Source organism: Antrihabitans spumae (assembly GCF_043944905.1).
GTDB classification, from domain to species: Bacteria; Actinomycetota; Actinomycetes; order Mycobacteriales; family Mycobacteriaceae; genus Antrihabitans; species Antrihabitans spumae.
This window is the reverse complement of record NZ_JBIMSN010000026.1, coordinates 1-57488: the sequence shown is the minus strand read 5'-3', so window position 1 is coordinate 57488 and position 57488 is coordinate 1. Positions and strand designations below refer to the sequence as shown.

Genomic DNA, 57488 nt, shown 5'->3' with positions numbered 1-57488 from the left:
ACCGTTGCGGGACTGGATCGCCCGCGAACTTGCGCCCGGTCCGGACGCGACGACCGACGAAGAGCTTCTGGACTACATCCACAAGACCCACAACACCGTCTATCACCCTGCGGGGACCGCTCGGATGGGTGCGGTCGACGATCCGATGGCGGTGCTCGATCCCGAACTTCGGGTGAAAGGGGTGACGCGGCTACGCGTCGTCGATGCCTCGGCGATGCCGAAACTGCCTGCGATCAATCCGAACATCACGGTGATGACCATGGCGGAGAAGTGTGCAGATCTGATCAGGGGAGTGTGAGCAACGGTGTCTCCCCGCAAATCGCCTGATTGCGAGCACCTTTGACGGATCTGGCGTCGTTTCTGGTCGAGCACCCACCGTTCCAGTCGTTGGGGCCCGACGAGTTGGACGAGCTCGCCGGCGCGGCGACGGTCCATTCTTTCGAGACCGGCAAGATCGTTGTCGATTACGGCGCTCATGTGCCGGAAGAGATCTGGATGGTGCAGACCGGTCAGGTGGTCCTGCTACCGGTGGGTGAGGAAGTCAGCACCGCCGAACCGATCGATACCGTCGCTCCCGGCGGCATCTTCGGGTTCTTTGCACTGTTGACCGACGGCGACGTCAAGTTCACGGCGCGCGCGAGTGAGCCGAGTGTCGTTGTTCGGTTGCCTGGCAACCTGGTCCGCCCGATCTTCGCGAAGCCGACGGGCCTTGCCTTTCTCGCGACGTCGGCGTGGAACTCGATGTCCGGCAGAACGAACGCGGTCGAGCAAGCCGCGTCGCGTCGCCCCGTCGGCGATCTGGTCAGGGCCGAGCCTGTCTTCACCACACCGGACACGACGGTTCGTGATGCCGTCAAACACATGACGGCGCAACGGACGTCGTACGTGTTGATTCCGCTTCGCGACGGCGACTACGGCATCTTCACCGATCGGGACCTGCGTACTCGAGTCGTTGCCGCGGGTGTCGGTATCGACGTTCCCATTCGGCAGGTGATGAGTGCTCCTGCCAAATGTGTCACCGCGGACCGTCTTGCAGCGACCGTCCTGATGGACATGCTGGAGATGGGTCTTCGACACATGCCGGTGCTGACGCATCACGGTCGGGTGCTCGGTGTACTCGAGGATGCCGATCTGCTCGCAGCATCGACACGCCAGAGTTTTGTGCTGCGCCGTGCGATCGGGCTGGCGGCCAATGCCGGTGAGCTGGAGGCTGTTACGGCAGGCATCACCGATCTTGCGGTCGATCTGTTCCGTGGCGGAACGGACGCGTCCGCGACGAGCGGCATACTTTCGGTCGTCATCGACAGTGTCGTCCGGCGTGCTCTCGAACTCGCGCTTGCCAATTCGGTCGGGATAGCGCCGTCGAAGTTCGCCTGGCTGACCCTTGGGAGCATCGCTCGTCGTGAAGCGATGCCGAGCTCCGACGTCGACAGCGCTCTGTCGTGGGCGGACGAACTCACGGCGGAGAAGGGCCGTTTTCTTCGGATGGCCGGGCGTGTGCACACCATTCTCGATGCGTGCGGCCTACCCGGCGACAGCAACGGCGCCGTTGCCGCGAAGCCGTTGTTCGCGCGGTCTGCCGGCGAATGGACCACCGCCACCAAAGAATGGCTCGACGACCCACTGAAGAATCGTGGGCTGATCATGTCGTCGTTGCTCGTGGACGGTCGGGTTGTCTGGGGCGACGACGCTCTGCACACGGTGCCGGCCGCCTATCGGACGATGCGTGCCGACCATCCCAATGCGTTGCGGCTGCAACTGCTGAATGCATTGTCCGACAAGGCCCGAATGTGGTCGCTGCGTGATGTTCTGTCGCGACGGGGTGGCACGTTCGACCTCAAGGCGCATGCATTGACCCCGATCGTCAATCTCGCACGGTGGGGTGGCTTGACCGTCGGCATTGCGTCCGCGTCGACGCCTGCCCGCCTCGAAGCGGCCGCGGGCAACGGACTGTTGTCCGAGGCCGACTCGAAGATTCTGACCGAGGTTTTCGCGGTGCTGCAGGGGCTGCGAATGGCACATCAGGTCGATCAGATCGCCGCGGGTCATACCCCGGGCGACATCGTCACGATGTCGGAGCTTTCGCCCCTCAACCGCAGCCTGCTCAGCGATGGGGTCCGCGAGATTGCCGCCGTGCAGCGGCGAATCTGGGCGCTGCGCGCCTCGTGAGTCCTTTTGGTTGGCCCGCCCTCCGAAAGTGCGCACGAGGCCGAAGGCCAAATGTCACGAATGGAGAGGTCCCATACGTCTGATGGTGGTCAGCATTCTTCGAAAGGGCAGCCACCATGAAAGAGACACCGAACAGCCGATCTGCGACGCCACATCGCATCGTCGTCCTCGGCGCCGGATATGCAGGACTGGCCGCGGCAGCGTTCGCTGCGGGTAGGACCAAGCGGCGCGACGATGTGCAGATTACGTTGGTCAACGCCGGAGTACGTTTCACCGAACGGCTACGGCTGCACATGACGGCGACGGGTCAGCAACTTGCCGACCTCGACCTGCGGGAGTTGTTGGCGGACACAGGAGTCGAGTTGGTGTGCGGTTGGGTCACCGCGGTCGATGCGGACGCCCGGACCGTACGCGTCGACGACCGACGAACCCTTTCCTACGACACGCTGATCTACGGGTTGGGCAGCGTGGCCGACACCACAACGGTCGCAGGAGTCGAGGAGCACGCCTACACCCTCGACAGTGCCCGCGACGCGCAGTCGTTCGCCGCGCACCTCGATCGGCTGGAGACGGGAACAGTGGTGATCGGTGGTAGCGGACTCACCGGAGTCGAGGCCGCGACAGAGATCGCCGAACAATATCCGGGACTTGCCGTCGTGCTCGTCGGCAGGGGAGTGCCCGGTGCGCATCTGAGCACGGGGGCGCAGGCGTATCTGCATACCGTTCTGGATCGTCTCGGCGTAGGCATCATTAGCGGAGTCGAGATTGTGAAGGTGCTCCCGGATGCCGTCGCTCTCGCCGGAGGCGACACCGTGGCGGCCGATGTCGTGCTGTGGACCAGCGGCGTGCGGGTATCGCCCATCGCTGCAGCGGCCGGACTGACCGTCGACGACCACGGTCGCATCGTCACCGATCACGCCCTGCGATCCGTATCGCATCCCGACGTGTACGCCGTTGGCGACGCCGCCTCGATAGTGCAGGGCTACGGGCCGATGCACGGCACGTGTCAGGGTGGTATGCCGACCGGTGTGCACGCGGCCGTATCCATCCTGCGGGAGTTGAAAGGCAAAGAGCCCAAGCCTTTTCGCTTCGGGTATATCCACATACCGTTGAGCCTCGGCCGCAGCGACGCAGTGGTTCAGTTCACCAAGCCGGACGACACACCCCGGCGGATGTACCTCACCGGTCGGCGTGCCGTCTGGTACAAGGAAACAGTGACTTCGTCCCCGTGGCCGACCTTCATGAGAATGACGAAATACCCTCGGACGACGGCGTTCTGGCCACACGGCGGTCGGTACACTCGACGGTCCGACAAGGAGATGGCCAGTGATGCAACGTATTCCGGACGCTGACCAGGAGGTGTTCGACAAGCACCGAAACCTGCTGTTCTCGGTCGCCTACCGCATCTTCGGCACTGCGACCGACGCCGAGGATGCGGTTCAGGATGCGTGGCTCAAGTGGTCGGCCGCCGACAGGTCGAAGGTGAGCGACCCGAAGGCGTACCTGGCGCGGATCGTCTCGAACGTCGCGATGGATCGCCTACGTTCGGTTGGCAAGCAACGCGAAACCTACGTCGGTCCATGGCTTCCAGAGCCGATCCTCACGTCGACGTTCGAGGGCGCCGACGCCGCGGCCAGTGCGGAATCGGTGTCGATGGCGATGCTGGTCGTTCTGGAATCGCTGAGCCCGCTCGAGCGCGCAGTATTCGTTCTGAACGAGGTGTTCGCTTTCAGTTTCGTCGAAATCGCCTCTGCGCTCGGCCGTTCCGAGGCTGCGGTCCGCCAGGCGGCGCATCGTGCACGTGGCCACGTCCAGGCTCGGCGGCCACGATTTGCGACCGATCGGACGCAGCATCGACAGGTGACGGAACGTTTCTTCGCCGCTGCGGCCGGCGGCGACATCAATACGCTGATGGAGCTGCTGTCTCCTGACGTGACGTTGTGGACGGACGGGGGAGGCAAAGTGCGCCAGGCGCTGCGGCCGGTCACCGGGGCCGAGAAGGTTGCGGCCTGGTTCGCGGCCGTCGGGCGTCGGCGTTACGAGGGTGTCGATCCGAGCGACATGCGCGTCGAGGTCGTCGAGCTGAACGGCGCGGAGGGCCTGGTGTTCTCGGGTGCGGGACGTGTGATTGCGACAGTGACGATCGCACTCGACGGAGACGGCCGCATTGCGGCAATTCACAACGTCGCGAACCCGGAAAAGCTGCGTGCGGTGTCCGCTGGCCGGGTTCACAGGCTGTAGGGCGCTGCGCGCCTCGTGAGTCTTTTTGGTGGGCCCGCCCTCCGAAAGTGCGCACGAGCGGCGTAGCCGCCTACCCGGCGATCGGAACGATGTAGCGCAGCGCAAAGGCCCTCAGCTGCTCGTCCGTGCTGAGGTCCAGATGCACCCGTGGAGTCATCATCAGCGAGTGGATGATTCGTACGATCACCTCGGCGCGTGGCGCAAAGTCATCCGCTGGCGCGAGTAGTCCATCGGCGACTGACTGCTGCAGCAACTGAACCGTAGCGAACACAGCGGATGCCAGAACGTCCGTTCCGCCGGTCGTGAGTCTCGGCAGCGCGCTTTCCGGTTCGAGGGCGATAAGCCGATTGGCGAGCGCATGCCCCCACAGGTGGCGCATGACAACCGTGAACGCGTGGACGATCCGCTCGTCGAAGGTGTTGCCAACCTTCGATGCCTCGACGAGTTCCAGGATCAATCGCTGAGACTCGCGCCCGATGACCGCGACGACGACCTCGTCCTTGGAACCGACCCTGCGATAGACCGTCACACGTTCGATCCCGGCGCGGCGCGCGATGTCCTCGATCGTCGTCCGCCGGATGCCGATCTCTTCGAAGCTCTGCAACGCCGCATCGAGGATGCGCTCGGTTGCGGGGTCTGAGTTACTGCTGGTCACGGCGCAAGCGTAGCAGCCGGTGCAACAAATTCGATCATCTGTAACATTCTCCGATCGTGCAATGCAACATTGCTATGCAAAATGTAACAGTGTATTTTGGGAGTATGACAAAGCAGACTGCAACGGCGCAGGCTCGGCACGAAGAGGCACACGCGATCACTGCGCGCGACGTCCAATTCGACTGGGACGGAATGCCGTTCCACTATGTTCCGAACGAACCTGTGGCCACCCACGTGTGGAACTTCATGCACCTCATCCTCCCGGAGGCGGAGCGCGCGATGGCGGGAGCGCTCGCGGACGCACTGCCCTATATCGAAGATGAGCGCCTGCGCGAAGAGGCCGTCGGCTTCATCGGTCAGGAAGCGATGCATGCGTCGTCGCACGAAGGTGTGCGGACGTACCTGACCGAGCAGGGCCTCGACGTCGAACCGATGGTCGACACCATGAACTATCTGATCGACAAACTGCTGACCGACCACGGCCTCAGTGGTCGCGCGAAAAAGGCATGGCTCAAAGAACGGCTAGGACTCTTCGCCGCGCTCGAGCATTTCACCGCGATTATCGGACAGTGGCTGCTCGATGCCGACGAACTCGACGAAGCAGGCATCCACCCGATGATGCTGGACCTGCTGCGTTGGCATGGCGCGGAAGAAGTCGAACACCGCAGCGTCGTCTTCGACGTGTACCAGCACGTCGACGGCAGCTACGCACGCCGCGCTCGCACCGCCCTTCTTGCAAGCACGACGCTCGCGGTGCTGACCTGCGCCAGCATCACCTACCTGGTGAACCACGATCCTTCGCCCAACAAAGGCAAGCCCTGGCCGGTTCAGTTCGTGAGTGCCGCCATGCGTGGCCTCGTCCCCAGCGGTCTGCACTTCCTCACCGAGATTCCGGTGTATCTCAAGCCCGGATTCCACCCGTCGTCGATGGGCAGTCTCGACCAGGCGCTGCGCTACCTCGCTACCTCGCCCGCGGCCAATGCGGAGCTGCGCCAGGAGTCGTCGTGAGTGGCTTGATCAGGGGCGAAACCCAATTTGCATCGCCACGCGATGGATCCATACCGCCGAGTGTGAGGCTGGTGGCATCCGCCGTCCGCGGCTACCGCCGACTCGTAGCCGACAGCAGGTTCGCGCCGCTACTGTCGAGGTCGAAGCCAGTGCGTCACAACGACTTCGATATGAGCCTGGTGATCGAGCAGATCGCCGAGCAGGCCGAGGACGTCGTAAGCGTCACTCTCGCAGCTCCCGACGGCGCGGACTTGCCGATCTGGAGCCCCGGGTCGCACGTCGATGTGTTTCTGCCATCCGGCAAGCAGCGCCAGTACTCGCTGTGCGGCGATCCGCGGAACCGACGCAACTACCGCATCGCGGTGCGCCATATTCGTGACGGCGGCGGCGGATCTCGTGAAGTTCACGAGGGGCTGCGGGTCGGCGATGTGCTGCATATCAGGGGTCCGCGCAACGCGTTTCGGATGGTGACAGCGGACTCGTACCTGTTCGTTGCCGGCGGTATCGGGATCACTCCGATCCTGCCGATGGTGCAGGAAGCGGATCGTCGCGGAACACCATGGCGCCTGATCTATCTCGGCAGATCGCGCGATAGTATGCCATTTCTGAACGAGCTCGCCCGCTACACCGGTGGCGATGTCGAGATCAGGCCGGACACCGAGTTCGGAACCCCCGACACGGCAGCTCTCCTCGATCGGGCGCTACCAGGTGGCGCTGTGTACGTGTGCGGACCACCACCCGTTCTCGACGCGGCGCGTCGCCGGTTGTCGGCGATCGCTGGTTCGGGATCGCTTCATACCGAACGGTTTTCGGCACCACCGGTCGTCGGAGGCGCTGCGTTCGACGTGGAACTGTTGCGCAGCGGCGTAACGGTATCCGTCGGCGCAGAGGAATCAGCGTTGACCGCGATTCGGCGCAGCAAGCCTGACGTCGCCTATTCCTGCCAGCAGGGTTACTGCGGCACCTGCACCGTACGAGTGTTGTCGGGCAGCGTCGAGCATCGCGACAACAGCCTGCTCGAATCCGAACGCACTGGCGCGATGGCAGTCTGCGTCTCCAGGTCCGAGGGCGGACCACTTGTTCTCGACCTCTAGACCTACACGCACGAGGAGTCTCTTCATGACCGAAAACCCAACGATCGACCGACCCACGACGCTGTGCGAAGCCTTTGTGCGCACGGCCGCAATCGATCCCGAAGCAATAGCGCTACGGACCCCCGGCAATGTGCAGACCCTGACGTGGCGTGACTACGCGGACCGCGTCCGAAAAGTCGCAGCGGGATTTGCGGCATTGGGCATCGGCCGCGGCGACACAGTCGCGTTGATGATGGCCAACCGAATCGAGTTCTACCCGTTGGAGATCGGCGCCCAGATGGTCGGCGCGACGTCGTTCTCGGTCTACAACACGCTCGCCGCCGATCAACTGCGCTACGTCTTCTCGAACGCAGGCAACCGGGTCGTCGTCTGCGAGGCACAGTACGTGGACGTGATCCGCGCAAGCGGCGTCGCGATCGAGCACATCGTCGTTGTCGACGGCTCGGTCGAGGGCACCAACACCGTCGAAGAGCTGATCGCGCGCGGCGACGCGAACTACGACTTCGACGCCGGCTGGCACGCGGTTCGATCCGACGACGTCGCGACGCTGATCTACACCTCGGGAACGACCGGCAATCCCAAAGGCGTCGAGTCGACGCACGCCAACCTGATCGAGGAGGCGTACGCGTTCGCCTCGGTACTCGACATCGAATTCGGCGACCGCATCACGTCGTTCATGCCGACCGCGCACATCGCCGACCGTTTCACCGCGCTGTATCTGCACGAGATCTTCGGTACTCAGATCACGTCGGTGTCCGACTCGCGCCAGATTGCGGCGGCACTACCGGATTTGCGTCCCACGATCTGGGGCGCAGTGCCGCGCGTGTGGGAAAAGCTCAAAGCTGCAATCGAATTCGGCATCGCGAACGAACCCGATCCCGCCAAGAAGCAGGGCTTGCAGTGGGCGATGTCCGTCGCAGCGAAACGTAGCGCGGCAGCGCTTGCCGGTGAACCGATGTCGGACGAGGTCGCCGCCGAGTGGGCGAAGGCAGACGAATTGGTGCTGTCGAAGTTGCGTGCCAAGCTCGGCTTCGACCAACTCCGCTGGGCCATGTCGGGTGCGGCACCGATACCGCCCGAGACGCTCGGCTTCTTCGAAGGAATCGGGATCGCCATCGCCGAGATCTGGGGGATGTCGGAGCTGAGTTGCGTTGCCAGCGCGTCGCATCCACGCGATTCGAAACTGGGTACGGTCGGTCGTCTGCTACCGGGTATGGAATCCAAGATCGCGTCGGACGGCGAATTCCTGGTCCGCGGTCCGCTGGTGATGAAGGGCTACCGCGGTGACCCGGCAAAGACGGCAGAGGCAGTGGACGCCGATGGGTGGCTGCACACGGGCGACATCATCACCGTCGACGAAGACGGGTATCTGCGTGTCGTCGACCGCAAGAAAGAACTCATCATCAACGCCTCCGGTAAGAACATGTCACCGGCGAACATCGAGAACACCATCAAGGCGGCGGCTCCGCTGATCGGGGCAATGGCGGTGATAGGGGATGGGCGCGCCTACAACACCGCGCTCGTCGTACTCGACGCCGAAACCGCACCCGTCTACGCGGCGCAGCGAGGCCTGCACGACGCAAGCGCGGCCGCGTTGGCCGTCGACCCTGAACTCGTCGCGGCCATCGCAGACGGTGTGGCGGCCGGCAACGAAAAGCTGGCGCGCGTCGAGCAGATCAAGAGGTTCACCGTACTTCCGACCTTCTGGGAGGCAGGTGGTGAAGAGATAACGCTGACAATGAAATTGCGCCGCAAGCCGATCTCGACGAAGTACTCCGCCGAAATCGACGCGCTCTACGCGGATCGCCCGGACGCCTGGATTCACGAACCGTCCAACGGAAAGGTTGCGGCCCGATGACCGAAACACCAGTTCGTAAGAAGGCAGTTCGTATCGACACCGCTTTCGACGTGACGAACCCGGCGACCGGCGACGTGGTCGGTACGTTTCCCATCCACACCGACTCGGACGTCGCGGCGACGGTTGCCCGTGCGCGCGTTGCATCGCAGTGGTGGGCGAGCTTGTCCTTCGCGCAGCGGGCGGCACGTCTCGATCGCTGGCGCTCCGAAATAGTTCGCGGCACAGCCGAGTTGGCGGCCCTGATCAACTCCGAGATGGGTAAGCCGGTTTCGGATGCGAAACTCGAAATCGCAATGGCGTTGGAGCACTTGGCGTGGGCGGGCAAAAACGCGAACAAGGTGCTCGGATCCCGTTCGGTCCCTTCGAGTTTGATGACTCTCAATCAGGCCGCGAGCGTGGAGTTCCCACCGCTCGGCGTGGTCGGCGTGATCGGTCCGTGGAACTATCCGGTGTTCACACCGCTCGGCTCCGTGTCGTTCGCGCTCGCCGCAGGCAATGCGGTCGTCTTCAAACCCAGCGAATACACACCCGGCGTCGGAGCCTGGCTCGTCGCCGCGTTCGGGCGAGCCGTGCCCGAGCAACCGGTGCTGCAACTCCTCACCGGCGGCGCGCAAACCGGTGCAGCCCTGTGCCGTTCGGGCGTCGACAAAATCGGCTTCACAGGGTCCACCGCGACGGGCAAGAAGGTCATGGCGACGTGCGCCGAGACGTTGACTCCCGTGCTGATGGAATGCGGCGGCAAGGACGCGCTGATCGTCGATTCCGACGCCGATATCCGCGCCGCAGCCGATGCTGCGGTATGGGGTGGGTTGTCAAACGCCGGTCAGACGTGTCTCGCGGTCGAACGCATCTACGTTCACGAGGCCGTGTACGACGCGTTCGTCGCCGAGGTCGTGGAACGTTCCGCGAAGATCCACGCCGGTGCACCCAGCGGATCCAAGATCGGTCCGATCACCATGCCGAGCCAGGTCGACGTGATCCGTCGGCACATCGCCGACGCGCTCGAGCAGGGCGGCCGAGCGGTACTCGGTGGGCTGAACACCGTTGCGGGACAGTTCGTGCAGCCGACCGTCCTGGTCGATGTACCCGAATCGTCGCTTGCCGTCACAGAGGAAACCTTCGGTCCGACGCTGACCATCGCGAAGGTTGCCGACATGGACACGGCGATCGAACTCGTCAACGCAAGTCGGTACGGACTTGGAGCCACCGTCTTTGCGAAGAAGAATGCGACCGACATCGCCCGCCGCATTCGGGTCGGGGGTGTCGGGATCAACGCCTTCGTCGCCTACGCGACGATTCCGTCCCTGCCGCTCGGCGGCGTCGGTCAGTCCGGTTTCGGTCGGGTGCACGGACCGGAAGGTCTGAAGGAGTTCACCTACGCGAAAGCGATTACACGACAGCGTTTTCCGTCACCGCTGGCGTTGACGACCTTCGCGCGTTCGGAGCGGACGGACAGCATCGTCGCCGTCGCTGTGAAGCTGTTGCACGGAAGGACCCGATCATGACCGACACGCGCGTACACATCGCCGTCGTCGGCGCCGGATTCGGCGGAATCGGCTTGGCAATCAAACTGCGCGAGGCCGGTTTCGAGGACTTCGTCGTACTCGAACGCTCCGCCGAACTCGGTGGCACCTGGCGTGACAACACCTACCCGGGCTGCGCCTGCGACGTTCCGTCGCACCTCTACAGCTATTCGTTCGCGCCCAACCCCGACTGGTCACGAACCTATGGGCAGCAACCGGAAATCCTCGACTACCTCCGCACTGTCGCAGAACGACACGACGTCGTCGCGCACATGCGATTCGACACCGAGGTCGTCGATGCTTCCTGGGTCGAGCAATCGCGGAACTGGCGAATAGAGACCAACAGCGGCGTGCTGCACGCCGACATCCTGATCTCCGCGGCCGGGGTGTACGGCGATGCCCGCTACCCGGACCTCCCTGGCCTGGATACCTTCGAGGGCACAGCATTTCACTCGTTGCACTGGGACCACGACCACGACCTGACGGGGGAGCGCGTCGCGGTTCTCGGAACCGGAGCTTCGGCAGTGCAATTCGTGCCCGAAATTCAACCGAAGGTCGACCGCCTGCTTGTGTTTCAGCGCTCCGCCCCCTGGATCATTCCTCGGATGGATCGGACGACTTCGCGCGTCGAGCGTGCGCTGTTGCGCAAACTCCCGATACTCGGAAAGGCGTTGCGCGGCGGGTATTACACCGGCATCGAAGGTTTCGGTCTCGTCGGGTTCGTGAACAAGGGTTTCCGCCATCCGTACGAATTCCTCGGACGTCTGCAGTTGCTCCGGCAGGTAAGGGATTCAACGTTGCGTGCGCGTCTTACGCCCGATTACATGATCGGGTGCAAGCGGGCGATCTTCTCCGACGATTATCTCCCCGCTCTTGCTAGAGACAACGTCGACGTCATCGACGATGCGATCGCCGAGATTCGTGAGCACTCGATCGTCACCAGCGACGGTGTCGAGCACAAGGTGGACACCATCATCTACGGCACGGGATTCGTGGTGCCACCTGCCGTCTACGGCCGAATCCACGGTCGTGACGGGCAGTCCATCGGGGACCTCTACGCAGACAGGCCGCAGAGCTACCTCGGTACCGCGGTCGCGGGGTTCCCGAACTTCTTCAGCACACTCGGACCGTTCGGCGCAGTCGGAAATCAGTCGGCGATCTACATGATCGAATGTCAGATCCGCTACATCGTCGACGCCCTCGTCACGATGCGCGACGAGAAGCTCGACCGAGTCGAAGTACGTGCCGAAGCGCAGGAGGCGTTTCTCGACGAAGTCGACGAGCGCAGCGCCGACACGGTCTGGCTCACCGGTGGCTGTTCGACGACCTACTACCGCACCGCGGACGGTAAAAATGCCGGTCTGTATCCGAGTTGGAGCTTCGAATACCGCGATCGCACAAGTCGATTCGACCGCGACGCCTACGACCTGCTTCCCAGCCAGAGCACAGCGGTCGGGCAGCCGAACCTGGTGAGGAGCCGATGATGTTCTCGCTGAACACAATTCCGTTCGTGGGCACCAGCCCGTTGGGCAACAATCCGGCCTACGACGTCGACGGCAAGGTCGTTCTCATCACCGGCGCGGGCCAGGGCATCGGTTTGGCGCTGGCGAAAGTCCTGTACGAGCGCGGTGCTTCGGTCGCAATCGTCGACGTCGACGAGCACTCGGCCGAGGCGGCCGCCGCGGTCCTCGGCGAGCGAGCCGTTGCGATCGCTGCCGACGTTCGGGATCGTCCCGCCATGGCAGCGGTTGTCGCGCGCATCGTCGACCGGTTCGGCAGACTCGATGTCGTTGTCGCCAACGCTGGAATCGCTCCGCCGCCTGCCACTCTGCGCACGATCGACGAGGAAGCCTTCGACCGCGTCATCGACATCAATCTGACAGGTGTTTTCAATACTGTGCGACCCGCGTTGGAGCAGGTGATCGAGCACGGCGGTCACGTCGTCGTCGTGTCGTCTGCGGCCGCGTTCGCGCCGGGTGCAGGCGGTTCGCCGTACATGATCAGCAAGGCTGCCGTCGAGCAGTTGGGCAGAGCGTTGCGCATCGAACTTGCTGCGGTCGGCGCAAGTGCAGGCGTTGCCTACTTCGGCATCGTCGAAACGGCGATGACGCACGACACTCTCGACGACGACGAGCTGGGACGCGAAGTTGCCGAGTTGCTGCCATGGCCGCTGAACCAGCGAATCAGTCCCGAAGCTGCCGCCAAGTCCGTCGCCGACGGAATCGGTGAGCGTGCCGCGCGCACCATCGCACCGGCGTCGTGGCAGCCGTACGCGTTGCTGCGTGGAGCTGCCAACGTCGTCATCGACCGGAAGATGGCCGGCGACGAGAATGTGCACGCGCTGATTCGCAAAGTCGAGGCCCGGCTACGCCGGTCGTGAGTCCTTTCGGAGGGCCCGACCACCGAAAGGACTCACGAGGCGCGTAGCGCCCTCAGCTGCCGCAGACGAGTTCCGTGGCGTCGAGCGCCGACATCGGCTTCGCAAAGTAATAACCCTGGGCGTAGTGATAGCCGAGCCCGCGAAGAATCTGGAGATGCTCGGCTGTCTCGACGCCTTCGGCGACTGCCGCGACACCGAGTGAGTCGGTCATGGTCAGGAACATCTTGACCAGCGTCGTCGCCTGCTGCGCAGGCAGATTGGCGATGAAGGTTCGATCGATCTTGACGCCGTCCAGGATTCGTTCGGTCGACAGTTCGCCGAGCCGCGCCATGTTCGAGTAGCCGATGCCGTAATCGTCTATGACAACGCCCATTCCGGCGTCGCGCAGCGCTTTGAGGACACCCTGTGTGGTCGGTCCGTCGTCCATCATCGCCGACTCGGTGAGTTCGATCATCACGCAGTCGAGGGGCAGCCCGACCGAAAGGGCGGCGGCAATAATTCGTGACGGCAAGCGCGGATCGTGCAACTGTCTCGCTGCGACGTTGATGCTCACCGAGATCATCCGGCCGCCGAGTCGCCGCGGCCGCCAGTCGTCCGGCACCGAGCGCGGCGTACAGGCGTTCCAGTCGACCGCAGCCCGAAGTGCTTGATGTAGAACGAGATCGAAGAGATCGTCGATGAGGGGACTCGATTCGGCCAAGGCGATGAACTCCTCGGGACTGACCGGGCCCAGATGCGAATCGTTCCACCGGGCAAGCGCTTCGAAGCCGGCGACGGTGTTGCTTTCGAGGTCGTAGATCGGCTGGTACTCGACCTGGATATCGCCGGCATCGATCGCGCGCCGCAGTCGAGTCGTGACGGACAGCCTGCGCGTGGATCCGTCCTTGTCGGAACTGTAGAACTTGTAAGACGCACGGCCGGAACGCTTTGCGGCGTACAGGGCAATGTTGGCATGGGTCAGCAACTCGGCCGTTGTTGCCCCATCCGCCGGCGCCAGCGCCATCCCGATGCTCGCGGTAATGGTGATGTCGAGTTCCGAGCAGACACCGGCGACGTCGACAGAGATTCGCATCGGTCGCGACACGGCGGCGAGAATGGCCTGCGCGGCGAGCGCCGCCTGGGCCGGATGCTGTGTCGGGAGACCGACGATCAACTCGTCGCCACCGAGCCGCCCGATGATCGAACGCGGAGGTAGGGTTTCGCGGATCCGTTCGCCGATGTTGCTCAGCACACGGTCGCCCATGGCGTGGCCGTGTGAATCGTTGATGTGTCGAAACTCGTCGAGATCGATGAGGATCAACGTCAGCGGTACAGCGGTTGCGAGGGCCTCGTCGAGCAGCTTCTCGGTATGAAATCGACTGCTGAGTCCGGTGACGGTGTCGGTCTCGACCAGATGTCGCAAAGCGCGCTCGCTGACGATCTGTGCTGTTATGTCGACACTCAACCCCAAAGTTCCCTCGAGCTCCCCGTTCTCGGAGAACATCGGTTGGTACTGCGTGTCGAACCACAGACCACCCAACTGGACCTGAACACGGAAGTCTTCACCGGCGATGGCTCGCCTGTAGTGGTCGGTGATGTCGGTGCGGTCGCCGTAGATCTCGAAGGTGTTGCTGCCGACGAGTTGGCCGGGTTCGAATCCGAACGTGGCGAGCAGTCCGCCCGTCGACAATCGAATTATCCCCTCGAGATCCATGGCGAAAACCAGAACTGGAGCGGAACGCAGTACGACCGATAGATTCTCGCGGACCTCTCGAACCTGCGATCGATCGATCGTCAGTTGGTCCGGAATGCGAACGAGCTGCGCCGCAGCGGAATCGTCCGTGCGATCGGTGATGAATCCGATAAGCACAATCGTTTCGGTGTCGTCGATACCGATCGATGTGGATTCGATGCGAAATTCGACGGGAAACGTCGTTCCGTCTGCGCGTAGCCCGAAAGATCGAAACCGGTTGCTCGACGGAGCGAGGTTCCCGGCGTACAAGTCGGCTCCCAAGGCCCGGAATTCGGATCTGAGAAACTCGGGAACGATCGTGTCGACGACATCGCGGCCGATCGCATCCGCCTTCGACATTCCGAACATCCGTTCGGCGGCGGGGTTGAAATCCATGATCACGCTGTCGGTCGAGGTGACTACGACAGCGTTGGGCGCGGACCTAACGATCGCACCCGAAATTTCGGTCGACCGGCGACGATCAGTCGATCGCACCGTTCTCCTCCCTGGGCATCAGGCCCCGACGACCATTCCCGAATGTTAGCCCGTTCGAGCGAAAAGTTCCCTCGAGTCGTCCGATTCGGGCCCAGGTACCCACTGTCGGTAACCAATGTGACAAATCGGGCTGAAATTCGAACAGGCTTTGCCTGGAAACGACGCGTAATCGTTGCGTGATCTGTCCCGCGGAGAAAAGCTCGGCGATGTCGAAAAGCGCGAGCGGGTTCCGAGGTATCGGTGTCGATGCACGAACAACACAAAGGAGTCACCATGTCCGACAACACCGCACTCATCACCTCACCCGCCGCGGACCTCGCCGTCTTCGACCGCCTCGTCGGAAGCTGGAGCCTGTCCGGCGGCATCTCCGGCGCAACCCGGTTCGAGTGGCACGAAGGCGGATTCTTCCTCGTCCAGCGAAGCGACATCCACCACGAAGGTCAGACGATTCGGTCTGTCGAGTACATCGGGCACGACCGGAGCTTCGGTGAAGCGCCGAGTGCGGACATCGTGTCGCGCGTGTACACGACTACCGGCGACACACTGACCTACGTCTGGGAATTCGACGGGGTCGAACTCACCATCTGGGGCGGTGAGAAAGGGTCGCCCGCCTACTTCCGTGGTGAGTTCGACTCGTCGGGCGCCGTGTGCAAGGGGGATTGGGTCTGGCCGGGCGGCGGCTACAGCTCGGTGATGACGAGGATAGCGGCGCGCTGACGGCCGCTAGGGCGCTGGTACGCCGGGAGCGCTGCCACCAGGGCCTCCCATCGGACCAGTGCCTGTGCCCGGCGTCGGTGCACCTTCGGTGATCGTGGCGATGGTCGCCGTATCGCCGACGACGGTCGCCCGGATGGTTGCCGTATCGCCGACAGCGATGCTCCCGACCGAAGTGCCTGCATCGAGGACATAGGTCCTGCTGTAGTCGTCGGCACTGGTTGCCGTGACCTCGGTCGCGGAAATCGCTGTGACAGTGCCGGTTTGGGTGAGTTCGGTGCTGAATCCACCGTCTCGGTTCGCGACGACGAATTCGCCGTGCAACGATGCGGCGGCAGAACCGGTGCCCTGCGGCCCGCCTGCGCCGTCGAACATGCCGGGACCACCCATGCCGCCGGGACCTCCGGCGTTGTTGGATGCGCCGCTCGTTGCCGCGTAGATCGCCGCGCCGCCGCCCGCAGCGATCACCGCGGCAACGCCGACGGCAGCGGCGGTCTTGCGGGCGGACCACGTCCCCGGCGTGGGTTGTGGTGCGCCCCAGGTGTGCTCGGTTGTGGTGGCGATCGGCTGGGTATCTGGCTGCGCGGTCACGGGTACTCCTGTGCGAATCGACGTAGGTATCGGAGATGTTGGGGACCACACTTGCGAAGCAAGCTATGTGTGCGCTGTGAGCACGGCCTGAGTCGGCTTAGCCGACCGGTCGAATCGAGACGTTCACAGCTCACTCATAGAAATCGCACAGCAACGACCCATCGCACCTGCACATAATGAGCGTATGCCCGTCGTCGACCGCCAACCGAGTCCGCAGCAACCGAGTCCGACATCGGTGCCCGAGCGCATCGTCATTCGGCGTGCCGACGGCAACCCGGTGAAAGTTCTCGTTGTCGACGACGAACCCGTCCTTGCCGAGATGGTGTCCATGGCGCTCCGATACGAAGGCTGGGACACGACGACGGCAGGTGACGGCGCGACGGCCATCGCCCGGGCACGCGAATCGCGACCCGACGTCGTCGTGCTCGACGTGATGCTGCCGGACATGACCGGACTCGACGTTCTCCGCAAACTGCGCGAACAGATACCGCACCTGCCCGTGCTGCTGTTGACCGCCAAGGACTCCGTCGAAGATCGGATAACGGGCCTCACGGCAGGCGGCGACGATTACGTGACGAAGCCCTTCAGCCTCGAAGAAGTAGTGCTCCGGCTGCGGAGTCTGTTGCGCCGCACCGGCATATCGACCGAAACGAACGCGGCGCAGATCGTTGTGGGCGACCTCGTCCTCGACGAGGACAGTCACGAAGTTGCACGCGACGGCGAACTCATCACGCTGACCTCGACCGAGTTCGAACTACTTCGATTTATGATGACGAATCCGAAGCGGGTTCTCAGCAAGGCGCAGATACTCGATCGGGTCTGGAGCTACGACTTCGGTGGCCGTTCCAACATCGTCGAGCTGTACATCTCCTACCTCCGCAAGAAGATCGACAGTGGCCGTGAGCCGATGATCCACACCATGCGAGGGGCGGGATATGTCCTCAAGCCGGCTCGCTGACCCACGCGCGTGGTCGTTGCGGGCCCGGCTCCTTGTCGGGCAGGTCGCTCTGCTCGCCGTTGTGTGTGTGATCATCGCCGGTGCGACAACCTTTGCGCTGCAGCAGTTTCTGATGCACCAACTCGATGGTCAGCTCACCGACGCCGGGCATCGGTCGGCAGCGATCGACGAGTTTCCGCCACCACCGTTCGACGACATCCGTCGACCACAGGTCTCCGGGCCCGGACCGGATTTTCTCGATGCTCCAGGACAGCCACCGGGAACGGTCGGAGCGATCATCGTCGACGGAAAAGTAACGGACGCTGGAGTTCTCACGACCAGAGGAGCTCGCGCCGCATTCGACGACACCGCAAATGCACAGTTGGTGGACATACCCATCGACGGTGCGCCGCACACCCGTGATCTGGCGGGGCTCGGCGAATACCGATTGATCGCAACGCAAACCCGCAGCGGTGACGTCATAGTCACCGGACTGTCCTTGTCGGACGTCAACGACACCTTGATGACCGTATTGCTGATCTTCGCGGCCGTTGCAGCGCTTGCGCTCGTGCTCGCGGCGACGGCCGGGATCGTGATCATTCGTCGTGCGCTCGCACCGCTCACCCGCGTCGCGGCGACAGCGAGCGATGTCGCCGATCTGCAGCTCGATCGTGGCGAAGTCACACTGCCGGTTCGTGTTCCGCCCGCCTACGCCGATCCGCGGACCGAGGTCGGACGACTCGGGGATGCCTTGAATCGTATGCTCGAACACATTGCGGCCGCGCTGTCGGCGAGGCAGGCGAGCGAGACTAGGGTCCGGCAATTCGTCGCCGACGCAAGCCACGAATTGCGCACACCCCTCAGCGCGATACGCGGCTACGCGGAGTTGGCGCAGCGCGGCCGCGGGGAGGTCCCCGATCAGGTTGCACACGCGATGGGCAGGGTGGAATCGGAAGCCGAGCGGATGACGCGCCTCGTCGAGGATCTGTTGTTGCTCGCGCGCTTGGACTCCGGTCGTCCGCTCGAGGACGAGCAGGTCGACCTCTCGTTGCTGCTTGTCGATACGGTCAGCGACGCGCACATCGCCGGACCCGACCACGTCTGGAACCTCGAGCTCCCAGAGGATCCGGTCGTCGTGGCAGGCGATTCTGCACGTCTGCACCAGGTTCTGGCCAATCTTCTTGCCAATGCCCGAACCCATACCGGCCCGGGCACCGTCGTCACGGCGACGCTTGCGGCCGACCACACGAGTGGCGCCGTATTGACCGTCAGCGACGATGGTCCGGGTATACCGCCCGACCTGCAGCCCGAGATCTTCGAACGTTTTGCCAGAGGGGATTCCTCGCGTTCACGCCGTGCGGGCAGTACCGGGCTCGGCCTCGCCATCGCAACGGCGGTGGTGAAGGCCCACAACGGAACCATTGCCGTGCAGAGCGTGCCGGGACGGACGGAATTCACGGTGCGGCTACCGAATCACAGCTGACGCATAGCTGCGACCGATATTCGGTCAAGGTTCGGAACCGACAATCGACTGATGCCCACAACCATGCTCGAACACGCACGACCGGAATCGACTGCTGCACAGCGAGATATGCGCAGACCGCGCAGAATGCAGCTGGCATACGTCGCACTTCTTCTTGGTACGGCTGTCCTCTACCTGTGGGATCTTTCGGCGAGTGGATGGGCAAATTCGTTCTATTCCGCTGCGGTGCAGGCCGGTTCGCAGAGCTGGAAAGCCCTTCTGTTCGGTTCGAGTGATGGCGCGAATTCGATCACGGTCGACAAGACCCCGGCGGCCCTGTGGGTGATGGGCCTATCGGTTCGAATCTTCGGCTTCAACTCGTGGAGCGTTCTCGTCCCACAGGCGCTCGAAGGAGTTGCCGCCGTTGCGATGCTCGTCGCGACAGTGCGACGCGTCGCCGGCCCTGGTGCAGGACTGATCGCCGGAACCCTGCTCGCGCTCACGCCGGTCGCAGTGCTGATGTTTCGGTTCGACAACCCCGACGCACTGCTCGTTCTGCTACTCGTCGCCGCCGCCTACTGTGTCACCCGAGCGATCGAAAAGGAGTCCAGCGTCTGGTGGCTTCCGCTTGCGGGCGTTGCGGTCGGGTTCGGATTTCTCGCGAAGATGATGCAGGCGTTTCTGGTGCTGCCGGTGTTTGCGCTGGTGCATCTGATTGCCGCACACGCTCCGTTGCGCAAGCGTCTTGTGCACCTGGTCGGGGCGCTGGTCGCTGTTGTCGCCTCCGGTGGTTGGTACATAGCCCTCGTCGCGCTGTGGCCCGCGTCGTCGCGGCCGTACATCGGTGGGTCGCAAGAGAACAATATTCTCGAATTGGCATTGGGCTACAACGGATTGGGTCGGCTGACCGGCAACGAGACAGGTGGGCTCGGCAATCTCAACCACGACGTGGGCTGGGGTCGACTGTTCGGGTCGGAGATGGGGACGCAGATCGCATGGTTGCTGCCCGCGGCTGTGATCGCGATCGGCGCGGGAATGTGGATCACCGGTTCGAAGCCGCGGACCGATCCGCTGCGCGCTGGGATCCTGCTGTGGGGCGGTTGGCTGGCAGTGACAGGCGTCGTTTTCAGCTATATGAACGGGATCGTTCACCCTTATTACACCGTGGCACTAGCGCCTGCGGTGGCAGGCGTCGTCGGTATCGGGTCGGTTCTACTCTGGCAGTGCCGCAACGATATTCGAGCGCGGATCGCACTCGTCGGCATGACCGCGACGACCACCGTGCTCGGTTGTGTCCTGCTCGGTCGCAATGCCGACTGGCAGCCGTGGCTACGGCCGACGATAGCGGTCGTCGGCGTCTTTGCCTCGGTGCTGCTGCTCGTCGTCGACAGACTCTCCGGGCGCGCAGCTCGCGGTGTTGTCGCTGTGGCGCTCGCAGCCTGTCTCGCTGGACCCGCCGCGTACTCCGTTGCGACAGCGTCGACTCCGCACAGCGGCGCGATTCCGTCGGCGGGTCCCAGCAGCGGAGGGCCGGGTGCGGGAGCGATGGGCGGGCTGCTCGGCACCGTCGTGGTCGGCGCTGAACTCACCACGACCCTGAGTAGCAATGCGGACGACTTCACTTGGGCGGCAGCGACTGTCGGGTCCAACAATGCAGCGGGCTACCAGTTGGCGAGCGGTGTTCCTGTCATGGCGGTCGGGGGATTTAACGGCACGGATCCCGCCCCCACCCTCGAACAATTCCGACAATACGTCGCGGATCAGCAGATTCACTATTTCGTCGGCGGGGCCATGGCGTTCGGGCGCGGCGGCGAATCCAGTGGCAGTAAGGAGGCCGCAAACATCGCCGCGTGGGTCGCCGCCAACTACACCGCTCGAACGATCGACGGCGTGGCGGTCTACGACCTGAGCGTGCAAATCGGTTCATAGGTCACGCACAGCTTGTGCAAAAGGCTGACACACACCGCGACGACACGATGAGTGACATGACCACAATCGCCTCCCGCGCCACCTCCGGGCCGGACACGCGCCACGCCCGACCGAACGCCGCGACCATCGCCCGCGAACAGGGCGTACCGGTCCTCGATGTGGTGGTTCCGGTGTACAACGAGCAAGCGGCACTTGCCGATTCGATTCAACGACTGCACGAGCATCTGAGTACACAATTTCCGTACTCGTTTCGTATCACCATCGCGGACAACGCGAGCATCGACGACACGCCGTCGATCGCTGCCGCACTTGCCGCCGAGTTCGCCGAGGTGCGATCGATCCGGCTCGAGCAGAAGGGCCGGGGACGGGCGCTGCACGCGGTGTGGTCCACGTCGGACGCGCCCGTGGTTGCCTACATGGACGTCGACCTATCGACCGACCTGGCGGCGCTCGCCCCGCTGATTGCCCCACTGATCTCCGGCCACTCCGACCTGGCCATCGGCACACGCCTCGGCCGGGGATCGCGGGTAGTCCGTGGCGCCAAGCGTGAGCTGATCTCGCGGTGCTACAACCTCCTCTTGCGTTCGACGCTGTCGGCCAGATTCTCCGATGCCCAGTGCGGTTTCAAGGCCATGCGCGCCGACGTGGCCGAGCACCTGCTTCCGCTCGTCGTCGACACCGGATGGTTCTTCGACACCGAACTGCTGGTACTCGCGGAACGCAGCGGTCTGCGGATCCACGAGGTGCCGGTGGATTGGATAGACGACCCAGACAGTCGGGTCGACATCGTCGCGACCGCAAAGGCCGATCTGGTCGGTATTGCCCGGCTGGTGCGCGGCTTCGCAAGTGGCGCAGTACCGATGAAGGTCCTGACCGCCCAGCTCGTCGCCGCAGGAGCACTCGACCGGCCGACCACCAGACACGGTTCACCGACATTGCTTCGCCAAGCTGTGCGCTTCGGTGCAGTCGGCGTCGTGAGCACCGCGGCGTACCTCCTGCTGTTTCTCCTGCTACACGGAGCCATCGGTGCGCAGGCGGCGAATTTGGTGGCGCTACTGATCACCGCAATTGCCAACACCGCGGCCAACGGCAGGTTCACGTTCGGCGTGCGCGAAAGGGCGGGCGCTGTCAAGCGACAGTTCGAGGGCCTGGTGGTATTCGGCATCGGATTGGCGCTGACGAGCGGCTCACTCGCGTTGCTGCACAGCGTGTCGGAGGCACCGCGATGGGTGGAGCTCGGTGTGCTCGTGCTCGCGAACCTCGTCGCGACGGTCGTCCGCTTCGTCCTACTTCGCGGCTGGGTATTTCATCCACGCCGAACCTCTGAATAACTCTGAGACAACGCAATTCGCAAAGGAACTCCAATGACCATCACTGCCGAACCACCCGCGCGGACCGCGCAGGTGCACCCGACTCCCGACCTGATGTCCCGATTGCCCCGTCTCGTGCGCGGCCCCGCCGACCAGCCCGGTTGGGCACGCCCGGCGTTGCTTGCGCTGTTGGCGGCGACAGCCGCGCTGTATCTGTGGGGTCTGAGCGCCTCCGGCTGGGCGAACGAGTTCTATGCCGCTGCAGTGCAAGCCGGAACCCAGGACTGGAAGGCATTGCTGTTCGGATCACTCGACGCAGGCAACGCCATCACTGTCGACAAGCCGCCTGCGGCGATGTGGGTGATGGGATTGTCCGGCAGGCTGTTCGGATTCAGCTCGTTTTCGATGCTTGCGCCACAAGCTTTGCTCGGCGTCGGGTCGGTCGCACTCGTGTATGCCTCGGTCAAACGTTGGAGCGGGCCTGGCGCCGGTCTGCTTGCAGGCGCGGCCCTGGCGGCGACGCCCGTCGCGGCCTTGATGTTTCGCTTCAACAATCCGGACGCACTACTGGTGTTTCTGCTCGTTCTCGCGGCGTACTGCACGGTGCGGGCGACGGAGAACGGCAGCGTTCGTTGGCTCGCTCTTGCAGGGAGCGCGGTCGGCTTCGCATTTCTGACGAAGATGATGCAGGCCTTCCTTGTCGTCCCCGCATTGGGTCTGGTCTTCCTCGTTGCCGCACCCATCACGTTCTGGCGGCGGATCGGCAGGCTGCTGACTGCTTGCGCAGCGATGATCGTCTCCGGTGGTTGGTTCGTCGCATTGGTCAGCCTGTGGCCCAGTGATTCTCGTCCGTACATCGGCGGCTCTACCGACAATTCGCTGCTCGAACTCGCGCTCGGCGACAACGGTCTCGGACGTGTCGTCGGTGGCTCGGGCAACATGAGTGGGGGAGGCGGTGGCGGCGCAGGATTCGGTGGTGGGACCGGGATCTCGCGACTCTTCGGCGACTCGATAGGTACCGAAATCTCGTGGCTACTGCCTGCCGCGCTGATCGGAGGAGTTGCGGGACTGTGGTTCACGCGGCGGGCGCCGAGGACGGACAAGATCAGGGCGAGTCTGTTGTTATGGGGAAGTTGGCTTTTGGTGACGGGCCTCGTGTTCAGCTACATGCAGGGCATCTTCCATCCGTACTACACGGTCGCGTTGGCCCCGGCGATCGCCGCACTGGTCGGCGTCGCGGTGCGGGAATTGTGGCGCGGCAGAAACTATCTGCCTGCTCGCCTCGCGTTGGGTGCAATGTTGGCAGGCACCGGAATCTGGAGTTTCATCCTCTTGGACCGGACGCCGGACTGGTTTCCCGCGATGCGTTGGGTCATCGTGGTCGCAACCATCGTCATAGCGTCGATACTCGTCGTCGGCGCGCATCAACTCGGCAAGTTCACGGTTGCTGTCGCAATTGCAGGCCTGCTGTTCGGCATCGGCGGGACAGCGGCATACGCCATCGAGACTGCGGCGCAACCACATACGGGTCCGGTTCCCGCATCGGGCCCGAACGCGGGCGGCGGTATGGGAGGTCCGGGCGGAATGACGCCTCCGAGCGGGATGGAAGCTCCGAGCGGCATGGGGACCCCTGGTGGCGCGACGACAGACTCTGCTGAACTCGAAGCGTTGTTGGAGGAAACCGACACCCGCTGGGCCGCAGCGACGATCGGTGCCATGTCGGCAAGCAGTCTCGAATTGAGCACGGGCACAGCCATCATCGCGATCGGTGGGTTCAGTGGCTCGGACAATTCTCCGACGCTGGAGCAGTTCAAGGCCTACGTTGCCGATCACAACATCAGCTACTTCGTCGCGGACAACGGCGGCATGGGCGGGGGACCCGGCGGCGGATCGGGCGCTTCGGCCGAGATCAAGGCCTGGGTGGAGGCGAACTTCACCGCAACCACGGTTGGTGGATCGACGGTGTACGACCTGACCGGGGCATAGCTCGCCGAACGGGCTCTCAGCGTCGCGATCCGGCGCTGGGGGGCTCGACTTTGTGCGACCTCGCACGCCGGTTACCGACCTCACATGGCTGATCAGGCGTGTGAGGTCGGTAATGCATTGGCGACGTTGGCGTGGAGCGGGATTCCGGCGCGGGGTGCTCGCCTTCTTCACCTTGCACCGAAAGGCGAAGGCGGTCGTCGAAACGGACGAGGTTGCGCTCAGCCGTTCTTGAACGGATTGAACGTACGGCCGAGGACGTACTGCAGGCTGAACGGCACCGGACGCATACTGTTGGAAATCAGTTTGTTGACGGTGCCGGGCACGCAGACCGGTTTGCCCTTCGACACAGCGCTCCAGCCCTCGCGCACAACGTCTTCCGGTTCCTGCCACAGGATCGCAGGCAGCTTGGAGGCGGTGTCGCGAGTGCCCATCGTGTCGTGGAACTCGCTATGGGTGAATCCCGGGCACAGCGCAGTGACGTTGATGCCGTCGGGCTTCAACTCCGTATCGAGTGACTGCGACATGTTGAGCACGTAACTCTTGATGCCAGTGTACAGCAAGCTCGCACCGGGAGGCGAGAAGGCCGCGACCGAAGACAGATTGACGATCCGGCCCCAACCGCGCTCGCGCATCCCGGGAATGACGAGGTGCGCGAGTTCGGTCACGGCGGTGACCATCAGTTGGATCTCGCCTGCCAGTGTCTCCCAGGATGTTTCGGCAAACGCGGTCTTGCCGGACAGTCCGGCATTGTTGATGAGGACGTCGATGTGGATGCCTTGCTCACGGGCGAAGTCGACGATCGCTCGGGGAGCGGTGGGGTCGGTGAGGTCGGCGGAGAACACGTCACAGCGGATCGTGTCGTCGCGTAGCTCCGCAGCAAGGTCTTCCAGCTTTTCGGCCCGGCGAGCGACGAGCAGCAGCGAAAAGCCCTCCGCCGCAAGGTGCCTGGCGAACGCAGCGCCGATGCCGGCAGAGGCGCCGGTGATGAGTGCTGTGCGAGTTGTCATCTATTGTCTCCATTGTCGTTGGCGGCGAGTGCAGGTATCTCGCGCGGTCCTGGTACGAAGCCTTGTCGTGCTTTGCCGATATCGCCGCGATAGGGGTGGACGGGTCCCTCCAGAACGAACGGCAGCGGAACCAGCCGTTGTGCGTCGGTGAGGCCCCAGGTGCCGATGCCGAGGTAGGTCCCGGTATCGAACCGCCGCACCTCGTCGACCATGTTGATGTCACCGCAGAACGAGTGGAACGCCCGGTAGATCAGGTGGTATGCCGGACGGCCGTCGAATCGTGAAGGCGCGATTACGGTGTGCATCGGAAACCGCTGAACGACGCGGCCGAGTTGCCGAAACGTGTTGTAGCCACGACCGGTTTCGGGATCGATGGGGCGAAATGCTTTTGCCAGCCAAGGAAACGCGGGGTTGGCCACGGAGATCGCACCTGTCACCGTCGCGAAAACAGAGGGCTGGCGCAGTAGGCGGGCCGTGTACTCACCATGAAGGTCGGCCACAGACGGACATTCGAGACCCGCGAAGGTTTCCAACAACTCTGTGGTCGACAGAGTCCCAAGCAGTTCGTGCGTCGTCACGATCGTTCCTTCGTCTGACACCGGTATCTTGAATACGATTCAAGAACGTTTCTCGACCGTAGCCCATTCTTGATCGCCATTCAAGATAAGCTCGTCACGATGCCACGGAACAAGCGCCCACAGGATCGTGAGGAGAAGACTGCCGAAATCGTCGCGGTCGCACGTCGGCTCTTCCTGGAGGAGGGCTACGAGGCGACGGCAATGAGCAAGCTTGCCGCCGGTGCAGGCATCGCGGCCAACACGATCTACTGGTACTTCCGCGACAAGGACGACGTTCTGCTCGCGGTGCTCGACGCCGTGCTGGCCGACGCGTGGCAGGCCTACGTCACGACTGCGCCGACGCAACTCGCGGATCGATTGCTGTGGTTGGTCGAGAGGCTGGACGAAACCAGCAAGTTGATCACGACCGTGCATTCCCGGATCGCTGTGTCGGCGTCGATCGATGCCTGGCACGACGGGTTCCACGGCATGAGCGAGGCGGTCCTGCGCGGAGAGCTGAATGCGATCGGCGTCGTCGAATCAGAACTCGACGCGGTCGTGAAGATCTGGGTCTTCACCGTCGAAGGCCTACTTGTGCATCAATTCGACCAGAACCAGCGCCGGGCGATCTGTGAGTCGCTTGTTCGCCAGTTGCCCATGACGCAGTGAGCGCTCAGCTGGTCGAGTACGGCGGATTCGAGTGCAGGCGAACGAGGGCCGCGAAGATCTCGCGCCAGCCGACCATCCCGATGACATTTCCGCCGTCGACGACGGGTATCGAGCGCAACCGCTTTTCCAGCATCTGATCGACGATCTCGGACAGTCGTGCCGCCGGACCGACCGAGGTGGCCGGCTCGGCGAAATGGAACACCGCCGCCGTCATCCGCTTCGACAGCGTGATGTCACTCCAGGTGAAACGCCCCGACCACAACCCGAGCATTTCTGCCTTCGCAACGGACTCCTCGGTCACCAGTGCGATCAACGTCCCGTCCGTGCTCACCACGGGAAGGGTCGCGACGCCGCTCGCGAGTATGGTCTCGAGGACCTCGCTGAGTCGCGCACCGTCTCGAAGGGTCACAACGGGACTTGTCATCAGATCGAGTGCGCGGATGGATTCGACTTCGGGGTCGTTTCGCATCGGAAACTCGAATGCCGGCATGGATTTCATGGTCTCCACTCAATCGGGTTTGGTACCTGAGAATACCCGCTCGTGTGACATGACAACAGCTACTAGAGCACTCGTTTGATGGGACTTTGGTCCCTAATCGAAGGGACCAAACGCGATCTGTCGGTTACATCAACGGTGCAGCCCACACCAGGTGCACCCCGGCCGCGGGTATCGAATGCACGGTGAGCGAACCCTGCGCCTCTCGCGCGCGCGATTCGAGATTGCGCAATCCACTGCGGGTGACATGTGTCGGCAGGCCGCCGCCGTTGTCGGTGACTTCGATCGTCAGATCGTCGTCGACGGTGATGTTGACCGACACCGTCGTCGCCCACGAATGCCGGACAGCGTTGCTGACGGCCTCCCGGACAACAGCCTCGGCGTGATCGGCAAGGGCGTGCTCGACGACCGAAAGCGGACCCGTGACGTGAAAGCTGGTCTTGATCGTCGAATTGCTCGTCTGCTGCGCGATCGCAAGCTCCAGCCGCTCGCGTAGTCGCGCGAACCCTGCCACGCCGACCTGCAGTCCGAATATCGCAGTCCTTATGTCCTGCACCACTTCCTGCAGCGAGTCGACGGTATCGGTCAGCCGTTGCCTTACCTCAGGCACCACTGCGCGAGCGATCGTGCCCTGCAGCGAAAGGCCGACCGCGAACAGCCGCTGGATGACGTGGTCGTGCAGGTCGCGGGCAATTCGGTCGCGGTCGGTGACGATGTCGAGTTCGCGAATGTGTCGTTGCGCCGACGCCAGCTGCAGTGCCAGTGCCGCCTGGTCGGCGAATGCGGCCATCATTTCGAGCTGATCCTCGGTGAACGGTCGAGCGCCTGCCTTGCGCAGAACGACCACGATCCCGATGACCGTCTCGCTGGTCCGCAGCGGCAAGACGAGTGCGGGTCCCGTGTGCTCGACCAGAACCGGATTTGCGGCCTCGAAACGTTCGTAGCGCAGCGGTATCCGTTCGCGATACGAACGGCCGAGGGGAGTGCCTACCAGCAGTAACGGTGTTTGCTGAATGCGCTCGCAATCGTCGCCGGTCGCCTCGGTGACGATCAGCTCGGCGGCGGGGAGATTGGGGTCCTCGGGCACCGCGAGAAAGGACGTGTCCGCGTCGGTGAGTGTCTTTGCCTTCTCGGTGATCAATCGAAAGACCGACGGTGGATCCGCACCGGCGAGCAAGGCGGTTGCGATGTCCCGCGTCGCTTCGATCCAGGATTCACGGGTCCGCGCTCGCTCGTAGAGTCTGGCGTTTTCGATCGCAATGCCCGCGGCGGCCGCCAGCGCTTCGACGAGTAATTCGTCCTCGGCGGTGAACGAATGGCCGTCGGCCTTCTCTGTCAGATAGAGGTTGCCGAAGACTTCCGCGTGCACCCTGACGGGAACGCCGAGAAAAGTCCGCATCGGCGGGTGGTTCGCGGGGAATCCGACGGAAGCGGGATGCTGCGCGAGGTCACCGAGCCGCAGCGGCTCCGGCTGTTCGATCAACTGCCCGAGGACGCCGTGCCCAGCAGGTAGGGGGCCGATCAGGTCGCGAGTCGGCTCGTTTATGCCTTCGTAGAGAAACTCTGACAGTTCGTCTCCTGGACCACGGACGCCGAGCGCGCCGTAGCGAGCATCGACCAGGCCGATTGCCGTGTGCACGATCGTGCGCAGTGTGGCATCGAGATCGAGGCCCGAGGTCACCGTGAGCATCGCCTCGACCAGCCCGTCGACACGATCGCGAGGCGGGCTTGGCCGGCGTTGGGGACTGCCCGGCATCAGGACTGCTGGACCTGCCGACGAAGTTCGGACGCGAAAACGGCAGCCTGCGTTCGACGTTCCATGCCGAGTTTTGCGAGCAAGCGGGAGACGTAGTTTTTGACAGTCTTTTCCGCAAGGAACATGTGACCGGCGATCTGCCGATTGGTCAGGCCGTCTGCGAGCAGGTCGAGCAGGTTGCGCTCGCGATCGGTCAAGCCTGCGAGTGGACCGTTCTTGGTGTCGGCGTGGGTGCGCAGCCGCATCATCAGTGCGGCCGCGGCACGGTTGTCGAGCAACGACTTACCGGAGCCGACGTCTTTGATGGCCTTGGCGAGTTCCATACCTTTGATGTCTTTGACGACGTACCCGCTTGCGCCGGCGAGGATCGCGTTGAGCATGGCCTCTTCGTCGGTGAACGATGTCAAGATCAGGCAGCGCAGATCGGGGAGTTGGGAGAGCAGATCGCGGCAGAGTTCGATGCCGCTGCCGTCGGGTAGTCGGACGTCGAGCACGGCAACGTCCGGGCTGAGCGCCGGAATTCGTGCCATTGCTTCGGAAACGTCTGCTGCTTCGCCGATCACCTCCAGCGCCGGATCGCTGGAAAGTAGGTCGACCAAGCCGCGTCTGACGACTTCGTGATCGTCCACGAGAAATACCCTGATCATCGCCGGTGAACCCCGCTTCATCGTTGGACCTGCGTCCAGGTTAGCCCGCTGATGGTCGCGGGAATACCCGAATCATCCCTGGATGCAGGTGACCAAAGGCCCTAGCTATCGGCACGGGTTTCAGTTTCGCACCTGATTCGAATCGACCGCGCGCGCAACAAGTTCGCGAAGTGCAGGACTGGACGACGCTCTGACTAACGCGCAGTCCGACAGCGAGGCGGCGGCCCCGAAATCGATTGTCATGTCAACTGATTCGGCGAGGCGATACGGCTGACTCTCGATCACCGCACCGAGCGTGCGACGCAGTCGAGATACTTCGGCACGCACCGTGACGACATGTTCGGCGTCGCCGTAGATCGCCTGACTCATGGCAGCCGCGGTGACGCCCTGTGGTCCGGACAGGTTGAGCAGTAGCAGTATTTCGGCATGCCGCGACGTCAACGCGCTCCGCCACTGCGCGTCCGCACCGGTGAGTTCGACGGCAGGCGTCCCCGTCAGATCGAGCCGAATGGTCAGTCGGGTGTTGTCGCCTGCAGGTCGGATCAGCCAGCCGTCGGAGATCCGCTCCGGCATACACAGACCGAGGCCGGGCACCGCAAGCGCACGCTCGGATCGCGGAACTGCGATACGGGCGCGGCTCGTCACGCCCGACGTATGCGCGACCCAGCCGTGTTCGTCGACGAGAAGCAGCGGTCCGCGGACCGACGCAAGCAGTGGTGCTGCCGCGGTCCGGAGCCGGTCGAGCCGGTGTTCGTGATGTCTCCACAGTTGCGACTCCGCGAGTCGGACCCCGGTTTCGACAAGCGCGGTGATCGTGGGGTGCAGCGTCAACGCCGGACCGCTCACATCGACGATGCCGAGCAGTTCGCCGGTGCGCGGATCGTGGATCGGTGCCGCTGTGCAATACCAGGGGTGCTGTGACTGCTCGAAGTGCTCGGCCGAAAACAGTTGCACAGGAGCGCTTTCGGCCAGCGCGGTGCCGATCGCATTGGTGCCGACCCGCGCCTCCGTCCACTCGGCTCCCTCGCTGAAGCCGAGACTGTCCGCACGGCGGCGGACGTTCGCCGCACCCATACGCCACAGGATGACGCCCTCGGCATCGGTGACGACCAGAAGTAATTGGGACACGTCGGCGACCGCCGAAATCACCTGTTCCAACTCGTCGATGACACTCGACAGCGGCGATCGGCGGCGGCGGCGCTGTACCTCGTCGACCGACATCGGGTCGCGCACGTTGCTGCCGTCGGGATCGAGTCCGGATTCGAGCACCCGCGACCACGAGCGAGCGACGATGTCGCGTGGTCGCATACCCGAGCGGCTGCCCGCGATGACGGCGTCGTGCATCCGACTCAGCTCACGCGCGTATCGCGGCAGGTCGGTGCCTGGCGTGATCGCGCTGAAATTGCTCACGGCTGCTCTCTGTCGGGTACTCACTGCGAGCATAGGCGGGCTTTTGTGTCCTCCGCCACACCGCCGCGGCCGTGCAACCCGATGCAACCCTTGTCGCGATTGCAGCAGAAGCGTGTGCTGTGAGTCACAACGATCAGTCACAAAGATCACAAGGAGTTGCGATGACCCGAACACTCGAACGAGAGACCTACAGCCTGCCGCAGGGACCACAGGAACGGGTCGACGCTTGGCTCGCGGGGTTCGAAGCCGCGCTCGCTGCACGCGACATCGACGCTGCGGCCGGAATGTTCGCCACAGCTAGTTTCTGGCGCGACCTCGTCTCCTTCACCTGGAATCTCAAGACGGTCGAAGGGCGCGAGGGCGTCGCCGAGATGCTTACCGAGCGGCTCGCCGACACCGACCCCAGCGGCTTCCGAACGACCGAAACCCCGACCGAGGACGGCGGCGTCACCGCGGCGTGGATTGCGTTCGAGACTTCCGTCGGGCGGGGTACCGGCCATCTGCGACTCAACGACGAAGGCGCGTGGACGTTGCTCACCGCGATGCAGGAACTGAAGGGGCACGAGGAAGGTAAAGGTACGAGCCGCCCGCGAGGTGTGCAGCACGGCGCCGACCCCAACCGCGTGACCTGGTCGGAGCAGCGGGCCAACGAAGAAGCCGAACTCGGGTACACCCGCCAGCCCTACGTCGTCATCGTCGGCGGTGGCCAGGGCGGGATCGCGCTCGGCGCCCGGATGCGCCAACTCGGCGTTCCCGCGATCGTCGTCGACCGGCAAGCCCGACCGGGCGATCAGTGGCGCAATCGCTACAAGTCGCTGTGCCTGCACGATCCCGTCTGGTACGACCACCTGCCCTACATGCCGTTCCCGGAGAACTGGCCGGTGTTCGCGCCGAAAGACAAGATCGGCGACTGGCTCGAGATGTACACGAAGGTTATGGAGGTGCCGTACTGGAGTTCCACGACCTGCAAATCCGCGACCTACGACGAAGCCGCCGAAGAGTGGACCGTCGTCGTCGACCGCGCGGGCGAAGAGGTCACGCTACGACCGAAACAACTTGTGCTTGCAACGGGTATGTCGGGCAAGCCGAATGTTCCCACCTTCCCGGGCCAGGACAAATTCCAAGGCGAGCAACATCATTCGAGTCACCACCCCGGACCGGACCGGTATGCCGGCAAGAAGGTCGTCGTGATCGGAGCCAACAACTCCAGCCACGACATCTGTGGCGCGCTGTGGGAGGCGGGCGCCGACGTGACGATGGTGCAGCGGTCTTCGACGCACATCGTCAAGTCGGATTCGCTGATGGATCTCGGTCTCGGCGATCTGTATTCGGAGCGTGCACTCGCGGCAGGCATGACGACGCAGAAGGCAGATCTGACCTTCGCATCGCTGCCGTACCGGATCATGCACGAGTTCCAGATTCCCGTGTACGACGCAATTCGGGAGCGCGACAAGGACTTCTACGACCGGCTCGAGGCGGCCGGCTTCGATCACGACTGGGGTGACGACGGTTCGGGGCTGTTCATGAAGTATCTGCGGCGTGGGTCGGGCTACTACATCGACGTCGGTGCCGCGGAGCTCGTCGCGAACGGCGACATCAAGCTCGCGCACGGTCAGGTCCGTGAATTGACCGAGCACGGTGTGATTCTCGCCGACGGCACCGAACTGGAGGCCGACCTCGTCGTCTATGCGACCGGCTACGGCTCGATGAACGGGTGGGCCGCCGATCTGATCGGACAGGATGTCGCCGACAAGGTCGGCAAATGCTGGGGACTCGGCTCCGACACCACCAAGGACCCTGGACCGTGGGAAGGCGAGCAGCGCAACATGTGGAAGCCGACCCAGCAACCCGGCCTGTGGTTCCACGGCGGGAATCTGCACCAGTCGCGGCACTATTCGCTGTATCTGGCCCTCCAGCTCAAGGCACGCTACGAGGACATCCCGACGCCCGTCTACGGACTGCAGAAGGTGCATCACCTGAGATGAGGTCTGCACGTCTTGCTACAAATTTGCTGCAGTTTGCATCGCGGTGGGGCAGAGTAGATGTCATGACGAGCCCTAAGGTTCCCAATCCGTCGGACATCCTCGCCGCGGCGCAGGCTGCAGTGGAGGCCGCGCAGGCCGTCGCCGCGAGCGCATTCGACACCGCCATTCGTACACCGCAGGCATCGGTACATCTGGCGGCGCAGATGCCGGACCTGATCGACAATCTCGCCAACGCGGTCGAACGCCTCAACAGGACGCTCGATCGGCTGGATCGGACTCTCGCACTTGCCGATCCGCTGTTCGCAACGCTCGACCAGATCATGCCTCGGCTCGAGCAGTTGGCGGGCGTCGCCGAAGATGTCCGCAAGCTGGTCGCGCGGCTTCCCGGTGTCGACACGCTCGGGCGAATCACCGGCGTGCATTTCGACGAGGAGCCGCCGGCGCCGACTCCGAAGCCGCGGCGACGCTAGCGAGAATCTAGGTTGGTGCCGAACCGTTTCGTGGCATCGAACCGTTGGTCGACACGGAGTGCGCGGGCGACTCGATGGTCGCTGTGAGGGTTACCAGAAATCGACCGTGATGTGCGTTGCCCGTCAACGGCACGGAACCGTTCGGCAGCACCGTGACGGCGTGCCGAGATGTGCGAGTACCCCTGTGGGCCTCTCGCCGTTCTTGCCGTCGGCCGCGTTGATCTCGGCGCTCCGAGCAAGCGACGCCAACACATCGGGCACATCGTGTTCCGAGCCGGCGACTCCCGCAGCGGTGAACGTGCGGCGTGGGCTATGGGCGGGTTGCGGCGCAGGTCTGGGTGTCGCAACCGGAGGATCGTCGCCGACCAGCGCTCGGGCCATCCGCACGGCGCGATCGTGAATGTTGTTGAACGACTCCACCGCAGCGAAGGACAAGGCTCGGAGCCGATCGTCGAAACCGAGCAGTTCCTTCGCTGACGGCAGCGGCCATTCGATGGCAGTGCCCCCGAGTTGCGGCCATTCCGGCTGTAGTTGCAACCACGTACTCAATTCAGCGGTCGGGGTATCGGCAGACCTGCGGCGACGCGACGTGGTTGCCTCGACTCCGTCGGACCAGACGCCGAACGCGAGGTCCGGCCAGGCCTCTTCGTCCCACGCGATTGCCCCGACCTCGGCGGCGAGGAATACCGCTCGGCACGCTTGACTCGGCTCCTCGAGGCCACCCAGCAACCCGAGCTGGTCCGCTGCCGCGACCATGCCGAGACGCGTTGGTTCCAGCGTGAGGAGTGGGAGAGTCATCGGGGTCCACCATACGCACCGGCGCTCAGGTCGTCGTTTCCGTACGTATCGTGAGCGCGCAAGGTTGCGACAGCTTTGAGCACCATCTCCTGGTACTCGTCCTCGGCGTCGGAATCGAGCACGATGGCTCCTCCCGCGCCGATCCGCCATTCGCCGTCCGTGAGCACGGCGGTCCGGATGACGACATTGAGGTCCGCTGTTCCGTCGAGTCCGAGGAAGCCGATCGCGCCCGAGTAGATGCCGCGCGCCTCCGTCTCCAGGCCGTCGATGATCTCCATCGTTCGCAGCTTCGGTGCACCGGTCATCGAACCGCCGGGAAAACAGGCTTCGACACAATCGACGACGTCGACATCCCGGCGCAACGTCCCGCGCACTGTCGACACCAGTTGGTGCATGGTCCGGTAGGTCTCGGTGACCATCAACTTGGGAACGTGCACGCTACCGATCTCGCACACCTTGCCGAGGTCGTTGCGCAGCAGATCGACGATCATCAGGTTCTCGGCGCGCGTCTTACTGCTCGATGCCAGTTCGTCGCGTAGCCGGTCGTCGTCGAAGGTGGTGGCACCGCGCGCTGCCGTACCTTTGATCGGTTTGCTCTCGACCGTTCGATTGCGGTCGACCTTGAGGAAACGTTCGGGCGACGAGCACGCTACTTCGCAGCCCGCCAGGCGGAGATACGCGCCGTACGGTGCCGGGTTGCAGCGGCGAAGTACGCGATACAGGTCTAGCCCGTTGCCGGTGGCAGGCACGCGAGAACTGTTCGTCAGGCACACCTCGTACGATTCGCCTGCTCGCAGCTTCTCCTGACAGATCGCGATGTCTGCGAGGTAGCGGGAATGGTCGCGCACGAGCGTCTGCTCTGCGGCCGCGACGTCGACGGACCGGGACAGCCCCGTCGGCTCCAGCCAGGTCGGTACCGTCGCCAACAGCGCGCGTGTCTCCGACAGCCACTGTTGCGCTGCCGCGGACCCTGCGCTGCCGCTGTCGCCACCGTCGTCGAGCGCAAGCAGATAGGTCGCGTTGTCCTCGTGGTCGACAGCGATCATGCGGTCGGCGAAGATCCACTGCGAGTCCGGAGTGTCGGCGCGGTGCTGCCCCGCCGGACCGACATCGGCGCGGAGTTCGTAGCCGAAATAGCCGACGTAGCCACAGGTGAAGTCGAACGGTAGGCCGGTCGGCTTTCCGATCCGCCGTTGCCGCAGATAGTCGAAGACGGTCCCTGCGACGGTTGTGCGACCGGCTGTGGTCTCGACGCTCACACTCCCGTCGCCGACGTCGTAGCGAACCAGTTCGGCAAGCGGTCCGGAAGCGTCGCCGAGGAAGGAGAATCGATCCAACCCGGGTTCGACGTGTTCGCTGTCGAGCCAAAATGCATGTGCGGCAGCAGAATACAGGCGAAGAAACGCGCCCTCGGTTTCGACGGCGCGGTCTATGACCGCGACGTTGAGTCGGTAAGCAGACGCGTGCGGATGCGGAATCAGCACCGGCGCAATTTGTTCGGGACGAATGGCGATCGAAGGTCGGGTGACTCGTCGCGTGCGAGTCAGGTCAGCGAAGTTGCGCAGCAACGTCGTTCCGTGTTCCGACGCGACCGACTCGGGATGAAACTGCACGCCCCAGCGAGGCTTGGTGCGGTGCCGGAGAGCCATAACTACGCCGTCCGGTGCCCAGGCCGTCGCTTCGAGCGAATCCGGAAGCGGGACGGCTGCCGCGAGCGAGTGATACCGAACGACCGAAAAGTCTTGGGGGAGTTCGGCAAACAGTTCGGTGCCGGTGTGGTGAATCCGTTCGATGTAACCGTGGCGCGGGGTCGGCGCGGCGGCAACGGTGCCGCCCTCGTCGACCACGATGCCCTGATGGCCGAGGCAGACGCCGAGCAGGGGTAGGTCGGCGTAGCGGATGAGGTCGGCCGAGACGCCGAAATCTCTTGGTACCGAGGGGTGTCCGGGTCCCGGTGAGATGACGATGTTGTCGTAGGCGGCGAGACCGAGCGCCGCGATACCGTCGACTTCGTCGTTGCGCACGACAACCGGCTCGGTGCCGTTCACGACACTGAGCAGCTGGAACAGGTTGTACGTGAACGAGTCGTAGTTGTCGATCAGCAGCGTCCGCAATGGCTCACTCATCTTCTTCGGTGACTGTCGAATTTTCGCAGACTCCACCGGTGGGCTCGCCGTGGCGTCCTGCACAATGGCCTGATGCCCGATGTAGTGCAGCCGACCAACGTCGATCCGAGCCTCGTCGACTTCGCCGTCGTCGGTGATTGGATGGAGTCGCAAGGTCTGGAAACCGGACCGTTCACCGACGTCGCAACGATCGGCGGCGGGACACAGAACGTCCTGCTGCGGTTCACCCGAGGCGGGCGGGAGTTCGTTCTGCGTAGACCGCCGCGGCACCTGAGGGCGAAGAGCAACGAGGTCTTGCGCCGCGAGTCACGTTTGCTCGCGGCCCTCAACGACACCGCTGTTCCCGCACCCGGGCTCATCGCGGCATGCACCGACGAGACCGTTCTCGGCGGCGCGGTGTTCTACCTGATGGAACCCATCGAGGGATTCAGCCCGGCGGTCGGGTTGCCGGATCTGCATGCCTCCGATGCGTCGATCCGACACGGGATGGGACTGTCCGCCGCAGCGGCGCTCGCACAACTCGGCAACATCGACTACGAGGCGATCGGGCTCGGCGACTACGGCCGACCCGATGGCTTCCTGGAACGCCAGGTGCCGAGGTGGCTGTCGGAGTTGGAGTCCTACAGTCGCAACGACGGCTATCCGGGTCCGGACATCCCAGGGGTCGACAAGGTCGCCGCGTGGCTTGAACAGCACCGCCCGGCGCAGTGGACGCCTGGCATCCTGCACGGCGACTGCCACCTCGCCAACATGATGTTCCGCTACGACGGACCCGAACTTGCGGCGTTGGTCGACTGGGAGATGTCGACGATCGGCGATCCGCTCCTCGATCTCGGTTGGTTGCTCGCAACGTGGCCCGACGGGTCGGAGTTGAATGCCCTTGTCGGTGCGCTCTCGACTGCAGGCGGTCTGGCGACACCGGCCGAATTGATCGCGCACTACGGCGAGCATTCCGATCGTGACCTTGGCGCCGTCTCCTGGTACACCGTGCTTGCCTGTTTCAAGCTGGGCATCGTGCTCGAAGGTACGCATGCACGCGCCTGTGCAGGAAAGGCACCGAAGCCGGTCGGCGATCTGTTGCACTCGATGACGGTCCGGCTGTTCGAGAAGGCAGCTGCCCTGCTGGAGTAAGGCGGTTTGTCTCGATATCGTCGTTGGCTGGCCGATTGTTGATGGCGCGGCAATGGAGTCGAAATCTATTCTGTGCCAATGGCTATCGTTCCCGAAACCAAAGACTGGACCTGGGTCCTCGAGCGTCCGTGCCCGGAATGTTCCTTCGATCCCGCCTCGACTGCCTACGATTCGATTCCGGAGTTGTTGCGCCGCAACGCCGCTGCCTGGCCCGCGGTGCTCGCTCGCCCCGATGTCCGTGAGCGGCCGAACGATTCGACGTGGTCGCCGTTGGAGTATGCCGCACACGTTCGCGACGTCTTCCGCCTGTTTCCCGAGCGATTGGCCTTGCTGCTCACCGAGGACGATCCGCTCTTCGCCAACTGGGATCAGGATGCGACCGCCGTTGCCGAGCGCTACGACCTGCAGGATCCCGCCGTTGTTGCCGACGAATTGACGGCGGCCGCGGAGGTTGCCGCGACGGCGTTCGGCGGCGTCGCACCGGAACTGAGGGACCGATCCGCGCGTCGCAGCGACGGTGCACACTTCACCGCCGAGTCCCTCGCCCGCTACTTCGTGCACGACCCGATCCACCATTTGCACGATGTCGGGGAGTCGCCCTAGAACGTGTTTCAGTTTTGACGTAATGTGTGAGCGGTCACATGGTGGCTCATGCATACGAGAGGCTGGACGGAATGAAAACCAAGGGCGCTGTTCTGTGGGGGCTCGGCGAGCAGTGGTCGGTCGAGGAAATCGAAATCGGCGAGCCGGTCGCCGGCGAAGTGCAGATCCAGCTCGAAGCCGCTGGAATGTGCCACTCGGATCACCACATCGTCACCGGAGCGACGCCGATGCCGTCGTTCCCCGTGATGGGCGGGCACGAAGGCGCCGGCGTCATCACCAAACTCGGGCCGGGGGTGCCCGCGGACCTCGCGATCGGCGATCACGTTGTGCTGTCGTTCATTCCGGCGTGCGGACGCTGTCCCGCGTGTGTGAGTGGCCAGATGGCACTGTGCGACCTCGGCGCCGGACTGCTGTCCGGCCTCGCGATCAGCGACGGCACCTATCGAATTCAGGCCCGCGGCCAGAACGTCATCCCGATGTGCTTGCTCGGCACGTTCTCGCCGTACATGACCGTCCATCACACGTCGGTCGTGAAAATCGATCCGACGGTTCCCTTCGAGGTCGCGTGCCTCGTCGGCTGTGGCGTTCCGACCGGATTCGGCTCTGCGACGAACGTCGCCAACGTGATGCCGGGCGATACAACCGTGATCGTCGGTATCGGTGGTGTCGGGATGAGCGCACTGCAGGGTGCCGTGCTGTCCGGTGCCACGAACGTCATCGCCATCGACCCGCTGCCGTGGAAACGGGAGATGGCCATGAAATTCGGCGCGACGCACACGTTCGAGAACGTCGAATCGGCGATCGTCCCCGTCATGGAGTTGACCGAGGGGCGGATGGCGGAGAAGTCGATCATCACGGTCGGCGAGATGAAGGGCGAACTGGTCGAGCCGACGTTGACGCTGACAAGCAAGGCGGGCACCTGCGTCGTCACGGCCATGGGCCACATGATCGATTTCGACGTCAAGCAGAACAACTTCCTGCTCGCAATGCTGCAGAAGCGTGTGCAGGGCGCCATCTTCGGAGGTGGCAACGCGCGCAAGGACATTCCTCGACTGCTGCGCCTGTACAAGTCGGGTCAGCTCAATCTCGACGACATGATCACCAGGACCTACTCCCTCGACGAGATCAACGAGGGCTACAAGGACATGCTCGAAGGTCGCAACATCCGCGGTGTCATCAAGTACACGGACGCTGACCGGTAGCGCTCACGCCGCGACGACGGGCTTCGGCGAAGACAGAACCTTGGTGAGCCCGACACCGACGACGATCAAGGCGATGCCGACCCACACCGGCACGTCGCCGACGAACAGCGCGATGATGCCCGCTACCGCGATCAGCGGCGTGATCTGAGCGAAGAAGGCCGTGATCGGTGGTGGGGGAGTAGTCGACTCGCCCGCCGCGATCGCGCCTTGGGCTTCGACGCGTGCCGGGTACCAGAGTGTGAACTGCACAGCGATCAGGAGAGCCGCGGTCTGAATGACCCAGCCTGTCCAGATGTTGTTCGAGTTGCCCAAGACGGCATCGCCGTACCAACCTGACGCAGCCTCGACGATGAAGGCGAGCGCCCATGCCCCGGTGATGATGTAGTTCGCCCGCAGGAATTGCGGTGTGTCCCAGTACTCTTCGGGAGTTTCCTCTTTGGCGTACGCCAACGTGAACGGTTTGCGGATCAGAATCGAGCCAACCGCAATCACCACAAGGGCAAGATTGGCTATTTCGCCGCCCCACAACTCCAGCCACTCGCGTTGGCCGTCCGTTGCCACCGCGACGAAAAGTGCCACCCCGCCGAAGAATACGACGTCGGCGTATTCGAGCAGCTTGGGTGCGCTACCCCGGAGCCAGTTGATCAACAAAATGGCCAGCGCAACACCGAAGGCTAGAGATGCGGACAGTTCGAGTCTGCCCTTGCCCTCGACGAGGCTGTAGACGATCCACGGCGCAAGTCCTGCAATGGGATTGGCAAGAACTTTGTCGATCACAGTACCCACGGTTTTCACGAAAGGTGCCTTCCGACGCAGCTGCCCGACAGCGCAGATTGTAAGGCGCGATTGCCGTGTCCGCTATGTCTTGTCCACTATGCCAATGCGCGGAAGACCGCTGTTCGAAGATTCCGGCTGCGCACATCGTCGAGAATTGCCAGCCCCAGCCGATTCATGACGTACCCGAAGCCGACTCCTGTTGTCGGGTCTGCGAAACCGAACGACCCACCGAGGCCGGTCGTTCCGTATGCCCGATGATCGGGTGAGCCGAAGGCGAAGGCTGGGCTCGATTTCCGGAATCCGAGATGGTAGCGGCTGTCGGTGTAGAGCACGAGGTCGTGCGCGGGAACCGTTCCGTCCCTGCCTGGTTGACCAAGTTCTGCCAACACCTCGGCTGAAACGGGCAGTTCCGATCGCCCCGTCGCCGCGGCACCGTAGGCCGTAGCAAGGGCTCGCGCATTGCCGACGCCGTTGGACGCTGGAATCTCGGGGGCCAGAAACTTCTGGCGCGCTGCGCGTTCGGGGGCACCGAGATTCGGATTGGACAACGCTCGATAGGCGAGCCCGCTCTTGCGGAAGAGGTCGATGCCGATTCGCACCGGCAGGTCGCGTTCGTACCGAGCGACATCGATACCGCGCGTTGCCGACAACGCCGCCACCCGTTCGATTCCTTCGGACTCGGGGTAGCCGATGAAGAAGTCGAGGCCGAGTGGCGCCGCGATCTCTTCGGCGAAATATCGGCCGAGGGAACGGTGTTCGGGATCCACGCGCCTGATCAATTCGCCTTCGTAGAAGCCGAGAGTGATGGCGTGGTAGCCGTGTTTGGTGCCGGGCCGCCACGCCGGTTTCTGGGCGGCAAGGATCGAGGCGAGTGCGTCGAGGTCGAGGAGATCGTCGAGCCGGAGGTTCACATCGAGTCCGGACAGCCCGGCCTGATGGTCGATCAGCTGACGAACTGTCACCTCGTCCTTGCCGTTCGCAGCGAATTCGGGCCAGTAGTGCGCGACGCGCTCGTCGTAGTCGAGCAGGCCGGCGGACACAGCTGCCGCGATGGTGAACGCAGCCATGCCCTTGGTGGACGAGAACAGCGGCGCGATGGTGTCGCGTTCCCACTCGACTTTGCGGCGGCGGTCGCGATGGCCTGCCCACAGGTCGACGACAAGTTTGTCGTCTCGGTACGCCGCGACGCATGCCCCGATCTCACCATGGGTCGTGAAGTTCTTCCGAAAAGCGTCTGCGACACCGCCGAAACCCTCGTCGACATCGCCGTGGATGGTCACCGACGTCGCTGTAGTAGCCATGACGCGGGAGTCTATTACCGGCCTCGCAGCCGTAGGGTGGCAGGCGTGCGCAGTCTGGAACAGCTCGGTCGGTGGCCCGTCGACAACGCCGCGGCGGCGGTGGTCACTGCCGATGGTGTGCAGGACACCGCAGGTGACGTCGATCGGGTGTACGCCCTCGCCTCGGTCACGAAGCCGCTTGTGGCCTACGCGACGTTGATCGCCGTCGAAGAGGGTGCCTTCGAACTCGACGACCCTGCTGGTCCTGCCGGTAGTACGGTCCGTCATCTGCTTGCCCACGCATCGGGCCTCGCGTTCGATCAGAATCGGGTCCAGGCCGAGCCGGGTACCCGGCGGATCTACTCGAGCGCCGGTTTCGAGGTCCTCGCGGACTTCGTCGAGGAGAAGACGTCGATCGCCTACGCCGAGTATCTGCACGAGGCTGTCTTCGTCCCGCTCGGCATGAACAGTTCCGTGCTGAGCGGTCCTGCGGGGCATGGCGCCGAATCGACGGTTGGGGACCTGTCCAGATTCGCGAGCGAGCTCGTGTCGCCGACACTGATCGATCCCGCGACGGCCTACGACGCGACGTCGCTGCAGTTTCCCGATCTCGCCGGCGTGCTGCCTGGCTTCGGACCGCAGCGGCCGAACGACTGGGGCCTCGGGTTCGAACTCAAGGACGGCAAGGCTCCACATTGGACCGGCGAGGCAAATTCGAAGCAAACCTACGGGCACTTCGGGCAGTCCGGAACGTTCCTGTGGGTCGACCCAGCGCTCCCCGCCGCGTGCGTTGTACTGACCGATCGCGCTTTCGGTGACTGGGCGAAGACTGTGTGGCCCGATCTCAGCGACGCCGTCGTCGACGATCTACGCAGGTAGACAACACGCCGGGCCGTTGCACTAGCGCAACAGGGGTCCCACAGGGCACACTAGGTAACTGAAGCATCGCTCTCCGTTCAGACAGAGGCCGTTGGGGAAGACGTCCCCTCGTCGAAGCCGGAGGTGTTTGAGGTGCGCGCATTAAATCAGTTCGCCGAAGCGACATCGGGTGTTGTCTACATCCACTCGTCGCCAGCTGCGCTGTGCCCGCATGTCGAATGGGCCCTGACAGCGGCTCTCGAGACACGGGCGAACTTGAAGTGGACGGCACAGCCGGCCTCTGACGGGCTGCTGCGTGCGACAAGCAACTGGGTCGGCCCTGTCGGCACCGGTTCGCGGATCGCAAACGCGCTGCGGTCCTGGTCGATGTTGCGTTTCGAAGTCACCGAAGATCCGAGCGAAGGGGTCGACGGCGAACGGTTCAGCTTCGTTCCCGGACTCGGACTCTGGCGTGGATCGACCAGCGCGAACGGTGACGTCGTGCTCGGCGAGATGCGCCTGCGCTCGATGCTGGCCGCCGGCCGCGACAGCTTCATGACCGAACTCGACACGGCTCTCGGCACCGCGTGGGACGACGCACTCGAGCCCTACCGCAGTGGCGGCGAAGGTGCCGAAGTGACCTGGCTGCGTCGCGACGTCGGCTGAGTTTTCAAGGTTTGACATGACGGGGCAAGGGAACCCCCGTCGTATGACATCAACAGATGCAGAGCAAGCGAAGGCGGCCGACGAAGGCACCGGTTCCGACGCGGTCGACCGCGCCGACCCGACCGATGGCAAGCAGGTCACCGAGACGCCTGAGCCCGATCAGGAAGCGCTCGACAGCGCCAAAGAGGAAGCCAAGCAACTCGAGGACAAGTACGAACCCGACGCGCGAAAATCCGTAGTTCTGCCAGGCACCGACGGCACTGTGTCAGGGACGGCCATCGCGGACTGGCTCGACGACAAAGGCGAGATCATCCCGCCCGAAGATCGTGAAAACGCCACGGAGGAAGACAAGAAGGCCGCTGCAGAGAGCGACGACAAGACCTCGGATTGAAACCGGTCAGAGCGGAATGTTCTTGTGATTGCCGCGTCGCGCGGGCGCGGCAGCCAGCGCCGCGGTGATCTTGCTTCGAGTCTTGGCCGGATCGATGATCTCGTCGACCACGCCGATCTCGACAGCGCGCCCCACGCCACCCGCAATGGCTTCGTGTTCGGCAGCGAGGCGGTCGTGCAGCGCTTCGCGCTCGTCGTCCGGAGCCGCCGCGAGGGCGCGCTTGTGCAGGATGCCGACAGCCGCCTTCGCGCCCATCACCGCAACCTCTGATTCGGGCCACGCGAAGACCGCTGTCGCGCCGAGCGCGCGAGCGTTCATAGCGATGTAGGCGCCGCCGTAGATCTTTCTGGTCACCAGGGTGACGCGCGGGACCCGAGCCTCTGCAAAGGCATGCAGCAGCTTGGCGCCGCGGCGAACCACACCTTCCCATTCCTGGCTGACGCCGGGCAGATAGCCGGGTACGTCGACGATCACGACCAACGGAATGCCGAATGCGTCGCACAGTCGCACAAAACGCGCGGCCTTCTCGGCACTTTCCGAATTGAGGCAACCACCGAGGCGGATCGGGTTGTTCGCGATGACTCCGACGGTGCGGCCACTGATGCGACCGAGTCCGGTCACGATGCTGCGAGCCCAGTTCGCTTGCAGCTCTTCGAAACTCGACTCTCCGTCGACGTTGTCGAGAAGTTCGTGAACGATCGGCTTGACGTTGTATGCGCGCCGCGCGGACGCGGGCAGTAGAGTCTTCAGGTCGGTATCACCGTGCTCGGCGGCAACCTGATCGAATGTGCCCTGCTCGGAGAACATGGAAACCAAGCGGCGAGCGCGGTGCAGCGCATCGGCCTCGTCGGCGGCCGCGATGTGGGCGACGCCGGACTTCTTGGTGTGGGTGTCGGGTCCGCCGAGGGACGCCATGTCGACCTGCTCGCCGGTGACACTGCGCACGACGTCCGGGCCGGTCACGAAGACGCGGCCTTCCGGAGCCATGATGACGATGTCGGTCAGTGCCGGACCGTATGCGGCGCCACCGGCGGCAAAGCCCAGGACGACCGAAATCTGTGGGACGTTGCCGGATGCTCGAACCATCGCCTCGAAGACGAGTCCGACGGCGTGCAGGGCTTCGACTCCTTCGGCGAGGCGTGCCCCACCGGAATGCCACAGTCCGACAACGGGAATCTGTTTGTCGATCGCCGTGTCGATGGCGAGGACGATGTGCTTGCAGCCGTCGACTCCCATTGCGCCGCCCATGACGGTCGCGTCCGAGCAGTATGCGGCGGTGCGGACGCCGTCGACTTCGCCGATCGCGGCGAGGACGCCGGACCTGTCGCGCGGGTGCAACAGCGTGACGGTGCCCGAATCGAAGAAGTTCTGGAGTCTGACAAGAGGATCGCGCGGATCCGTAGCTGCATCCAGCCTTGTTGCGGGGGCCAAAATAGTCATCGCCGTCCTCCTGGAGCTATGCCCACGAGGGGCCGTGGTCCGGATGGATCGCCATGGTCAGGCGATCCATCCGGATCGAGACGAGCCAGCTGGTCGGGTTATGCCCGACCGAAGGCGAGCGCTACGTTGTGCCCGCCGAAACCGAACGAGTTGTTGATCGCATACTCGATTTCGCCACGACGAGGTTCGCCGTGCACGACGTCGAGATCGATCGCTGGATCCTGGTTGTCCAGGTTCAGCGTCGGTGGGACGATCCCGTCCCTGATGCTCATGACTGTGAGTACGGACTCGAGTGCGCCGACGGCGCCGATCGAGTGACCGAGTGCAGACTTCGGTGCGTACACCGAAGCATGGTTGCCCACAGCCTTGTTGATCGCGTTGGCTTCGGCTGTATCACCGATAGGTGTTGCCGTTGCGTGAGCGTTGACGTGCGTGATGTCCGCCTTGGTCAAGCCCGCGGTCTCGATTGCCCGCCGCATGGCACGGGCTGCGCCGTTGCCTTCCGGATCGGGCGCGACGAGGTGGTATCCGTCGGACGTGATGCCTGCGCCGAGCACCCGAGCGTGGATCGTTGCTCCGCGTGCGCGAGCATGCTCCTCGGATTCGAGGACCATGAGTGCGCCGGCTTCGCCGAAGACGAATCCGTCGCGGTCACGATCGAACGGACGCGATGCGCCCTTCGGATCGTCGTTTCGTGTGCTCATGGCGCGCATCATGGTGAACGCCGCGATCGGGACAGCATCGATATGACCCTCGACGCCGCCGGTGACGACGATGTCGGCATCACCCATCACGATCATTCGCCAAGCGTTGGCGATGGCCTCGGAACCGGACGAACAAGCCGAGACCGGCGTGATCACGCCGCCCTGCGCTTTGAGTTCCAAGCCGACGACCGCCGACGGACCGTTCGGCATGACCATCTGAACGGCAAGCGGGGACACCTTGCGGTACCCGCCGTTCTTCAGCTTCTCCACCGAATCGATCAGTGCGTCGCCGCCGCCGAGGCCGGTGCCGATGGCGACCGCGAGACGTTCGGGGTCGACCACCGGGCTACCTGCATTACGCCAGACTTCGCGTCCGAGCACCGTGGCCATCCGCTCGACGTAAGCGAGTCGACGCATCTCGACCCTGGTGAGCAGGGTCGCCGGATTGACCTTCAGCTTGCCGCCGATCTTGACCGGAAGGTCGTATTCGGCAACGAAGTCGTCCTCGAGTACGTCGATACCGCTTTCGCCGTTGAGCAGGCCCTTCCACGTTGCGTCCACGTCACCCGCGATCGACGTCGTCGCTGCCATGCTCGTCACGACGACGTTGGGGAAGTTCCCGTTTCTGAGGAAAGGACTGGTCACGGCTCTACTCACTCTGCGCTGTCGGCGCTGAACTTTTCGCGCAGCTCGGCAGCCAGGTCGCTGTTCTCGGATTCCAGCTTCTGGATGTAGTTGACGGCGTCGCCAACGGTGCGCAGGCTGGCGAGATCCTCGTCGGGGATCTTGACGCCGTACTTGTCTTCGGTCTGCACTGCAATCTCGACCATGGAGAGCGAGTCGATATCGAGGTCGTCGACGAAGGACTTCTCGATGGTCACCTCGGACGGCTCGATGCCGGTAACTTCCTCGATGATCTCCGCGATGCCGGCAATGAGTTCTTCCTGAGTGGCCACTGCGTGGCTCCCTTCTATATTGGGTCTGCTTGTCGAAATTTGTCCGAGTTGGACGCGTGCAGGTCGGCCGGTTGGCCTAGTGCGGTTGCGCAGCACTGGCTGCGCGCTGAATTAGCCGAACCCTTCGAGCTCGACCAATGCGGTGATATCCGCCGGCACTTTGAGTGCCAGTGTCGGTGTGCCACGCAGCTCGCGTTTCGCGATACCGATGAGCGCACCTGCCGGCGGAAGTTCTGTTATCGCGGACACTTGCGCGTTCCGGATGGTTGCGGTGCACAGGTCCCAGCGCACCGGTCGGGTGACCTGCGCGGCCAGCTTAGTCAGCGCGTCGGCGCCGGATGCGACAGGCTCGCCGTCGAAGTTCGAGAGCAGCGTGCGGGTCGGGTCGGTCGGCGTGATGTTGGCGGCCGCCGCGGTGACCGCGTCCTGTGCCGGTGCCATGAACGCGGTGTGGAATGCGCCTGCGACGGGAAGCGGGCGAACGCGGGCCTTTTCTGGCGGGTTCGCTGCCAGTTCGGCGAGGGCGTCGAGCTTGCCAGCGGCGACGATCTGTCCGGCTGCGTTGCGGTTCGCTGGGATGAGGTCGAGTTCGGCGAGACGGGCGAGCACTTCGGCTTCGTCGCCGCCCAACACGGCCGACATGCCGGTTGCCTCGAGCGCACAAGCCTTCGCCATCTCCGCGCCGCGGATCGCGGCGAGGGTGACTGCTTCGTCTGCTGTGATGACGCCCGCGATTGCTGCGGCGGCGAGTTCTCCGACCGAATGTCCCGCGATGATCGCATCGGCCGGGATGACGCCGCGGCTCTCGAGTTCCTCGTATGCAAGCAGCGCTGCTGCGACAACGAGCGGCTGCGTGATCGAGGTATCGGTGATCTCTTCAGCTGTCGCGGTGGTGCCGAGGGTGACCAAATCCAGACCCGACGCTTTCGACCAGAGTTCGAGACGGTCGGCTGCACCGGCCAGTTCGAGCCATGGTCCGAGCATGCCGGGAGTCTGAGAGCCCTGTCCGGGCGCAAGCATTGCGATCACGTCTACAAGAGAACACCTTCGACCCGCTCCGAAGAGATGTTGTTGACCATGAACCTTGGTGACCTGCTTTGTGGGCTTCCAACAAAAGAGCTGGAATAGGGCGGCCATCGCCAGCCAAGCCCTGGCGTTACGTCCCGAATTCTCCAAATGTGACGTGTGTGGCTGCTGATGCAGAAGACCGCAGATCGTTACGGTTTTGAGTCAGTCGACCTACTGTCGATGCGACTCGGAGCACGTACGCATCGCGGGGATTCATAGGATCCCGGCCGGTAACTTCGGCGATTCGTTTGAGTCGGTACCGAACGGTATTTGGATGAACAAACAGTATGCGTGCGCAGGTTTCGACAGCTCCGCCGCAGTCTAGATAGGCATCGAGGGTGTCCGCAAGAGCCGATCCGGCCGCAGCGAGCGGGACGACGATGTGTTCGTTCAGAGCGGAAACCGCGGCGTTGTCACCCACCAGGGCGCGCTCGGGAAGCAGCTCCGCCGCGTGCACCGGACGAGGGGCACCACGCCACCCCGCGACTGCTTCCATACCTGCCAGCGCCTCGGCCGCACTGGTGTGTGCGGCGGCGAGGGTCTGTGTGGTCGGACCGATCACGACCGGCCCGTCGGAGAACGCCGAGAGCAGGTCGGTCAGGAAGGTGCCGTTCGCGACACCGTTGTGGAGCTCGCCGCTGACGACTGCAACCAGACGACTGCCTTGGACGACCGCGAGAGCGGCACGACCGTGTTTCTGGGCGATCGAGTGCACGGCACCGACGACGAAAAGACCCTGATCTTCGGGTGGCGTGCCGACGAGCACCGTTGCGGGTGCGGTGGCGTCCCAGTTGAGCGTGGCCGCCCGCGACAGCATGTCGGACCCCGTGTCACCACGGACGACGGCGTCGACGACAAGCGCTTCCAGCCGGGTGTCCCATGCGCCGCGAGATTCCGCCGCGCTCGCATACACCGATGCGGCCGCGAAACCGAGTTCGCGACCGTAGCGAAGCACGGCCTCGGTCAATGCGACCAACTGCCGGTCGTTTCGAGCGAGCGCGGGCAGCCACTGTTCGAAGAACTCCATGGCTACCCGGACCATGTCGACGGTCTGCCGCAGCGTCAGTCGTCTGGCCAGGTCCTGCGGGATCACCTGAAAGTCGTCCAGGCTGAACCGAATGTCGCTCTCGGGATTCTGCAACCACTCGAGAAAGTTGACCACAGCCGTTTGCACGAGCATCTGGACGCCGGCGCGCTGGGCGGCGTCCAGATCCCCGAAGAACGGCAACTGGGTCTGCATCGAGGTGACGGCTTCGGTGGACAACCTGCCGGAGAACTGCTTTACCCGTTTGAGCAGTGTGTCCGGAAGCGGATCCCGGTTCTGCTTTGCGGGAGACAGCGCCGCAACAGGTAGGTACACCTCGTTCTCGGGAAGCCGCTGACCCCCATCGCGTCCGGTCGGCGGACGTTGCTCGGCCATACGTCTGAACCTACGCCCCTTCCAGGGTCATCGAAGCCACCGTCAGGCCGAGCCGGGGTCCGCAGTCGAAATCGGTGCAGCGAGAACGTCGTCGATGCCGTACTTCTCGGCGGCCTCGACGGCCTTGTCGCGATCGATCTCGCCGCTACGCGCAAGCGCGGACAGAGCGGCGACAGTGATCGACTGCGAGTCGATGTTGAACACCCTTCTGGCCGCGGTACGGGTGTCGGAGAAACCGAAACCGTCGGCGCCCAGTGTCGTGAAGTCGCCCGGCACCCACTGTCTGATCTGATCCGGCACCGCGCGCATCCAGTCCGATGCCGCGACGAACGGTCCTTCGGTGTCGGCGAGCGCCCTCGTCACATAGGGGACAGGGGCGTCGACGCTCGGATCGCGCAGCGCCTTCTTCTCCGACTCGATGCCGTCGCGACGCAGTTCGTTCCACGAAGTCACCGACCACACATCGGCGTGCACACCCCAGTCCTCCTCCAACAGCGCTTGCGCCCTCAGTCCGTCCGGGACGGTCACGCCCGAGACGAGAATCTGCGCCCGAGGGCCACCTTCGGCTCCGCGTTTGTAGAGGTAGATGCCTGCCAGCAGACCCTCGACGTCGAGATTCTCCGGCTCCGGCGGCTGTACGTAGGGCTCGTTGTACAGGGTGATGTAGTAGAAAATGTTCTCGCCGCCGAACCCGTCGACACCCTCGGTGCCGCCGTACATCCGACGTAGACCGTCCTTGACGATATGTGCGATCTCGAAGGAGAACGCCGGGTCGTAGCTGACCACCGCGGGATTGGTTGCCGCCAAGGCCTGCGAGTGCCCGTCGGCGTGTTGCAGACCCTCACCGGTCAACGTCGTTCTGCCCGCAGTCGCGCCGAGAACGAATCCTCGTGCCATCTGGTCGGCGGCGGCCCACAGTCCGTCGCCGGTCCGCTGGAACCCGAACATCGAATAGAAGATGTAGAGCGGGACCATCGGAATGCCATGTGTCGCATACGAACTGCCGACCGCGGTGAAGCTGGCCGTCGACCCTGCCTCGTTGATGCCCTCGTGCAGAATCTGCCCGATCGGGCTCTCCTTGTAGGCGAGCATCAGCTCGGCGTCGACCGACGTGTACAGCTGACCGTTGCGGTTGTAGATCTTCAAAGACGGGAACCACGAGTCCATGCCGAACGTGCGGGCCTCGTCGGGGATGATCGGCACGATTCGCGAGCCGATCTCCTTGTCGCGCAACAGTTCCTTCATGATCCGGACGAGCGCCATGGTGGTGGCGGCCTCTTGCTTGCCCGAACCCTTGCGGGCTGCCTTGTAGGTGTCGTCGCCTGGCAACTTCAGCGGCTTCGCGACGGTGCGCCGCTCGGGGAGGAAGCCACCGAGCGCCTTGCGACGGTCGAGCATGTAGGCGATCTCGGGCGCGTCCTTCCCCGGGTGGTAGTACGGGGGCAGGTACGGGTCCTTCTCCAATTCGGCGTCCGAGATAGGAATGCGCTGCACGTCGCGGAAGTCCTTGAGATCGTCCAGCGTCAGCTTCTTCATCTGGTGCGTCGCATTGCGGCCTTCGAAGTGCTTGCCGAGGGTGTAGCCCTTGATCGTCTTCGCGAGGATGACGGTCGGCTGTCCCTTGTGCTGCAGAGCGGCCGCGTAGGCGGCGTGCACCTTGCGGTAGTCGTGACCACCACGCTTGAGGTTCCAGATCTGCGGGTCGCTGAGGTCTTTGACCAGCTCCTTCGTCCGCGGGTCACGTCCGAAGAAGTGATCGCGGACGTAGGCGCCGTCGTTTGCCTTGTAGGTCTGGAAATCACCGTCCGGAGTTGTGTTCATGAGGTTCACCAGTGCGCCGTCGCGATCCCGGTGCAGCAGTTCGTCCCATTCACGGGCCCAGACGACCTTGATGACGTTCCAACCAGCGCCGCGGAAGAACGATTCGAGTTCCTGAATGATCTTGCCGTTGCCGCGGACGGGTCCGTCCAGACGTTGCAGGTTGCAGTTGACGACGAAGGTGAGGTTGTCGAGACCTTCGGTCGCGGCGACGTGAGTGAGGCCGCGCGACTCGGGTTCGTCCATCTCGCCGTCGCCGAGAAATGCCCAGACATGTTGGTCCGAGGTGTCCTTGATGCCGCGGTCGGTCAGATAATGGTTGAACCGCGCCTGATAGATCGCGTTCATCGGGCCCAAGCCCATGGAGACCGTCGGGAATTCCCAGAAGTCGGGTAGCAACCGAGGGTGGGGATAGGAGGGGAGGCCGCCACCTTGGTCCGCGTGGCTGTACTCCTGGCGGAAACCGTCCATCTTCGACGCAGGAATGCGGCCCTCGAGGAATGCGCGGGCGTAGATACCGGGGGAGGCGTGACCCTGAATGAAGATCTGATCGCCGCCGCCGGGGTGATCTTTGCCACGGAAGAAGTGGTTGAAGCCGACCTCGTACAGCGCGGCCGAGGACGCGTAGGTCGAGATGTGGCCGCCGACGCCAACGCCGGGACGCTGCGCGCGGTGGACCATGATTGCCGCGTTCCAACGGATCCACGCGCGGAATCTGCGCTCGACATCCTCGTCACCGGGGAACCACGGCTCGTTCTCGGTGGGGATCGTATTGACGTAGTCGGTGGAGGTGAGGGCGGGGATCGATACGCGCTTCTCGCCTGCGCGCTCGAGCAAGCGCAACATCAAGTAGCGCGCCCGACCAGGCCCGGAACGGTCGAGCAGTGCGTCGAACGACTCCAGCCACTCACCGGTTTCGTCCGGATCGATGTCAGGCAGGTAGGACGCGACGCCCTCTCGGATGACGCGCACCCGATCCGATGAGCCGCCGCGGCCGTTGGCTGCGGCCGGTGGCTTGCTGCCACCTTCGCTTGTCCCGGTTGTCGATTCGTTGGTCAGGTCGGTCAACGTTGCTCCTCGTGTGGCTGCACGCGCTGTAGGCGTGCCCTCCAATGCACGGTCCGGGTGTGGGCTGCACATGTGACGTGTGTTGCACCTGCAATCATCCCTCACCATCGTGTGCCAGCGTTCGGTGAATCGACTAACGTGCTCGAGGAAACCTGTCAGGAGAGTGGGGGCGGCGATGAATTTCGTATCAGCGAGGACTGGACTGGCAGCTGCGTGCGCGGCGGTGGCTACTGGATTGGTGCTTGTCGCGTGCACATCGCAGGTATCCGGCACACCCGAGGCCAATCAGGCACAGGTCACGGAATACAAAAAAGAGGTCACCTCGTCCTCGAAGGCGGCGGCCAGCTCCGCGGCCGCGGCGACGTCGTCGAAGCGCGCGACCGCGTTGGTTACCGCATGCACGTCGATGCAGGACGCGACGCGAGCCTCCACAGCGAAATACAACGACTTCATCGCCGCGCTCGACGCCAACGCGCCCGACATGGAAGCGAAGCGAACGGCGGCTGCCGGCGCCCTCCGCGATGGGGCAAACACGGTCGACGGCGTGATCAGCAGCGATTTGAACGACGACGTCAGCGCCGCCATGCGCGACGTTGTCGCCAAGGAGAATGGGTTGGCCGATGCGGTCGAGCGTAGGGTCCCTGTTGCGCCGCTGAACGCGGCGGCAACAGCATCCAACGACGCCAAGAACGCCGCTCTGGATAAATGCCCCTGATTTTCGCTCGACGCGGCTCGGCAACCAAGATCGGCCACGGCGACGGTTTTTGGCAGTGAATTCGGGCCTGCAGCTTGCGCTATCGGCTTCGACCATGTTCGCTTTCACTACCTGAACGCTCTAACTAGAGGAGGACACCACCGTGGTCGCCGCGGCGGACGCGCAGAACTACGCCCAGAAGCTTGGCATTTCTCACGATATGGCCGTTCAAGAGCTTGGTTGGGACGATGACACAGACGACGATTTGCGCGCCGATATCGAGGAAACTGTCGGCGGTGATCTTCTCGACGAGGATTCCGACGAAGTTATCGATGTCGTGTTGCTCTGGTGGCGTGACGGAGACGGCGACCTCGTCGACGCTCTGATGGACGCCATCGTGTCGCTTTCCGACGACGGATTCGTGTGGGTCCTTACTCCCAAGACCGGCCATCCCGGCCATGTCGAGCCGAGCGAAATCGCAGAATCGGCACCGACGGCAGGGTTGACTCAGACTTCCGCGATCAACCTCGGAGACTGGGCAGGCAGCCGATTGGTTCAGCCGAAAGCGCGCGTACCGAAGCGCTGACGCACCTCGTCTCGAACTCCTAACTCACATAACCGAAGGATTTGTCGATGCCGCTCGAGGTTGGCGCAACCGCGCCCGACTTCTCGCTGAAGGACCAGAACAATCAGGTCGTGACGCTCTCGGATTACCGAGGCAAGAAGAACGTGCTGATCGTGTTCTACCCGCTGGCCTTCACCGGAACCTGCCAAGGCGAACTGTGCCGCGTGCGGGACGAGCTTCCCAAATTCCAGAACGACGGCACCGAAATCCTCGCGATTTCGGTCGGACCCTCTCCGACGCACAAGATCTGGGCGTCGGAGCAGGGCTACGTCTTCCCATTGCTTTCCGACTTCTGGCCGCACGGCGAAGTCGCGCAGGCCTACGGCGTGTTCAACGAGAAGGCCGGCTTCGCAAACCGCGGGACGTTCGTCGTCGACAAGGCCGGAATTATCCGATTCGCCGAAATGAACGGTCCCGGCGAGGCCCGTGACCAGTCACTTTGGGAGAATGCGCTAGCCACGCTAGATTCTTGAGGCGTTGACAACCGGCTCAGCCGGTTGTCGAAGGGCGTATAGCTCAGCGGTAGAGCTCTGGTTTTACACACCAGCGGTCGGGGGTTCGAACCCCTCTGCGCCCACCGATTTCAGCAGTCCCCGCACAACCGATCCACTGCGCGCGAATTTCGCAGGGGTGGTACCGATCATCCGTTTGAAGTGCCGATTCAGGTGGGCTTGGTCGTGGAACCCCACCATCGTCGCCACCTCGCTCGGGCGATGGCCTTCGAGTAGGTGCCGACGTGCCAGATCGATCCGCCGGCCGGTCAGGTATTGGTGCGGCGCGATGCCGAACTCCCGGCTGAAAGTGCGCACCAAGTGGGTGGGGTCGGCGTGCAACAGAGTGCCCGCCTGGTTCAGCGTTATTCCGGTCGTAGGGTCGGCGTCGATCAGCTCGCGCAGTTGCCGGGCCAGTGGAACGTCCCGGAACACAGGTGGATCCGGCGCTAGCCGTCGCAGGTAGTTCTGCAACCGCTCGACGATGAAGGCGAGCCGGCTGTCGGCCTCGAAAATGTCACCCGGGACGAGCAGCGTCCTGTGCAGGCGGTTGACGCGGTCGCGCAGCAACCCGTCGCGCAGCGTGGGCCCGTCGACGGCGCGCCCGATGCCCTGCAATACGTCGGCACCCAGGTAGAGGACGCGTTTGCGGAAGCCGCCGACGCTGACCGTGCGCCCGTCGTGTGGGATCTGCGGTGGCAGCAGCGTGACGGACTCCTGAATCGAGTCATGTTCGTTGCCGTCGAGTTCGTAGCGGATCGTGCCCGCGTCGACGATCAGCAACGTCCAGGTGTCATGAGTGTGCGACGGATACGCATGATCGACGAAGGTGGCGTGAAAAACTTCCTCGATACCGTCGACTTGCGGCCGCCATGCGCCAACTTCGGAACCGTCCCCCACGAAGAAACTCTACTGCGGAGCGGTCAGGAACGTACAAGACGGCGAGGTGCGGTCGGCGGCAGGATCATCGATCGTGGAGAACAACGAATCGCCGAACACCAAGATCGCCGTCCTGCTGCGCGATGACCTAGAGGGGTGGCAGCGGCTCAACGTCACCGCGTTCCTCGTGAGCGGGATCGCGGCCGCACACCCTGAACTTATCGGCGACCCGTATGTGGACGCCGGTGACGCGGAGTACCTGGCCGTGTTCCGCCAGCCTGTCCTGGTTTTCGCCGGATCCAAGGAGACGTTGCAAAGGGCGCATGCACGGGCCATGGGCCGGGACTTGCCGATCTCGATCTTTACCTCCGACCTGTTTGCCACCAACAACGACGTCGACAATCGCGCGGCCGTGCGGGCGGTGACGACCGAGGAACTCGACCTCGTCGGCATCGGCCTATATGCCGGAAAGAACGTCGTCGACAAAATCGTCAAGGGTTCCCGCATGCATCCCTGATCTTGGGATGTCGGCGTCGTGTCCCTTGGATCACCATCCTCCCTCGAAGAACGCCCGCAGGCCCGGTTCGGGATCGATCGCGTTCGAGGTATTCGCCACGGCAACAACGATCATGGCCAATGCGACGAGCGTCGAAGTGACTCCAAGTCCGGCGAACAGACGCTTCGGTCGCGAGTCCGCTTGTGCGAACTTGCGCCACAACAGAACGCTCGCACCGATGAACGCTGCCGCCGCCGTCACCGCGAGCACCGCCATTGCCGCGTGGTAGACCGCGAAGTCGTCTGACATCACGCCGAAGCTAGGCGGGGTCGGGCCGCCGGCGGTGAGTGCTTGGTCGACCTGGCCGATCGTTGCCGATGTCAGCATCGGCAACAACGACGCGAAAGGTGCTGCCGCACCTTGAATGTTGGCCAGTAGGGCCACCAGCGCGAAGAGCGTGAGTCCGGTGACGGCGACGCCTGCGAGCGCAAATGCGCGACCGCCGTTGTGCAGGAACGTTTTCCAATGTTGTCTGGAGAGCGCGATCAGCACGACAAGCAGAATGGCCGCGATCGAGGCCTTCGCAGTGTGAAAGGCGAACCAGTCGTCGACAAGCGCCGCGAGCGTCAGAGGCAGTTCCCGGTCACCGGAGGTCCAGTATTCGACGAACGCTGGGCTCAGCTTGTCGGCTATTCCGTTCGCGAACAGCCGAGGAACGAAGACGAATGCAACGCTGAGCGAGAGTGCGAGGGCGACGAGCGTCGCCATACGTCGTGTCATTGCGGAGACGATTCCGCACCGACGGCATCCGGGTCACTGGGGCACGCCCCACATTCGGTGGTGGGGTCTGCCTCCCATGGAGGTCCGGCGTCGTCGAGGCGTTTGCTGACGATGGCGAGGTGTTCGCGGTAGCGGTCTCGGAGGTAGGGGTCGTGGTCGGCGAACGTCGCCGTCGCGTCGACGTCGGCGAAGGTTTCCCACCAGGTGGGTTCGTAGAGCAGTTCGTTGGCTTCGTAAGCGGTGAGTGGGTCGGCGTAGCTAACGGGGGCTGGAGTTGGTGGTGGGGGTTTCGGCGGCTCGGGTTGGGGTGCGCCGACGATGGCGTGGTGGCTGGGCAGCGTGATGTGGGGGGTGTGGGTGGGGCTGGTCCAGAGGATGGCGCCGCCGGGGAGGGCGGTGCAGGTCCACAGTTGCCATGTTTTGATGTCGTGATGCCGTTTGCACAGCGGTTGGAGGTTGTCGAAGATGGTCCAGCCACCCGCTGCGGGGTTGGGGTGGCGGAACGGGACGCGGTGGTCGAGTTCGCATGTGCGGGACGGGACGGTGCAATTCGGGAATACACACGTGGGGTAGGCGGCGCGGACCAACTCGGCGACTTCGGCGCGGGGTCGGTAGATCAACGCACCGGGTGGAGGTTCGAGGTGTCCGCCGTGTCCGTCGGGATAGATCCCGCGGCGCAGGGATGCGTCCTCGGCGATGGCGGTGAGGATGTCGTCGATGACTTTTCCGACGCTGCGGGCACGGTGCAGGCAGGGCGGTGCCGTCGTCGTGGGGTGGGCTAGGGCGCCGGGTCGGTGTTTTCGGCCGCGGCGGAGGTAGTGCAGGTACTCGACCTCGGTGGGTGGTGAATCCGGTTCGGGGTCAACAGGTTCGGGATTCGCGTCTGCGGTTTCGGGAACGGTCTCGTCGTGGAAGTCTGATTCGTGGTCGACCGTATTGTCGTCGGTGGTCGGATCGGTTGTCTGCGGAGGTGCGGGCTGTTCGGCTCGGCTCTTGCGGACTGCATTGTCGGTGCCGTCGGCTGTCGCCTGTTGTGCCGCCTCCGAATGTGGATCTGAAGTGCCTTCGCCGGCGATCGCGGCGTCGGTGTAGCTGCTCGAATCGTGTTCGGTTGCAGCGGTTCCCGGTCCGGCCGCGGCCACCGCGGCGGATCGTAGTTCGACGAGGATCGCTTGCCAGGTCGCGTCGGCGGCGAGGATGCGGGCCAGGTCCGCATCGATCGGTGTCCCGTCACCGAGGTGTCCTGGATCGGAGCTCAATCCGAGGAGAGTTTTCGCGTCGATGACGATCTGGGCGAGATGCCCGCGCCGCGGGGCGAGGTCGATGTCGCGGGTCGGGCAATCAGTCGATCGGCAGTCACACCGCAACGACCGCTCACCGTGCAGCAGGGCCATCAGCCCGTCGGCGCGGCGGGCGTTGCGGCTGCGGGAGTCTTCGGGGCAGACGGTGTCGGCGATTTCGTCGAGGAGTTGATCTGCTTCGACACCTTCGAGGTCGGTGATGGCTGCGGAGAGCCACGACAACCCGGCAGTGCCTTTCCGCACATAGGCGGTGCGATCAGTCTTCGTCGACTGCGCTCGAGCTTCGGCCGCTTCTTTCGGGTTGGCTTCCATCCATAGTCGCCAGATCTCACGTCGTAGTGGGCCGGGGGGTGAGGATTTTCGCCGCGCACAAGGCGAGGAATTCGATCTTCTCGATCGTCGTCGTGCTGGCTTCTGTGAGGGTGGTGCAGACGACTTTGACTCGGGCGTAGTCGAGGCGTCCGTCGTCGAAGGCGGTGTAGAAGCGGGGGAATCGGGAGTTGAGTTCGATGCCGACGTCGACCATGGTGTGTGCGGTGGTGGCCGAGCAGCCCAGGGCGGCGCCGATTTCGGCGAAGACGGAGTTGCCGACCGCCACCTTGGCACCGGCGGCGACGAGGTCGGATTCGGTGCGCATCCGGGTCCACCAGATGTCGGTTGCGGCCATCACTTTGGAGCAGGCGTTGACGTTTTCGTTGACGCGGTAGCGCTCCAAGAGTGCGAACTCGTCAGCGACGCTGATGTGTAGTGGGTAGGTCCGGACCTCCTCCGGACCTTCGGTTTCTGCACTTCCCCCTGAGTAGAACATACATACTGCTTATCTGCTTAAGTGGACTGATTCTTCAGAAGTCATCAAA

Annotated in this window: 52 protein-coding genes and 1 tRNA gene (1 of these 53 running past the window's edge); 30 read left to right on the top strand and 23 right to left on the bottom strand. The window is 63.8% G+C overall.

Annotation, left to right across the window (positions count from 1 at the left end):
• From ACHIRB_RS06700 to ACHIRB_RS06685, 4 genes are all read left to right on the top strand, one after another.
• A protein-coding gene (locus tag ACHIRB_RS06700; protein ID WP_395123724.1) for a GMC family oxidoreductase crosses the window boundary here: on the top strand, window positions 1–298 show its 3' portion. Its footprint begins 1271 nt before the window's first position; 298 of the gene's 1569 nt are visible here — the last part of the coding sequence; its start codon lies off the left edge, out of view; the stop codon is at window positions 296–298.
• A gap of 41 nt (window positions 299–339) precedes the next feature.
• Window positions 340–2169, top strand: a complete 1830-nt coding sequence (locus tag ACHIRB_RS06695) for a putative nucleotidyltransferase substrate binding domain-containing protein (protein WP_395123725.1) — start codon at window positions 340–342, stop codon at window positions 2167–2169.
• A 116-nt stretch (window positions 2170–2285) separates the two neighbouring features.
• The gene (locus tag ACHIRB_RS06690) at window positions 2286–3521 is read left to right on the top strand and encodes an NAD(P)/FAD-dependent oxidoreductase (protein WP_395113739.1); all 1236 of its coding nucleotides are present in this window, start codon (window positions 2286–2288) and stop codon (window positions 3519–3521) included.
• Window positions 3499–4410, top strand: a complete 912-nt coding sequence (locus tag ACHIRB_RS06685) for an RNA polymerase sigma-70 factor (RefSeq protein ID WP_395113740.1) — start codon at window positions 3499–3501, stop codon at window positions 4408–4410. The genes ACHIRB_RS06690 and ACHIRB_RS06685 overlap by 23 nt, the downstream gene beginning before the upstream one ends.
• Window positions 4411–4480: 70 nt before the next feature.
• Here the strand turns inward: ACHIRB_RS06685 and ACHIRB_RS06680 are convergent, their stop codons facing one another.
• Complete coding sequence (locus ACHIRB_RS06680) at window positions 4481–5065, bottom strand: TetR/AcrR family transcriptional regulator (RefSeq protein ID WP_395113741.1); 585 nt, start codon at window positions 5063–5065, stop codon at window positions 4481–4483.
• Between the two features lie 104 nt (window positions 5066–5169).
• Here ACHIRB_RS06680 and ACHIRB_RS06675 point away from each other — a divergent pair, with 104 nt between their 5' ends.
• Genes ACHIRB_RS06675 through ACHIRB_RS06650 form a run of 6 tightly spaced genes read left to right on the top strand, consistent with a single transcriptional unit; the run spans window position 5170 to window position 12927 of the window.
• Window positions 5170–6072 (top strand): metal-dependent hydrolase, encoded by a 903-nt coding sequence (locus ACHIRB_RS06675; RefSeq protein WP_395113742.1) that lies wholly within the window; start codon window positions 5170–5172, stop codon window positions 6070–6072.
• 5 nt (window positions 6073–6077) lie between these two features.
• Window positions 6078–7166 (top strand): PDR/VanB family oxidoreductase, encoded by a 1089-nt coding sequence (locus tag ACHIRB_RS06670; protein WP_395113851.1) that lies wholly within the window; start codon window positions 6078–6080, stop codon window positions 7164–7166.
• A gap of 25 nt (window positions 7167–7191) precedes the next feature.
• A complete protein-coding gene (fadD11, locus tag ACHIRB_RS06665; RefSeq protein WP_395123727.1) occupies window positions 7192–9024 on the top strand; it encodes a fatty acid--CoA ligase FadD11 in 1833 nt (610 codons plus the stop codon).
• Complete coding sequence (locus ACHIRB_RS06660; protein ID WP_395113745.1) at window positions 9021–10529, top strand: aldehyde dehydrogenase family protein; 1509 nt, start codon at window positions 9021–9023, stop codon at window positions 10527–10529. Before fadD11 ends, ACHIRB_RS06660 begins: the two co-directional genes overlap by 4 nt.
• Window positions 10526–12031 carry a flavin-containing monooxygenase gene (locus tag ACHIRB_RS06655; RefSeq protein WP_395113746.1) on the top strand — a complete coding sequence of 502 codons (1506 nt, stop codon included), beginning with the start codon at window positions 10526–10528 and terminating at the stop codon, window positions 12029–12031. Before ACHIRB_RS06660 ends, ACHIRB_RS06655 begins: the two co-directional genes overlap by 4 nt.
• Window positions 12028–12927, top strand: a complete 900-nt coding sequence (locus tag ACHIRB_RS06650) for a short-chain dehydrogenase/reductase (RefSeq protein ID WP_395113747.1) — start codon at window positions 12028–12030, stop codon at window positions 12925–12927. Before ACHIRB_RS06655 ends, ACHIRB_RS06650 begins: the two co-directional genes overlap by 4 nt.
• Window positions 12928–12979: 52 nt before the next feature.
• On the opposite strand, the gene ACHIRB_RS06645 is transcribed toward ACHIRB_RS06650, so the two are convergent.
• Window positions 12980–15133: a sensor domain-containing protein gene (locus tag ACHIRB_RS06645; protein ID WP_395123729.1), complete on the bottom strand. Its 2154-nt coding sequence runs from the start codon at window positions 15131–15133 to the stop codon at window positions 12980–12982.
• A 273-nt stretch (window positions 15134–15406) separates the two neighbouring features.
• On the opposite strand from ACHIRB_RS06645, the gene ACHIRB_RS06640 reads away from it, so the two are divergent.
• A complete protein-coding gene (locus ACHIRB_RS06640; protein ID WP_395113749.1) occupies window positions 15407–15850 on the top strand; it encodes a hypothetical protein in 444 nt (147 codons plus the stop codon).
• 6 nt (window positions 15851–15856) lie between these two features.
• Here the strand turns inward: ACHIRB_RS06640 and ACHIRB_RS06635 are convergent, their stop codons facing one another.
• Complete coding sequence (locus ACHIRB_RS06635) at window positions 15857–16438, bottom strand: hypothetical protein (RefSeq protein WP_395113750.1); 582 nt, start codon at window positions 16436–16438, stop codon at window positions 15857–15859.
• A 253-nt stretch (window positions 16439–16691) separates the two neighbouring features.
• On the opposite strand from ACHIRB_RS06635, the gene ACHIRB_RS06630 reads away from it, so the two are divergent.
• The 5 genes from ACHIRB_RS06630 (at window position 16692) to ACHIRB_RS06610 (ending at window position 24062) form a co-directional block, all read left to right on the top strand.
• Complete coding sequence (locus ACHIRB_RS06630) at window positions 16692–17396, top strand: response regulator transcription factor (protein WP_395113852.1); 705 nt, start codon at window positions 16692–16694, stop codon at window positions 17394–17396.
• Window positions 17374–18858, top strand: a complete 1485-nt coding sequence (locus ACHIRB_RS06625; protein WP_395113751.1) for a sensor histidine kinase — start codon at window positions 17374–17376, stop codon at window positions 18856–18858. Before ACHIRB_RS06630 ends, ACHIRB_RS06625 begins: the two co-directional genes overlap by 23 nt.
• Window positions 18859–18966: 108 nt before the next feature.
• Window positions 18967–20766: an ArnT family glycosyltransferase gene (locus ACHIRB_RS06620; RefSeq protein ID WP_395123748.1), complete on the top strand. Its 1800-nt coding sequence runs from the start codon at window positions 18967–18969 to the stop codon at window positions 20764–20766.
• A gap of 47 nt (window positions 20767–20813) precedes the next feature.
• Window positions 20814–22097 carry a glycosyltransferase gene (locus tag ACHIRB_RS06615; protein ID WP_395123730.1) on the top strand — a complete coding sequence of 428 codons (1284 nt, stop codon included), beginning with the start codon at window positions 20814–20816 and terminating at the stop codon, window positions 22095–22097.
• A gap of 33 nt (window positions 22098–22130) precedes the next feature.
• Window positions 22131–24062, top strand: a complete 1932-nt coding sequence (locus ACHIRB_RS06610) for an ArnT family glycosyltransferase (protein ID WP_395123731.1) — start codon at window positions 22131–22133, stop codon at window positions 24060–24062.
• 218 nt (window positions 24063–24280) lie between these two features.
• On the opposite strand, the gene ACHIRB_RS06605 is transcribed toward ACHIRB_RS06610, so the two are convergent.
• Together ACHIRB_RS06605 and ACHIRB_RS06600 are read right to left on the bottom strand one after the other, a co-directional pair.
• Window positions 24281–25069 carry an SDR family NAD(P)-dependent oxidoreductase gene (locus ACHIRB_RS06605; protein WP_395123732.1) on the bottom strand — a complete coding sequence of 263 codons (789 nt, stop codon included), beginning with the start codon at window positions 25067–25069 and terminating at the stop codon, window positions 24281–24283.
• Window positions 25066–25647 (bottom strand): hypothetical protein, encoded by a 582-nt coding sequence (locus tag ACHIRB_RS06600; RefSeq protein WP_395123733.1) that lies wholly within the window; start codon window positions 25645–25647, stop codon window positions 25066–25068. The genes ACHIRB_RS06605 and ACHIRB_RS06600 overlap by 4 nt, the downstream gene beginning before the upstream one ends.
• A 99-nt stretch (window positions 25648–25746) precedes the next feature.
• On the opposite strand from ACHIRB_RS06600, the gene ACHIRB_RS06595 reads away from it, so the two are divergent.
• The gene (locus ACHIRB_RS06595; RefSeq protein ID WP_395113756.1) at window positions 25747–26295 is read left to right on the top strand and encodes a TetR/AcrR family transcriptional regulator; all 549 of its coding nucleotides are present in this window, start codon (window positions 25747–25749) and stop codon (window positions 26293–26295) included.
• A 4-nt stretch (window positions 26296–26299) separates the two neighbouring features.
• Here the strand turns inward: ACHIRB_RS06595 and ACHIRB_RS06590 are convergent, their stop codons facing one another.
• The 4 genes from ACHIRB_RS06590 to ACHIRB_RS06575 all read right to left on the bottom strand — a co-directional run bounded on the left by ACHIRB_RS06590 (window position 26300) and on the right by ACHIRB_RS06575 (window position 30604).
• Window positions 26300–26785 (bottom strand): CBS domain-containing protein, encoded by a 486-nt coding sequence (locus tag ACHIRB_RS06590; protein WP_395123734.1) that lies wholly within the window; start codon window positions 26783–26785, stop codon window positions 26300–26302.
• Between the two features lie 133 nt (window positions 26786–26918).
• A complete protein-coding gene (locus ACHIRB_RS06585) occupies window positions 26919–28547 on the bottom strand; it encodes a GAF domain-containing sensor histidine kinase (protein WP_395123735.1) in 1629 nt (542 codons plus the stop codon).
• Window positions 28547–29194 carry a response regulator gene (locus ACHIRB_RS06580; protein ID WP_199707358.1) on the bottom strand — a complete coding sequence of 216 codons (648 nt, stop codon included), beginning with the start codon at window positions 29192–29194 and terminating at the stop codon, window positions 28547–28549. Before ACHIRB_RS06580 ends, ACHIRB_RS06585 begins: the two co-directional genes overlap by 1 nt.
• 120 nt (window positions 29195–29314) lie before the next feature.
• A complete protein-coding gene (locus ACHIRB_RS06575; RefSeq protein ID WP_395123736.1) occupies window positions 29315–30604 on the bottom strand; it encodes a helix-turn-helix domain-containing protein in 1290 nt (429 codons plus the stop codon).
• A gap of 161 nt (window positions 30605–30765) precedes the next feature.
• Here ACHIRB_RS06575 and ACHIRB_RS06570 point away from each other — a divergent pair, with 161 nt between their 5' ends.
• Entirely contained in the window at window positions 30766–32589 is a 1824-nt protein-coding gene (locus ACHIRB_RS06570) for an NAD(P)-binding domain-containing protein (RefSeq protein WP_395113760.1), read from the top strand.
• Between the two features lie 62 nt (window positions 32590–32651).
• Window positions 32652–33059: a hypothetical protein gene (locus ACHIRB_RS06565; protein ID WP_199706993.1), complete on the top strand. Its 408-nt coding sequence runs from the start codon at window positions 32652–32654 to the stop codon at window positions 33057–33059.
• A 123-nt stretch (window positions 33060–33182) separates the two neighbouring features.
• On the opposite strand, the gene ACHIRB_RS06560 is transcribed toward ACHIRB_RS06565, so the two are convergent.
• Both ACHIRB_RS06560 and pabB read right to left on the bottom strand, forming a co-directional pair.
• Window positions 33183–33857 carry a hypothetical protein gene (locus ACHIRB_RS06560; protein WP_395113762.1) on the bottom strand — a complete coding sequence of 225 codons (675 nt, stop codon included), beginning with the start codon at window positions 33855–33857 and terminating at the stop codon, window positions 33183–33185.
• Window positions 33854–35983 carry an aminodeoxychorismate synthase component I gene (gene pabB / locus ACHIRB_RS06555; RefSeq protein ID WP_395113763.1) on the bottom strand — a complete coding sequence of 710 codons (2130 nt, stop codon included), beginning with the start codon at window positions 35981–35983 and terminating at the stop codon, window positions 33854–33856. Before pabB ends, ACHIRB_RS06560 begins: the two co-directional genes overlap by 4 nt.
• Window positions 35984–36055: 72 nt before the next feature.
• On the opposite strand from pabB, the gene ACHIRB_RS06550 reads away from it, so the two are divergent.
• From ACHIRB_RS06550 to ACHIRB_RS06540, 3 genes are all read left to right on the top strand, one after another.
• Window positions 36056–37114 carry a phosphotransferase family protein gene (locus tag ACHIRB_RS06550; RefSeq protein ID WP_395113764.1) on the top strand — a complete coding sequence of 353 codons (1059 nt, stop codon included), beginning with the start codon at window positions 36056–36058 and terminating at the stop codon, window positions 37112–37114.
• Window positions 37115–37192: 78 nt separating this feature from the next.
• Window positions 37193–37717, top strand: a complete 525-nt coding sequence (locus ACHIRB_RS06545) for a DinB family protein (protein ID WP_395113765.1) — start codon at window positions 37193–37195, stop codon at window positions 37715–37717.
• 71 nt (window positions 37718–37788) lie between these two features.
• Entirely contained in the window at window positions 37789–38919 is a 1131-nt protein-coding gene (locus ACHIRB_RS06540; protein ID WP_199706988.1) for an NDMA-dependent alcohol dehydrogenase, read from the top strand.
• Between the two features lie 3 nt (window positions 38920–38922).
• Here ACHIRB_RS06540 and ACHIRB_RS06535 read toward each other — a convergent pair whose 3' ends face one another.
• Together ACHIRB_RS06535 and ACHIRB_RS06530 are read right to left on the bottom strand one after the other, a co-directional pair.
• A complete protein-coding gene (locus ACHIRB_RS06535; RefSeq protein WP_395123737.1) occupies window positions 38923–39714 on the bottom strand; it encodes a hypothetical protein in 792 nt (263 codons plus the stop codon).
• A gap of 77 nt (window positions 39715–39791) precedes the next feature.
• A complete protein-coding gene (locus ACHIRB_RS06530; RefSeq protein WP_395113767.1) occupies window positions 39792–40997 on the bottom strand; it encodes a serine hydrolase domain-containing protein in 1206 nt (401 codons plus the stop codon).
• 45 nt (window positions 40998–41042) lie between these two features.
• Here ACHIRB_RS06530 and ACHIRB_RS06525 point away from each other — a divergent pair, with 45 nt between their 5' ends.
• The 3 genes from ACHIRB_RS06525 (at window position 41043) to ACHIRB_RS06515 (ending at window position 42891) form a co-directional block, all read left to right on the top strand.
• Window positions 41043–41855: a serine hydrolase domain-containing protein gene (locus ACHIRB_RS06525; protein ID WP_395113768.1), complete on the top strand. Its 813-nt coding sequence runs from the start codon at window positions 41043–41045 to the stop codon at window positions 41853–41855.
• A 132-nt stretch (window positions 41856–41987) separates the two neighbouring features.
• Window positions 41988–42500: a DUF3145 domain-containing protein gene (locus ACHIRB_RS06520; protein WP_199706982.1), complete on the top strand. Its 513-nt coding sequence runs from the start codon at window positions 41988–41990 to the stop codon at window positions 42498–42500.
• A gap of 43 nt (window positions 42501–42543) precedes the next feature.
• The gene (locus ACHIRB_RS06515; protein WP_395113770.1) at window positions 42544–42891 is read left to right on the top strand and encodes a hypothetical protein; all 348 of its coding nucleotides are present in this window, start codon (window positions 42544–42546) and stop codon (window positions 42889–42891) included.
• 6 nt (window positions 42892–42897) lie between these two features.
• Here the strand turns inward: ACHIRB_RS06515 and ACHIRB_RS06510 are convergent, their stop codons facing one another.
• From ACHIRB_RS06510 to aceE, 6 genes are all read right to left on the bottom strand, one after another.
• On the bottom strand, window positions 42898–44331 hold the full coding sequence (locus ACHIRB_RS06510; protein WP_395113771.1) for an acyl-CoA carboxylase subunit beta: 1434 nt from the start codon (window positions 44329–44331) through the stop codon (window positions 42898–42900).
• A 98-nt stretch (window positions 44332–44429) separates the two neighbouring features.
• The gene (locus tag ACHIRB_RS06505; protein ID WP_199706979.1) at window positions 44430–45680 is read right to left on the bottom strand and encodes a KasA/KasB family beta-ketoacyl-ACP synthase; all 1251 of its coding nucleotides are present in this window, start codon (window positions 45678–45680) and stop codon (window positions 44430–44432) included.
• 8 nt (window positions 45681–45688) lie between these two features.
• The gene (gene acpM / locus ACHIRB_RS06500; protein ID WP_199706978.1) at window positions 45689–45991 is read right to left on the bottom strand and encodes a meromycolate extension acyl carrier protein AcpM; all 303 of its coding nucleotides are present in this window, start codon (window positions 45989–45991) and stop codon (window positions 45689–45691) included.
• Window positions 45992–46102: 111 nt separating this feature from the next.
• Entirely contained in the window at window positions 46103–47020 is a 918-nt protein-coding gene (locus ACHIRB_RS06495) for an ACP S-malonyltransferase (RefSeq protein WP_395123738.1), read from the bottom strand.
• Between the two features lie 127 nt (window positions 47021–47147).
• Window positions 47148–48479 carry a PucR family transcriptional regulator gene (locus tag ACHIRB_RS06490; RefSeq protein ID WP_395113773.1) on the bottom strand — a complete coding sequence of 444 codons (1332 nt, stop codon included), beginning with the start codon at window positions 48477–48479 and terminating at the stop codon, window positions 47148–47150.
• Between the two features lie 42 nt (window positions 48480–48521).
• Complete coding sequence (aceE, locus tag ACHIRB_RS06485) at window positions 48522–51365, bottom strand: pyruvate dehydrogenase (acetyl-transferring), homodimeric type (RefSeq protein ID WP_395123739.1); 2844 nt, start codon at window positions 51363–51365, stop codon at window positions 48522–48524.
• A 175-nt stretch (window positions 51366–51540) separates the two neighbouring features.
• Here aceE and ACHIRB_RS06480 point away from each other — a divergent pair, with 175 nt between their 5' ends.
• From ACHIRB_RS06480 to ACHIRB_RS06465, 4 genes are all read left to right on the top strand, one after another.
• Window positions 51541–52080, top strand: a complete 540-nt coding sequence (locus tag ACHIRB_RS06480) for a hypothetical protein (RefSeq protein ID WP_395123740.1) — start codon at window positions 51541–51543, stop codon at window positions 52078–52080.
• A 142-nt stretch (window positions 52081–52222) separates the two neighbouring features.
• Entirely contained in the window at window positions 52223–52645 is a 423-nt protein-coding gene (locus tag ACHIRB_RS06475; RefSeq protein ID WP_199706973.1) for a DUF3052 domain-containing protein, read from the top strand.
• Window positions 52646–52692: 47 nt separating this feature from the next.
• Window positions 52693–53157: a peroxiredoxin gene (locus tag ACHIRB_RS06470; RefSeq protein WP_395113776.1), complete on the top strand. Its 465-nt coding sequence runs from the start codon at window positions 52693–52695 to the stop codon at window positions 53155–53157.
• 32 nt (window positions 53158–53189) lie between these two features.
• Window positions 53190–53261: transfer RNA gene (locus ACHIRB_RS06465), tRNA-Val, on the top strand.
• On the opposite strand, the gene ACHIRB_RS06460 is transcribed toward ACHIRB_RS06465, so the two are convergent.
• On the bottom strand, window positions 53221–54075 hold the full coding sequence (locus ACHIRB_RS06460) for a helix-turn-helix domain-containing protein (RefSeq protein WP_395113854.1): 855 nt from the start codon (window positions 54073–54075) through the stop codon (window positions 53221–53223). The genes ACHIRB_RS06465 and ACHIRB_RS06460 overlap by 41 nt on opposite strands.
• Before the next feature lie 73 nt (window positions 54076–54148).
• Here ACHIRB_RS06460 and ACHIRB_RS06455 point away from each other — a divergent pair, with 73 nt between their 5' ends.
• Complete coding sequence (locus ACHIRB_RS06455) at window positions 54149–54571, top strand: DUF2000 family protein (protein WP_395113777.1); 423 nt, start codon at window positions 54149–54151, stop codon at window positions 54569–54571.
• 30 nt (window positions 54572–54601) lie between these two features.
• On the opposite strand, the gene ACHIRB_RS06450 is transcribed toward ACHIRB_RS06455, so the two are convergent.
• From ACHIRB_RS06450 to ACHIRB_RS06440, 3 genes are read right to left on the bottom strand one after another with little or no spacing between them, the layout of a single operon-like run.
• Window positions 54602–55330 carry a hypothetical protein gene (locus tag ACHIRB_RS06450; RefSeq protein ID WP_395113778.1) on the bottom strand — a complete coding sequence of 243 codons (729 nt, stop codon included), beginning with the start codon at window positions 55328–55330 and terminating at the stop codon, window positions 54602–54604.
• Window positions 55327–56958 (bottom strand): HNH endonuclease signature motif containing protein, encoded by a 1632-nt coding sequence (locus ACHIRB_RS06445; RefSeq protein ID WP_395127651.1) that lies wholly within the window; start codon window positions 56956–56958, stop codon window positions 55327–55329. Before ACHIRB_RS06445 ends, ACHIRB_RS06450 begins: the two co-directional genes overlap by 4 nt.
• A 1-nt stretch (window position 56959) precedes the next feature.
• Entirely contained in the window at window positions 56960–57439 is a 480-nt protein-coding gene (locus ACHIRB_RS06440; RefSeq protein WP_395127646.1) for a DUF222 domain-containing protein, read from the bottom strand.
• Between the last annotated feature and the right edge of the window lie 49 nt (window positions 57440–57488).

What these genes read in the sequence shown, in the direction of transcription:
- ACHIRB_RS06690 (WP_395113739.1), top strand. Translation starts at nt 2,286, where the DNA reads ATGAAAGAGACACCGAACAGCCGATCTGCGACGCCACATCGCATCGTC.
- ACHIRB_RS06685 (WP_395113740.1), top strand. Translation starts at nt 3,499, where the DNA reads ATGCAACGTATTCCGGACGCTGACCAGGAGGTGTTCGACAAGCACCGA.
- ACHIRB_RS06675 (WP_395113742.1), top strand. Translation starts at nt 5,170, where the DNA reads ATGACAAAGCAGACTGCAACGGCGCAGGCTCGGCACGAAGAGGCACAC.
- fadD11 (WP_395123727.1), top strand. Translation starts at nt 7,192, where the DNA reads ATGACCGAAAACCCAACGATCGACCGACCCACGACGCTGTGCGAAGCC.
- ACHIRB_RS06660 (WP_395113745.1), top strand. Translation starts at nt 9,021, where the DNA reads ATGACCGAAACACCAGTTCGTAAGAAGGCAGTTCGTATCGACACCGCT.
- ACHIRB_RS06655 (WP_395113746.1), top strand. Translation starts at nt 10,526, where the DNA reads ATGACCGACACGCGCGTACACATCGCCGTCGTCGGCGCCGGATTCGGC.
- ACHIRB_RS06650 (WP_395113747.1), top strand. Translation starts at nt 12,028, where the DNA reads ATGATGTTCTCGCTGAACACAATTCCGTTCGTGGGCACCAGCCCGTTG.
- ACHIRB_RS06640 (WP_395113749.1), top strand. Translation starts at nt 15,407, where the DNA reads ATGTCCGACAACACCGCACTCATCACCTCACCCGCCGCGGACCTCGCC.
- ACHIRB_RS06625 (WP_395113751.1), top strand. Translation starts at nt 17,374, where the DNA reads ATGTCCTCAAGCCGGCTCGCTGACCCACGCGCGTGGTCGTTGCGGGCC.
- ACHIRB_RS06620 (WP_395123748.1), top strand. Translation starts at nt 18,967, where the DNA reads ATGCGCAGACCGCGCAGAATGCAGCTGGCATACGTCGCACTTCTTCTT.
- ACHIRB_RS06615 (WP_395123730.1), top strand. Translation starts at nt 20,814, where the DNA reads ATGAGTGACATGACCACAATCGCCTCCCGCGCCACCTCCGGGCCGGAC.
- ACHIRB_RS06610 (WP_395123731.1), top strand. Translation starts at nt 22,131, where the DNA reads ATGACCATCACTGCCGAACCACCCGCGCGGACCGCGCAGGTGCACCCG.
- ACHIRB_RS06605 (WP_395123732.1), bottom strand. Translation starts at nt 25,069, where the DNA reads ATGACAACTCGCACAGCACTCATCACCGGCGCCTCTGCCGGCATCGGC.
- ACHIRB_RS06595 (WP_395113756.1), top strand. Translation starts at nt 25,747, where the DNA reads ATGCCACGGAACAAGCGCCCACAGGATCGTGAGGAGAAGACTGCCGAA.
- ACHIRB_RS06590 (WP_395123734.1), bottom strand. Translation starts at nt 26,785, where the DNA reads ATGCCGGCATTCGAGTTTCCGATGCGAAACGACCCCGAAGTCGAATCC.
- ACHIRB_RS06585 (WP_395123735.1), bottom strand. Translation starts at nt 28,547, where the DNA reads ATGCCGGGCAGTCCCCAACGCCGGCCAAGCCCGCCTCGCGATCGTGTC.
- ACHIRB_RS06580 (WP_199707358.1), bottom strand. Translation starts at nt 29,194, where the DNA reads ATGATCAGGGTATTTCTCGTGGACGATCACGAAGTCGTCAGACGCGGC.
- ACHIRB_RS06570 (WP_395113760.1), top strand. Translation starts at nt 30,766, where the DNA reads ATGACCCGAACACTCGAACGAGAGACCTACAGCCTGCCGCAGGGACCA.
- ACHIRB_RS06565 (WP_199706993.1), top strand. Translation starts at nt 32,652, where the DNA reads ATGACGAGCCCTAAGGTTCCCAATCCGTCGGACATCCTCGCCGCGGCG.
- ACHIRB_RS06560 (WP_395113762.1), bottom strand. Translation starts at nt 33,857, where the DNA reads ATGACTCTCCCACTCCTCACGCTGGAACCAACGCGTCTCGGCATGGTC.
- pabB (WP_395113763.1), bottom strand. Translation starts at nt 35,983, where the DNA reads ATGAGTGAGCCATTGCGGACGCTGCTGATCGACAACTACGACTCGTTC.
- ACHIRB_RS06550 (WP_395113764.1), top strand. Translation starts at nt 36,056, where the DNA reads ATGCCCGATGTAGTGCAGCCGACCAACGTCGATCCGAGCCTCGTCGAC.
- ACHIRB_RS06545 (WP_395113765.1), top strand. Translation starts at nt 37,193, where the DNA reads ATGGCTATCGTTCCCGAAACCAAAGACTGGACCTGGGTCCTCGAGCGT.
- ACHIRB_RS06540 (WP_199706988.1), top strand. Translation starts at nt 37,789, where the DNA reads ATGAAAACCAAGGGCGCTGTTCTGTGGGGGCTCGGCGAGCAGTGGTCG.
- ACHIRB_RS06530 (WP_395113767.1), bottom strand. Translation starts at nt 40,997, where the DNA reads ATGGCTACTACAGCGACGTCGGTGACCATCCACGGCGATGTCGACGAG.
- ACHIRB_RS06515 (WP_395113770.1), top strand. Translation starts at nt 42,544, where the DNA reads ATGACATCAACAGATGCAGAGCAAGCGAAGGCGGCCGACGAAGGCACC.
- ACHIRB_RS06510 (WP_395113771.1), bottom strand. Translation starts at nt 44,331, where the DNA reads ATGACTATTTTGGCCCCCGCAACAAGGCTGGATGCAGCTACGGATCCG.
- ACHIRB_RS06490 (WP_395113773.1), bottom strand. Translation starts at nt 48,479, where the DNA reads ATGGCCGAGCAACGTCCGCCGACCGGACGCGATGGGGGTCAGCGGCTT.
- ACHIRB_RS06480 (WP_395123740.1), top strand. Translation starts at nt 51,541, where the DNA reads ATGAATTTCGTATCAGCGAGGACTGGACTGGCAGCTGCGTGCGCGGCG.
- ACHIRB_RS06470 (WP_395113776.1), top strand. Translation starts at nt 52,693, where the DNA reads ATGCCGCTCGAGGTTGGCGCAACCGCGCCCGACTTCTCGCTGAAGGAC.
- ACHIRB_RS06450 (WP_395113778.1), bottom strand. Translation starts at nt 55,330, where the DNA reads ATGACACGACGTATGGCGACGCTCGTCGCCCTCGCACTCTCGCTCAGC.
- ACHIRB_RS06440 (WP_395127646.1), bottom strand. Translation starts at nt 57,439, where the DNA reads ATGTTCTACTCAGGGGGAAGTGCAGAAACCGAAGGTCCGGAGGAGGTC.